Below are 57671 nucleotides of genomic sequence, written 5' to 3' on the forward strand. Positions count from 1 at the left end.
TGCAGGCCCTGCTCGAGGCGGTCGGCTCGGATCTGCGGGAACTGGCCGCCGCCAGTTCACAGTTGGCCGCCGACACCGGCGGCAAGGTGGACATCGCCGCGGTGCGGCAGTACTACTCCGGCAAGGCCGAGGTGACCGGATTCGAGGTCGCGGACCTAGCCGTGTCGGGGGACCGCCCCGCCGCCATGGAGGCGCTGCGCTGGGCCATCGACCGGGGCGTGCCCGCGGTGCTGCTCGCCGACGCCCTCGCGGATTCGGTGCACACCATCGCACGCGTCGGATCGGCCGGGCGCGGAGACCCGTTCAAGATGGCGGGCGACCTGGGCATGCCGCCGTGGAAGGTGAAGAAGGCCCAGGGTCAGGCGCGCGGCTGGACCGGCGCGACCATCGGCGCGGCCCTGCAGGTGGTGGCCGGACTCAACGCCGACGTGAAGGGCCAGGCCGCCGACGCGGATTACGCGCTGGAGCACGCGCTCTCGCGGATTCTGGACCTGCGCGAGAGCGCCTCGTAGGCGCGGCGGACAGCGCCGCGCCCGGGGGACTAGGCCTCCGGCTTCCAGATGATCTTGCCGCCCTGGAAGTCCTGGGCCTTGCCGCCCTCGTAGTCGTACTCGTCGCCGCTCGGGAAGCCGTAGCGGCCGTTCTCGGCGCCATTGCGCACCCAGGTGTCGCGAATCGCGCCCCACACGATGTGGGTGCCCGTCTTCTGGGTGGAGTAGATCGCCCCGCCCTCGAACAGCTGGATGTGGGTCGAGGAGCTGTTGGTCTTGTTCTCGTCGGCGATGGGGAAGCCGAGCGGGCTGTTCTCCCAGCCGACGGAGGCGAACTTGTCGCGGATCACGCCGCTGAGCACGTGGGTGCCAGAGCCGACCGACCAGTAGATGGACCCGCCCTGGAAGTGCTGGAAGCGACCGGGCTTGGCGGTCTGGCCCTCGTCGGTGACGGGGTACTTCAGCGAGCCCGACTCCGAGCCGGTGCCGCGCCACTTGTCGCGGATGGCGCCGCCGATGGCGTGCGCGTCGGTGGCCGGGGTCCAGTAGATGGAGGCGTTGTTGACGAAGTCCTGCTTCTTGCCGCCGCCGGCCGCGTCGGCCTCCGGGGTGGTCGGGTCGCCGAAGAACTCCGGCCCGCCCGCCCGGTCGTACTCGGCCTCGATGGCCCCGCCCACCTCGAACGGGCCGATGGGCCGCGCGGTCGCGACACCCATTCCGGTGGTCAGCGCGACCGCGGCCACACCGGCGGCCAGCGAGCCGCGGGTCCAGTAGGAACGGTTGTCACGCAGCGATGCCAAGAGAACTCTCCAGTACAGGTGTCGATGTCACCCCGACGGTGTCGCAGCCATCCTGCTGCGTGCCGCCGAAGTCAGCAAGTCTCTCCGACACAGTCGACAACACAACGGTTCCCGTTACAGGCGTCACAACTGATCTCGTGCCGATGAGGGTAACTCGCCGGGTACGCCCAAAATTGTCTTGGCTCTCAACCGCCGGTCCCCATGCAGGGCGGTCAGCGGCACCGAGCCGTGCGCTGAAGTCCCGGGGAGGCGGTACGGCAAAAGCCGCCGTGGTCTTCGTGGCCACGGCGGCTGTTCTAAAGCTTTGATCCGGTAAGTGCTACCGGAGTCGGATCAGCCGAGCTTGTTGAAGGCCAGCGAGATCGCCGACTTCTTGTTGGCGGCCTGGTTGGCGTGGATGACGCCCTTCGAGGCGGCCTTGTCCAGGCTCTTGCTCGCCGAATGCATCAGCTCGAGCGCCTTGTCCTTCTCGCCCGCAGCCGCGGCCTCGCGGAACTTGCGGATCGAGGTGCGCAGCGCGGACTTCACCGACTGGTTACGCTGGCGCGCAAGCTCGTTGGTGCGGATCCGCTTCATCTGGGACTTGATGTTGGCCACGCCGGTTTCCTCGTGTTCCTTCGTTTGGTGTGTATGCGGGATGCAAAGTCTTCGTGCGCACTACGAGATGGGTAGTCGCAGCACCGACCGTCGAGGCTACCAGGCAAGGTGTCGGGGCACGAAATCGGCCTGGTCCGCGACATGGACGAAACCAGAAATTTATCCCCGTCCAACTGCGCGTTGCCCCTGCGTGATGGACCATTTTTGCATGGCCGCGCTCACTCCCGCCGCAACTGCTCCCGCCGGGGTATTCGCTGGCTATCAGCCCGGACGCTATCACCGCGCCTACGACGAGATGTTCGATTCCGCGGGCCGCCCGCGCTCGCCCTACCGGGGCATATTCAATGCCCTGGCCGCCATCGACGCCGAGGACCTGGCCGCTCGCGCCGAGGCGCTGGACCGCGCCTTCGTCGATCAGGGCATCACCTTCTCGCTCTCGGGCCAGGAGCGGCCCTTCCCGCTCGACCTGGTGCCCCGGGTGATCGCCGCCACCGAGTGGACCAAACTTGAGCGCGGCATCAAGCAGCGGGTGCGCGCCCTGGAGGCCTTCCTCGCCGACGTCTACGGCGAGCAGACCATCCTGCGTGACGGCGTCATCCCCAAGCGCCTGGTCACCTCCTGCGCCCACTTCCACCGGGAGGCCGCGGGCCTGGTACCGCCCAATGGTGTCCGCATCCACGTGGCCGGAATCGACCTGGTGCGCGACGAGCACGGCGACTTCCGTGTGCTGGAAGACAATCTGCGTTCCCCGTCGGGCGTCTCCTATGTGATGGAGAACCGCCGCACCATGGCCCGGGTGTTCCCGGACCTGTTCGCCTCGCACCGGGTGCGCGCGGTCGGCGACTACCCGGCCCACCTGCTGCGGGCGCTGCGGGCCGCGGCCGCCCCCAACGAGGCCGACCCGACCGTGGTGGTGCTGACCCCGGGCGTCCACAACTCCGCCTACTTCGAGCATTCGCTGCTGGCCCGGCAGATGGGTGTGGAACTGGTCGAGGGCCGGGACCTGTTCTGCCGCGACAATGTCGTCTACATGCGGACCACCGCGGGGGAGCGGCAGGTGGACGTCATCTACCGCCGCATCGACGACACCTTCCTCGATCCCATGCAGTTCCGGCCCGATTCCATGCTGGGCGTCGCGGGCATCCTGAACGCGGCCCGCGCGGGCACCGTGGTGCTGGCCAACGCGGTGGGCAACGGCGTCGGCGACGACAAGCTGGTCTACACCTACGTGCCCGCCTTCATCGAGTACTACCTGGGCGAGAAGCCGATCCTGCCGAACGTGGACTCCTACCGCTGCTGGGAACCGGCCGAACGCGACGAGGTGCTCGACCGGGTCGCGGAACTGGTGATCAAACCGGTGGAGGGCTCCGGCGGGTACGGCATCGTGATCGGCCCGGCCGCGGGCCCGCGCGAACTGGAGGCGACCCGGCGCAAGGTGCGGGCGAATCCGCGCGGCTGGATCGCGCAGCCGGTGGTGCAGCTGTCCACCGTGCCCAGCAAGATCGACGGCCGCCTCGCACCCCGGCATGTGGACCTGCGCCCGTTCGCGGTCAACGACGGCGACGACATCTGGGTGCTGCCGGGCGGACTGACCCGGGTGGCGCTGCCCGCGAACTCGCTGGTGGTGAATTCCAGTCAAGGGGGCGGTAGCAAGGACACCTGGGTGCTGTCCCCGAGAACGTCTGTGGCGCAACGGGAATTGGCGGGCTCGGAGCTGGTCGGCGAAATGGATCTCGCCCTGGAACGGGACCAGTCGCGGGAAGCCCCTTCCGTGCGCACCCATCAGCAACAACAGTAAGAGAAACAGCAGGAAATCGAGAACATCGGCGGCAAAGGCGCTCGGCGGGTGGTTACAGCGTTAGGTGGTCGGATCATGTTGGCGCGCAATGCCGAATCCTTGTTCTGGATCGGTCGTTATGTGGAGCGTGCCGAATATACGGCGCGCATTCTGGATGTCGCGGTCCACCAATTGCTGGAAGAGGCGACCGTCGACCCGGATCGGACGTCGCGCGTCCTGCTGCGCGTGCTCGGTATCGAACCGCCCGAGGCGGAACAGGAATTGGATGTCTGGTCGGTGACGGAGTTGGTGGCTTTCGGCCGCGACGGCGGCTCGATCGTCGATTCCATCAGCCACGCGCGCGAGAATGCTCGCGGCGCACGGGAAGTCACCTCCACCGAAATGTGGGAATGCCTCAATGCCACCTTCAACGGCCTGGCCGCGGCCGAACGGGCGGCGCGGGCGCTGGGGCCGCACGAGTTCTGCCACTACATCACCGACCGCGCCGCCATGTTCGTCGGACTCTCCGATTCCACCCTCAGCCGCGACGACGGCTACCGCTTCCTGCTGCTGGGCCGCTCCATCGAACGCGTGGACATGACCGTGCGCCTGCTGCATTCGCGCGCCGGGGACCGCACCTCGTCCCCGGCCTGGGTGACGGTGCTGCGTTCGGCCGGGGCCCACGACCCGTACCTGCGCACCCACCGCGGTGTGCTCGACGCCAATCAGATCGCGGAGTTCATCCTGCTGGACCGGCTGTTCCCGCGGTCGGTGTTCCATTCGCTGCGGGTGGCCGAGGCCTGCCTGCAGGAACTGGATCAACGGCCCAACAGCCGGTTCGCGGCCCGCCACGAGGCCCATCGCCTGCTCGGGCGGGCGCGCAGCGAGCTGGAGTTCCTGCCCTCGACGGTGCTGCTGGAGGACCTGCCCAGCCGGCTGCTGTGGTTGCAGCAGACCTGCCGCGAGGTCGGGGAGGCCGTGGCGCTGCAGTACTTCCACGCCGAGTCCTGGGTGGCGTGGACGGGATTGCACGGCCGCAATGCCGAGCGGATGGAGGAGCCGGCGTGAACGGTCAGGCCCGGAGGCGGGAGCGCGGCGTAACCACACAGGGCCCCGTTCGCGCCGAGGAGGAAACAGCATGAGCTGGCGCATGCGGGTGGTGCACACCACCGGATACGTCTACGACGCGCCGGTCACCCGGTCGTTCAACGAGGCCCGGCTCACGCCGCGCGCCGACAGCCGGCAGAACGTGATCCTCAATCGCGTCGACACCGTGCCCTCCACCCGGTCCTACCGGTACACCGACTACTGGGGGACCGCCGTCACCGCCTTCGATCTGCACGCCCCGCACACCGAACTGGAGGTGACCAGCGCGTCGGTGGTCGAGACCGAGCCGTTCGCGGGCCCGCCCGAGGAACTGTCCTGGGAGGAGCTGCGCGACGACGCCATCGGCGACCGCTTCGACGAACTGCTCGAACCCACCGAGTTCGTGCCCCGGGCGCGGCGGCTGGCCTCGGTGTCGCGGCAGCTGGCCCGCGGCGTGCCGCCCGCCAAAGCGGTTGTCCGCGCGGCCGAATGGGTGCATCGGGAGATGAACTACCTGGCCGGGACCACGTCGGTGCACACCTCCGCGGTGCAGGCGTACGCCGAACGGCAAGGCGTATGCCAGGATTACGCGCACCTCACGCTGCTGCTGTTGCGCGGCATGGGGATTCCCAGCCGGTACGTCTCCGGCTATCTGCACCCCGATCCCGCCGCCGAGGTGGGCCACACCGTGGCGGGGCAGATGCACGCCTGGGTGGAGGCCTGGACCGGGCAGTGGTGGGGCTACGACCCGACCAACAACATCGCGGTCACCGAGCAACACGTCTCGGTCGGTGTGGGTCGTGATTACGCGGATGTGCCCCCCTTGAAAGGTATCTTCAGCGGAAGCGGCTCGACCGATCTCGACGTGGTGGTGGAAATAACCCGCCTGGCCTGAGGGTTCCGGCTCGCGCCGCTCGCTCTACACCGGTGCGTTGTCCATGCAAGCGGAAGGTAGCCGATGTCTCCCACAGCTCAGGAAGTCGCCGAGGATCTCACCGACCTACAACCACCCACGCTGGGGCGCAAGCTGTTCGCCGAGGCGCTCGGCACCTTCGTCCTGGTCCTGGGCGGCGTCGGCACCGCGGTGCTGGCCGGGAGCCGGGTCGGCGCGCTCGGCGTGGCACTGGCCTTCGGCCTGACCCTGCTGTTCTTGGTGTACGCGATCGGCCCGATCTCGGGCTGCCACGTGAACCCGGCGGTCACCGTCGGCCAGCTGCTGCTGGGCCGGGTGAACATCGTGGTCGCGGCGGGCTACTGGGTCGCGCAGATCGTGGGCGGTCTGATCGGTGGCGCGGTCATCTACGCCGTCGCCAAGAACCTGCCGTCCTACGACCGCGCGAAAGACGGTCTGGGGGCGAACGGCTGGGGCGAGCACAGCCCGTCCAAGCTGGTGCTCGGTGACGTCACCACCAATGGCTACGGCCTGGCGGCGGCCATCACCGTCGAGGTGATCCTGACCGCGCTGCTGGTGTTCGTGGTGCTGGCGTCCACCGACCAGCTGTCGGACGTGCCGCTGGCGGGTCTGTCGATCGGCTTCACCCTGGCCGTCATCCACCTGATCTCGATCCCGGTCGACAACACCTCGGTGAACCCGGCCCGCAGCCTGGCGGTGGCCTTCTACCAGGACGGCGCGCCCGCGCAGCTGTGGGTGTTCATCGTGTTCCCGCTGATCGGCGGCGTGCTGGGCGCGCTGGTGTACAGCCTGATGTTCGGCCGCTCGCGCAACATGATCAGCTGAGCGTCGCGAATCCTCGATCGGCCCCCGTTCCGTTCCGGAGCGGGGGCCGATCGCTTGTTCGGGAAAGCCCTAGTGCCAGTGGTATTCGGCGCACAGTCGGTGCGCGACCTTGTCGAAGGTCTTGCGCGGCACGATCGCGCCCTCGCGGCGAATGCCCATCTCGGGGACATCGAGCACCCGGTCCAGCCGCACCCAGCTGTCGCGGCCCTCGTGATCCCACGGCCCGTTGCCGATACCCACCCAGTTGTCGTGGTGCGCGTGATCGGCATTGGAGGACAGCATGAGCCCGAGCAGCGTGCCGCCCTCGCGGCCCACCACCAGCACCGGCCGGTCCTTGCCGTTGTCCGGGTCCTCCTCGTAGGGCACCCAGGTCCACACGATCTCGCCCGGATCGGCGCGCCCGTCCAGCTGCGGGCTGTAGACGATCATCCGCGCGCGTTCGTGCGACGGCACCCCCGCCGAGGAGGTCGGCCGCACGTTCACCCCCGGACCCTTGCGGGGCGTCCCCACCGCCTTCAACGCGCGGTCCCAGACCGTCGACTGCCGCACCCGCCCGATCAACTTCGGCGCCTGCTGCGTGACGAGCTGGGTGCCCTGCTCCTTAGCCACGATCCCCAACTGCTTCCCCAGAGCGTTCCACCTGCCGGCCATGACACCGCAGCCTAACGGCGGAGACCCCGATTCTCATCCGCAGTGGATTCGCCTGCGGCGACGGGTCGTTCACGTCCGGGGAAGACCGGGGCGAGGTCATCGGGTCCAACCCCGTAGACTTGCCGGTTGACATGCCGCTGTTTCGCCATGCCGAGGAGTGACTCCGATTAGCAGCTTCGCCGACAAGACGTTCACCGATCCCAGCCGGATCAGGAACTTCTGCATCATCGCGCACATCGACCACGGGAAATCGACCCTGGCCGACCGGATGCTGCAACTCACCGGTGTGGTCGAGGAGCGCGCCATGCGCGCCCAGTACCTGGACCGCATGGATATCGAGCGGGAACGCGGCATCACGATCAAGGCGCAGAACGTGCGGCTGCCGTGGAAGGTCGACGGCGAGGACTACGTCATCCACCTGATCGATACCCCCGGCCACGTCGACTTCACCTACGAGGTGTCCCGTGCGCTGGAAGCCTGTGAAGGCGCGGTACTGCTGGTCGACGCGGCACAGGGCATCGAGGCGCAGACGCTGGCCAACCTGTACCTGGCGCTCGAGAAGGACCTGACCATCATTCCGGTCCTGAACAAGATCGACCTTCCGGCCGCGGACCCCGACCGCTATGCCGCCGAGATCGCCCACATCGTGGGTTGCGATCCCAACGACGTGCTGCGGGTCTCCGGCAAGACCGGTGTCGGCGTGGCGGAACTGCTGAACAAGGTGATCGCGGAGATCCCCGCACCGGTCGGCGACCCGGACGCGCCCGCCCGCGCGCTCATCTTCGACTCGGTCTACGACACCTACCGTGGCGTCGTCACCTATGTGCGTGTGGTCGACGGCAAGCTGACCCCGCGTCAGAAGATCAAGATGATGTCCACCGGCGCGCAGCACGAACTGCTCGAGATCGGCATCGTCTCACCGGAACCCAAGCCCACGCAGGGACTGGGCGTCGGCGAGGTCGGTTACCTGATCACCGGCGTGAAGGACGTGCGGCAGTCGAAGGTCGGTGACACCGTCACCACCGCCCGCGACGGAGCGACCGAGGCGCTGGCCGGATATCAGGAACCGCGGCCGATGGTGTACTCCGGCCTGTACCCGGTCGACGGCTCCGACTACCCGGTCCTGCGCGACGCACTCGACAAACTGCAGCTCAATGATGCCGCGCTCACCTACTCGCCGGAAACCTCGGTGGCGCTGGGCTTCGGTTTCCGCTGCGGCTTCCTCGGTCTGCTGCACATGGAGATCACCCGCGAGCGGCTCGAGCGCGAGTTCGGGCTCGACCTGATCTCCACCGCGCCCAACGTCATCTACCGCGTGGTCATGGAGGACGGCTCCGAACAGATCGTCACCAACCCGTCGGTCTGGCCCGAGGGCAAGCTGCGCGAGACCCACGAGCCGATGACCAAGTGCACCGTGATCGCGCCCAGCGAGTTCATCGGCACCATCATGGAACTGTGCCAGGCGCGGCGCGGCGAACTGCTCGGCATGGACTACCTGTCCGAGACCCGCGTGGAACTGCGCTACACGCTGCCCATGGCGGAGATCATCTTCGACTTCTTCGACTCGCTGAAGTCGCGCACCCGCGGCTACGCCTCACTCGACTACGAGGAGGTCGGCGAACAGCAGTCCGACCTGGTCAAGGTGGACATCCTGCTGCAGGGTGAGGCTGTGGACGCGTTCTCGGCCATCCTGCACCGCGACGCCGCGCAGGCGTACGGGCACAAGATGACCACCAAGCTGCGCGAGCTCATCCCGCGCCAGCAGTTCGAGGTGCCGATCCAGGCGGCCATCGGTTCGAAGATCATTGCGCGCGAGAACATCCGGGCGATCCGCAAGGACGTGCTCGCCAAGTGCTACGGCGGTGACATCAGCCGTAAGCGCAAGCTGCTCGAGAAGCAGAAGGAAGGCAAGAAGCGCATGAAGACCATCGGTCGCGTGGAGGTGCCGCAGGAAGCCTTCGTGGCGGCGCTGTCGACCGACTCGGCCACGGACAAGAAGAAGTAGCCGACGCTCCGGGCTTCTGTGCCCCGCTCCCTGTGGGAGCGGGGCACAGTACTAGGGGGAGTGGGTTGGTGTTCGGTCCCGTGCCCGGCTGTCGGAGAATCCGGGCACGGTAATGCCCTCGGAGAACGGGGGCACAGTAATTGGGGGCCGCGGGTGGCGACATCTGCCGTCACCGGGGGGATAGGGTGGGGAAACTTCCGGTCAGCCGGTCAAGCGCAAGGTTCGGTATGCAGGCCCAAAATGGGGCTTCCGTCCGGATTCACAGGGTGACAAGCTGTGTGGCACACCGTTGAGCGCACCATCCCCTACCTGGCGGATGTGACAGACCGGTTATCCGGAAATAGGGTGTGAAACGAGTTTGGTCCGGTGGCCCGCGTACGGCGCCGCCGGAGCCCTGAGAGCGGAGCCAGCATGACACGTGATCTGCCCTTCGACGATGCTTCCGGCGCCGATGAGAACGACGGTGACGCCGCCTATCGCATTGCCAACGGTGTCGCGCGCGTGGCTCGGGGCGGTGCCTACGTGACCGGCGGCGCGCTCATCGCGGCCGGCGGCAGCCGCGGCGGATCGCCCGCGATCAACCACGACAGCAAGAACGTCGGCTGGTCGCAGGCCGAGGACCCGCAGCCGAACGTGCCCAGCCCGACCATCACCTTCCCGGACCTGACCGCCGACTCGCTGCCGCAGCACCACGGTCCCGTGGTCGCGCCCGTCAACGGCGTCTTCGGGCCGCTCGGTGAATACCACGGCACCGACGCCGGACTGTTCCCCTCGCTCGACGCCATCCCGTCCACCGAGCCCTCGCACGCCGGCTTCCACGGCATGGGTCTGCCCGACACCGACACCGGCGCGTCCATGACCGCTTTCCCGACCTACGGGCCGCGCCCGGGCTGGGGTCTGCCGATGGAGAGCGAGCAGCCGACGGAATCGGAACCGGCGCAAGAGAATCCGCAGCTGCCGTCGCTCGACCAGTCGCACCTGCCGGGCCTGCCGGGCTTCGCGTCCGGCCTGCCCGGTTTCGGGCTGCCCGGATCCGACGGCATGCACCTGCCCGGCATGGGCGCGACCGGCCTGGTGCCCGACCATCAGCCCGGCCTGGCCGACCACTCCGGCGCGTTCGACGGCATCGGCGCGGGCGCCGGTCAGGGCGGCGGCGTCTTCCTGGGCACCGACTGGGCCTTCGACGCCCACGTCGGCCTCGACGGCGTGTGGTTCCACTCCAATCTGAAGGCCGATCTGGGTGTCGGCGCGGTCGGCAACCAGCTCGACGCCTACAACCAGCAACTGGGACAGGGGATTTCGCACATTCCGGCGAACACCACCCTGCCCAACAATGGCGCGCCCGCCACCCCGGGTACGTCGACGCCGCAGTCCGCGCAGCCCGCCGACAAGTCCGGCGCCACGACCGCCGCCGGCGTGAACGGTGTTCCGGGACACGGTGTCTCGGAACCGTCGTCCGCCGGCGCCCCCGGTTCGGGTGTGCCGGGATCGACGTCGCCGGCCGGTGCGCCGCTGGCGGCCCCGGCCGCGCCCGCCGCGGCGGCTCCCGCGCCGGGTCTGACGCCCGCCGCGCCGGTGGCCCCCGCGCCGTCGAACCCGATCGCGCTCACCACGATCGCGCCCGCCCCGGCCGTGCAGCCGATGCCGCCCGCGCCCGCCCCGGTGCCGCCGGTCGCCGCCTCGCCCGCCTCGCCCGTGTCGGTCGCGCCGGTGACGGTGCAGCCGGTCGCGGTGACGCCGTTGCAGACCACCATCCAGCCCGACGTCGCCAACCAGCCGATCGCGAATCTGCTGTCCACGCACGGCGGTCCGTCGCCGCTGACCGCGCCCGCGGCCGTCGCGCCCGCCCTGTTCGACCACGGCCGCACGCCGACGCTGGCCAGCGGCGACTCGTCCGCGCCCGGCCACCAGCCGACCACCCTGGCGACCAAGCCGGTCCCCGCGGCCACCCCGGCCCCGACCGCGCCGCACGCCACCCCGCCGACCAAGGTCGACCACGGCCCCACGCTCACCGTGCCGCCGATCCCGACCAAGATCCCGGGTCTGGACGACCTGACCAAGGGCCTGGACACGCCGTCGACCATCAAGCCGGTGACCCCGCCGGTGAACACCGGTGACACCGACCTCCCCACCAAGCCGCACTCGCCGTCCGACGACAACACCGGGACCCGTCCCACCGTGCCGACGGTCACCGTGCCCGACGACCCGACCCCGCATCAGCCGACCGTGACCGTCGCGCCGCGCCCGACCGTGCCGACCGTGCCGACCCAGCCGTCGGTCCCGGATCACGGTGGCCAGCCCAGTGTTTCGGTCGCCCCCGTGCCGACCGTCGCGCCCGCGCCGACGATGCCGTCGCCGATCACCACCGCGCCGCACGTCGACCCGCCGACCCAGGTGAAGCCGATCGCGGACCAGTACACCCCGGTCGTGCACGCGCAGCCGGTCTCCGCCGTTATCCCGGTGCATGATTCGGTCCTGCCGGTTCAGGACGCGCCGCTCGGCGTGCATGATTCGGTGCTGGCCGTGCACGACGGAGGTCTGCTGGTGCACGACGCCGGTCTGTTCTCCGGCCTCGGCGACGCCGGGTACGCGGACCTCGCGGCGCAGGGTCCGGGCGATCACATGCTGCTCCTGTGAGCGCACCGGGTCATCAGGTAGCGGTGAAGAATACCGATGCGCTGGGTCCGCTGGTCGAGCTGCTCGACCGGCTGCTCGAACTGACCCATGCCTCCGGCCGGCTCGATCTGACCGGCCGGCTGGGCATCGCCCGTGCCCGCCTGACCGATCCGCGGGTGCGGCTGGTCGTGGTGGGCGAATCCCGGTCCGGGATGAGCACTTTGGTGAACAGCCTGGTCGGGGCCGCGGTGAGCGCCACCGACGGGCAGGCCAGCGTCCCGGTAATCGCCGAGTACGGTCCGCAGGCCGCGGCCACGCTGGTGAAGGCGGGAGCGGGCGGCGCCGCCCAGCGCACCGCCGTCGACCCGCAGTCGGCGCTGGCGGAGCTGGGGTCGGGCGAGGTCATCCGGGCCGAGTTCACCCAGCCCAGCCCGCTGCTCGCGGAGGGCTTCGTGGTGCTGGACGCGCCCGGCTCACCCGAGGACTCCCCGGCCACCTGGTCGCTGATCGCGGCCGCGGACGCGGTGCTGTACGTGGCCGACGCGCGCGCCCCGTTCACCCCGGCGCAGATCGAGCAGTTGGAGCGCATCCAGCAGGTGTGCCCGACGGTCGTCTGCGTGCTCAACAAGATCGACCAGTATCCGCAGTGGCCGCAGGTGCAGCAGCATGACCGGCAGCTGCTCGACGACGCCGGGCTGGCCTTCGCGGTCGCCCCCGCCTCGGCGCGGCTGCACGCGCACGCCACCGCCAACGGCGACCACCGGCTGGACCTGGAATCCGGTGTGCCGCAACTGCTCGACCATCTGCGCGCCCACGTGCTGGGCCGCGCGGACGCCGTCGCCGTGGCGGCCGCGGTCCGCGATATCGGGCTCATCACCGACCACCTGTCGCTGGCGCTGCGCAGCGAGGCCGAGACGCTGCGCGACCCGCGCCGTCTGACCGTGATCACCGAGCAGCTGCGCCGCACCCGCGAGGAGGCCGAACAGCTCCGCCAGCGCACCGCCAACTGGCAGGTCACCCTGGCCGACGGCGCGGGCGAGCTGATGGCCGACACCGAACACGATCTGCGGCACCGGCTGCGCAGCCTGATCCGCGACGCCGACGCCGACATCATGAAGGGCGATCCGGTCCGGGGCTGGAACGACTTCGGCGCGGATCTCGACGCCAAGATCTGCGAGGCGGTGGAGGAGAACTTCGTCATCGCCCACTACCGCTCGGTGGAGCTGGCCGAACAGGTGGCCGCCAAGTTCCCCGAGAGCGGCATCCCCACCCCGGATCTCAAGCTGGACAACCCCGGCGACGTCGGCGCGGTGCTGGAACCCGTTGCGGCACTGGACAAGCTGGACAGCGCCAAACTCGGTATCACCGCCCAGGTGCTGACCGCGTTGCGCGGCTCCTACGGCGGCCTGCTCATGGTCGGTCTGATCACCAGCCTGCTGCACATGTCGCTGGTGAACTGGTACTCCGGCGGCGCGGCCATCCTGCTGGGCCTCAATGCCCTGTGGGACGACCGCAAGGCCCGCCGCGCCCGCCGCCAGGCCGAGGCCAAGGTGGCGGTCGCCCGGCTCATGGACGATGTGATCTTCCAGGTGAGCAAGGAGTCCCGCTACCGGCTGCGTTCGGTGCAGCGCAGCCTGCGCGACCATTTCACCGAGATCGCCACCTCGACCCTGCGCTCGGTGGACGCCTCGCTGCGCGCCGCCGAGGAGGCCGCCACGGTGGGATCCGGCGCGGGCCGGGAGGCCCGGCTCACCGAGATCGAGCGATCGCTGGTGCGGCTGCGCGATATTCGCGAGACCGCCGACGGGATCGGCGAAAGGTCTTCGTACTGAGCGACATCGGCCGCGGGAGCGGCCGATGTCGTTTTCGCGGAAGCTTTCTCAGCGTCCCGGGTGCGCCGGGTGGAACTGGCCGGTGTGCCGGGACTCCTCGGCCCGGATCACGTGCATGACGGCGTTGATCAGCGCCAGGTGGGTGAACGCCTGCGGGAAGTTCCCCAGGTGCCGCCCGGTGCGCGAGTCGATCTCCTCGGCGTACAGCTTGAGCGGGCTGGCGTAGCCGAGCAGCCGCTCGCACAGCTGCCGGGCCCGTTGCAGCTCACCGATTTCCACCAGCGCCGACACCAGCCAGAACGAGCAGATGGTGAACGAGCCCTCCTCGCCGGACAGCCCGTCGTCGGTGGTCTCGGTGCGGTAGCGCAGCACCAGGCCGTTCTCGGTGAGATCGTCGGCGATGGCGAGCACGGTGGCCCGCACCCGGTGATCATCGGGCGGCAGGAAGCGGTTCAGCACCACCAGCAGCAGCGAGGCGTCGAGGGTGTCGCTGCCGTAGCTCTGAGTGAACACGCCCTGGGCGTTGACGCCGTTGTCGAGGATGTCGGCCCGGATCTCGTCGGCGATGTCGTGCCACTTCTTGGCGTAGTCCATTTCCCCGTGCAGCTCGGCCAGTTTCGCGCCGCGGTCCAGCGCCACCCAGCACATCACCTTCGACGAGGTGAAGTGCTGCGGTTCGCCGCGCACCTCCCAGATGCCGCGGTCCGGATCGCGCCAGTTCTCGATCGCGGCCTGTACCTGCCGTTCGAGCATGGGCCACAACGTCTCCGGCACCTGCTGGCGCGACTTCACGTGCAGGTAGACCGAATCCAGGATGGTGCCCCAGATGTCGTGCTGTTCCTGGTTGTAGGCGCCGTTGCCGACGCGCACCGGGCGAGCGCCGTCGTAGCCGGACAGGTGGGGGAGTTCGGATTCGGTGATCCGGCGTTCCCCGCCGATGCCGTAGAGCACCTGCAGCGACACCGGTTTCCCGTTGTCGTCGGTGGTGACGTCGTGCAGGAAGGCGAAGAAGTCGTCGGCCTCGCGGTCCAGACCCAGGGTGTAGAGGCCCCACAGCGCGAAGGTGGAGTCGCGCACCCAGGTGTAGCGATAGTCCCAATTGCGTTCGCCACCAGGGGTTTCCGGTAGCGAGGTGGTGGCCGCCGCCAGCAGCGCCCCGGTGGGTGCGTAAGTGAGGCCCTTCAAAGTCAGTGCGCTGCGCTGCAGGTAGCCGCGCCACGGGTGATCGGGGAAGCGGCCCAGGGTGATCCACTGCCGCCAGCATTCGGTGGTCTGCCACATCTTCTCCGCCGCCTCGGCGAAGTTCTGCGGCGGCGGCAGGTCCGACCAGGACAGCGCCACGAAGACCTCGTCGCCCTCCTTCATCCGGGTGCGGGCGCGCGCCTCCCGGCCCTCCAGGCCCAGGCGCAGATCGGTGGTCAGGGTGAGGCCGGGCGCGCCCTCGATCTCGCAGGTGGCCTGCGCCTGCTCGTAGACCGTGCCGCTGTAGGCCCAATTGGCCGGGCCGCGATGGTAGTCGAAGGCGGGCTCGCAGCTCATCTCCAGCTCCACCACGCCGTTCACGCATTTCACGGTGCGCAGCAGCATGTGCTCGGCGTCCCAGTCCATGGGGGTGCGGCGATGGCTGCGGCTGCGGGACCGATTGTTGTGCCACGGTCCCAGCACCAGCGCGTCGCGCACGATGAGCCAGCCGGTCTCGGTCTGCCAGGTGGTCTCGACGATCAGGCCGCCGGGCAGATAGCGGCGCGCGGCCGGCACATTGCGGCCATAGGGGCCGATCCGGAAATGCCCGGCGCTGCGGTCCAGCATGGCCCCGAAGACGCTGGGGGAGTCCGGGCGCGGTACGCACATCCACTCCACCGCGCCGTTGCGGGCGATGAGGCAGTTGGTCTCGCAATCGGACAGGAAGGCGTAGTCGTCGATGGGCGGGAACACGGAGTGGTGCATGCTGCCCACCGCTGAGGGCAGGTAGGCGTCGGACGGGGATGGGTCCGTCGTGGCCAGCGGGTCCCGCGGGGTTTCGAGCGACTCGGGTTCGTCGTACGACTCCATGACATCAATGATCGTTCCGAACAGCCCGAATCGTCCACCGCGACGTTCGCGGCCTAGGCTGGGGTCGTGCATGCGATCGCAGGATGGTGGGACGGCGTGGAACTGTGGGTGGCCGGGCTGCCCTTCGTTCCCCAGTTCGCGGTGGTGCTGGCCGCCATGGTGCCGGTCTGCCTGGGCATCGCCTACCTGCTCGACCGAATCCTGCGCCTGGTGCTGCACGTGCTCGGCCGCGACCGGATCGCCGCCCGCGAGGCCACCGTGACCACCGCGCAGCCGCGCCGCATCCGGAAGGAAGCCGCCTGACATGCCGCGCTCCCGTGTCCAGCTCGCCCTGATCGCACTACTTGTTCTCGTAGTCGTCGCCTGGTTGTTCACTCGCTGAGCGAGTTTCGGTACCGCTTCGGCGAACTCTGGGCGTACTGTGCTGACCCATGTCGACTACCGATGAAGGTCTGGACCTCGTGCTGTCCGAAGAGGACTTCGAAGACGAGCCCCGTCTGATCGCCACCCACTACGCCGGTCCCGAAGAGGCCCTCGAGATGGTCAGGGCCGCCCAGCTGCTGGGTCTGGGCGTGCGCCTGAGCAACCGCATCCGCCCCGACGAGGAGGATGCCGAATCCGCCACCGAGGAGTGGATCCTCGACATCCTCGAGACCCCGCCGGTGGTCGAGGGCGACGAGTAGCCCACCCGGGCACTCCCGAGCGAGAGCAGGGGTCCGGGGCCGATGGCCCCGGACCCCTTTCTCATCTCATTCGTCGCTGTCGCCGCGGAGCCGCTTGCCGAGCTTCGACAGCGTCTCGCCGACTTCCTGTCCCACCGTGCTGACCGTGGCCCCGACATCGCGGCCCAGATTGCGCACGGTGCGGATCAGCGGGTCCTCCGACTGGTCGAAGCTCTCCTTGTACGACCGCGCCGCGTGCTTGATCTCCTCGCTGATCCGCGCGTCCTTGTCCTGCTCCCGGCGCGGGTACTGCCCGTCCAGCACCCGGTTGTACTCACCGCTGGCGATCCAGCGCCGCAGTTCCGCGGCCCGCAGCACCGAGAACGGGTGGCTGGCCAGTTCCAGGTTCAGCAGTTTGAGCACGCCGTCGCGCAGGTCGCCCGCGCGGTCGTAGTCGTCGGCCTGGGTGAGGAACGCCGCGTGGCTCATCTCGTCCACCCGGGAGCCGCCCGCGAGCTTCATGTGCACCCGCACCGACGCCTCCACGTCCTGTCCGACCAGCAGTCCGGCCCGGTCCCCGGACAGCTCGGACTTGCGGCTCCACTCCATCAGCGCGGCCACGATGGCCCGAACCGCCCAGCCGCCCACCGGCATCCAGCCGATGCCGTCGGCGATCCGCATGAGGTGCATGAGCATGGTCCGGTAGACCGCGTGCCCGGACAGCGCGTGCCCGAGCTCGTGGCCGACCACGAATCGCAGCTCCTCGTGGTCGAGCAGATCCAGCAGGCCGGTGGTCACCACGATGAACGGCCGGTCCATGCCGATCGTGAAGGCATTGACCTCGGGCTGCTGCAGCACGAACATCTCCGGGGTGCGCTGCGCGTCGAGGATCTTGACCGCGTCCGCGCGCAGCTGGTGGAGGTTCTTGAACTGCCGCTCGTCGACCCGCACCGCGGTCGCCAGGTACATGAGCCGGTGCTGCCGCTCCTGCAGCAGACCCGAGAGGGTGCGCAGCAGCGTGTCGAAGCCGCTCAGCTGCCGGAGGCCGACCAGCGCGGTGCGGTCGGCCGGATGCTCCCAGGCGCGAGTGGAGATGCCCGGGAAGTCCCGGCGGATACGTGCGGGCGCTGTCGTCATGGAATGTCCCCCGTTGGAAAGTCGCAGTCTCGATACAGTCTGCCGTGCTCGACCAGGGTTGTGCTCGAGACGATTTCAAACCGCCGGAGATTAGCGGCCTGACGTGCACCTCTGCTAAAGTCGCCCCGTGCTGTCGAGCGTTGTTCCCCAGGTCCGCCATGAATTGGCGTTGATCGCTGTGGGTTGCCTCGCGGTCGCTGACATTCACTGTCGCTGATCGCCGATCGGGCACTGCTGCACGTCTGAGTAGACTTGGCGCGCGCATTTTTCGCAGTTCGTGTTCGTCTCCCCGGCGGCCTTCGGGCCGGAGCGCCACCGTCGCGTATTCCTTCCCCGTGACGGGTCTACGGCAAACGTTCATTCCCGCCGGTCGAGGTCCCTCCGGCGGGTAGCCCGAAAGGTCCACGCCGATGTCCCGCAATATTCGTCTCTCTCGCCGATCTACCTTCGCCGTCGCGCTCACCGCGGTCGCGGCCACCGTGCTCACCGCCTGCAGCGGCGGCGCGGCCGACACCAAGGACGAGGGTGCGGCGGCCGGTGGCGGCGGCAACATCAACCTGTTCGCGTACTCGGTCGCGAAGGCCGCCTACGACAAGGTGATCCCGGTCTACAACAAGACCGACGCCGGCAAGGGCACCCAGTTCCAGGCCTCCTACGGTCCCTCGGGCGACCAGTCCCGCAAGGTGAAGGACGGCGCCGAGGCCGACGTGGTGAGCTTCTCGGTCGAGCCCGACATCACCCGCCTGGTGGATTCCGGTCAGGTGGACGCGGGCTGGAACGCCGACGCCAACAAGGGCGTCCCGTTCGGTTCGGTCGTGGTGATCGCGGTCCGCAAGGGCAACCCCAAGGGCATCAAGAACTGGGACGACCTGCTCAAGCCGGGCATCGAGGTGGTGACCCCCAACCCGTTCAGCTCGGGCGCGGCCAAGTGGAACCTGCTGGCCCCCTACGCCGCCAAGGGCGAGGGCGGCAAGAACGCCCAGGCCGGTCTGGACTACCTGACCCAGCTGCTGGGCCACGTGCACGTGCAGCCCAAGTCGGGTCGCGAGGCCACCGACACCTTCCTGCAGGGCACCGGCGACGTGCTGCTCAGCTACGAGAACGAGGCCATCTTCTCCGAGACCAAGGGTGACCCGATCGAGCACGTCGTGCCCGACACCACCTTCCGGATCGACAACCCGGTCGCGGTGCTGAAGAACTCCAAGAACCTGAAGAACGCCATCGCCTTCCGCGACTTCCTCTACACCAAGGACGCGCAGAAGGCCTTCGCCGAGGCGGGCTTCCGTCCGGTCGACCCGCAGGTGCGTTCGGACAACGCCAAGACCTTCCCGACCCCGCAGAAGCTGTACACCATCGACGACCTCGGCGGCTGGAAGACCGTGGACAAGGAGCTGTTCACTCCGAACAGCGGCTCGGTGGCCCAGATCTACGACAAGGCCACCAAGTAGCCGGGTGACCTGCGACACAAGCGATACTCGACACTGTGAGTGACAGCAGCTCGAACGCCGGGACCGAGAGCGGTCCCGGCGTTTCGGTAGACGACAAACCCCGCCCGACGGCGGGTAGGGGCCGGATCCGGTCCTGGTTCCGGGTGACCGGGTCGGTGGGCCCGCTCGGCATCGGCACCTCGGTGCTGTGGCTCAGCATCATCGTGCTGCTGCCGCTGGCGGCGCTGACCGCCAAGTCCCTGGAGAACGGCTGGTCCGGTTTCTGGGACGCGGTGACCGCGCCCGCGGCCCTGGACGCGCTGAAGGTGACGGTCCTGGTGTCCGTCATCGTCACGTTGATCAACGTGGTGATGGGCACCCTGATCGCCTGGGTGCTGGTGCGCGACGAATTCCCGGGCAAGGGGTTCGTGAACGCCCTCATCGACCTGCCGTTCGCACTGCCCACCATCGTGGCCAGCATCGTGCTGCTGGCCCTGTACGGCCCGCAGTCGCCGTTCGACATCCACCTCAATGCCACCCAGCCCGGTCTGGTGGTGGCGCTGGCCTTCGTGACGCTGCCGTTCGTGGTGCGCGCGGTGCAGCCGGTGCTGATCGAGGCGGACAAGGACGTGGAGCAGGCGGCCGCGTCGCTGGGCGCGGACAACTGGACCACCTTCCGCACCATCATCCTGCCGACGCTGGCCCCGGCCATCGTGAGCGGTTCGGGCCTGGCCTTCGCCCGCGCGATCGGCGAGTACGGCTCGGTGGTGCTGATCGGCGGCGGCATTCCGAAGAAGACCCAGATGGCCTCGCAGTACATCCAGCAGCAGATCGAGGTGGACCGGCCGGTGAACGCCGCCGCGGTCTCGGTGGTGCTGCTGGCGATCTCGCTGGCCACGCTGTTCGCGCTGCGGGTCACCTCCGAGCGCCTGGCGCGCCGGGAACAGGAGTCGTAGATGAAACTCGGTTTCTGGACGCGGATCTCGTTGCGCACGGTGGCGCTGGCGTACATCTTCGTGCTGCTGCTGGTGCCGCTGGGCATCATCCTGATGCGCACCTTCGAGCGCGGCATCGGCGCGTTCTTCGACTCGATCTCCACGCCCGCGGCGGTCTCGGCGTTCAACCTCACCATGCAGATCGTGGCGATCACGGTGCCGGTGAATGTGATCTTCGGTGTGATCGTGGCGCTCGCCCTGGTGCGTGGCCGATTCCCCGGCCGCAATCTGCTGCAGGGCGTGGTGGATCTGCCGATGGCGACGTCGCCGGTGGTGGTGGGTGTCTCGCTGATCCTGCTGTGGGGCGCCCACGGCTGGTTCGGCGGGCTGGACAGCCACGGTCTGAAGATCATCTTCAATCTGCCGGGCATGGTCATCGCCACCATCTTCGTGACGCTGCCGTTCGTGGTGCGCGAGGTGGAGCCGGTGCTGCACGAGATCGGCGATGATCAGGAGCAGGCGGCCGCCACCCTGGGCGCGTCGGGCTGGCAGACGTTCTGGCGCATCACCCTTCCGGCGATCCGCTGGGGCCTGACCTACGGCATCGTGCTCACCGTGGCCCGCGCGCTCGGCGAGTTCGGCGCGGTGATCATGGTGTCCACCGGCCTGCCCGGAAAGTCACAGACCCTCACCCTGCTGGTGAACGGGCGCTACGTGAACGATCACAACACCTTCGGCGCGTACTGCGCGGCGACCCTGCTCATGGGCATCGCCCTCGTTGTCCTTCTGCTCATGACCCTCCTAGAACGCAAGCGGGGCACTGCCAAATGATCACCGTGACCAACGCGAACAAGCGCTACGGCACGTTCGCCGCTCTCGACGACGTCAGCCTCGACATCCCCTCGGGCGAGCTGACCGCGCTGCTGGGCCCGTCCGGTTCGGGCAAGTCCACGCTGTTGCGCTCGATCGCGGGACTGGAGACCCTCGACAAGGGCATCGTCACCATCGCCGGGCGGGACGTCACCAATGTGCAGCCGCAGAAGCGCGACATCGGCTTCGTGTTCCAGCATTACGCGGCGTTCAAGCACATGACCGTGCGTGACAATGTGGCCTTCGGGCTCAAGATCCGCAAGCGGCCCAAGGGCGAGATCAAGAAGAAGGTCGACGAGCTGCTCGAGATCGTCGGTCTGGACGGCTTCCAGCACCGGTATCCGGCGCAGCTGTCCGGTGGTCAGCGTCAGCGCATGGCCCTGGCCCGCGCGCTCGCGGTGGACCCGCAGGTGCTGCTGCTGGACGAGCCGTTCGGCGCGCTCGACGCGAAAGTCCGTGCGGACCTGCGCACCTGGCTGCGCCGGCTGCACGAGGAGGTGCACGTCACCACCGTCCTGGTCACCCATGACCAGGAGGAGGCCCTGGACGTGGCCGACCGGATCGCGGTCATGAACAAGGGCCGCATCGAGCAGGTCGGCAGCCCGGAGGACGTGTACGACCGGCCCGCCAACGAGTTCGTCATGTCGTTCCTGGGCGCGGTGGCCAAGCTGAACGGGCATATGGTGCGGCCGCACGACATTCGCGTCGGCCGGGACCCGAGCATGGCGCTGGCCGCGCACGAGGGCACCGCGGATTCCTCCGGCGTCACCCGCGCGACGGTGGAGCGCGTGGTCCGGCTGGGCTTCGAGGTGCGTGTGGAGCTGCGCAACGCGGCCACCGGTGATCTGTTCACCGCGCAGGTCACCCGTGGTGACGCGGAGGCGCTGCACTTGGCAGAGGGCGAGACCGTGTACGCCCGGGCCACCCGGATCCCGGAGCTCCCGGTCTCGTAAGTTCATCCGGTATAAGCGATTTCGGCGAGAAGTCGCGACACGCCCAACTCGTCAAAAACATGGCGAGTCGCTCTGACGACGGTCCGCCGCGCCGCAGGCTGCCGTAGCCTGTGGCGCGGCTGTGCCTGTTCGTTCCAGAGGGGATACGCGGACGTGACGAGTGCGGGTGACGTACGGGTCGGGGTCATCGGGGCCGGTATCGCGGGCTTGGTGACGGCGAAGGTGTTGCGCGACGACGGCTTCGAGGTCGTCGTCTTCGACAAGGAGACCGCCGCGGGCGGGGTGTGGATCGAGTCGCGCACCTATCCGGGGTTGCGCACCAACAACTCCCGGGCCACCTACGCGTACTCCGACCATCCCTACCCGGAATCGGCCGATGTATTCCCCACCGCCGGGCAGGTGCGCGACTACCTGGCCTCGTACGTGGAACGCTTCGGCCTGTACCGCTACCTACGCCTGGGCACGGAAGTCATCCGGGTATCCGAGGCGGGCAAGGGATTCGAGGTCGAGGTGGTCGGGCCCGACGGGGTCGAGACGCTGGCGTTCGATTTCGTGGTGGTGTGCGCCGGAACCTTCTCCGAACCGAACATTCCAGATATTCAGGACAGCAACCTCTTTCGCGGTGTGATCGCCCACTCCAGTCAGGCCCTGGAACCCACCGCGTTCGCGGGCCGCCGCGTGGTGGTCGTGGGCGCGGGCAAATCCGCGCTCGACTGCGCCGCCTGGGCCGCCGAACGAGCCCGCGACTGCACCCTGGTGTTCCGTAAGCCCTATCCGATGCTGCCGCGGTTCATCGGCGGACAGCCGTCGGACCAGCTGTACCTCAATCGATTCTCCGAGTCGTTCTTCCGCTACCACCGGCTCAACCGGGTGGAGGGGCTGCTGCACGGCCCGGGCAGACCGCTGACCGAGCTGGTCTGGCGGTACCTGAAACTCCTGATGCGACTCGCGCTGCGGATGCCGCGGATCATGGTGCCCGAGCCGCCGCTGCCCGGCGGCATCGAACACGGCGGCGTCAGCGAGGAGTTCTACCGGGAGGCCCGGCGGGGCCGGATCCGATTGCGGCGCGGCCACATCGCGCGCTGCGCCGGCGAAACCGAACTCACCCTCGACACCGGGGAACGGCTGACCGCGGACCTGGTGGTGTTCGCCACCGGCTGGCGGCAGTCGCTGCCGTTCCTGGACCGCGAGCTACGCACCGACGTCCTCTCCGACGGTCGATTCCTGCTGTACCGGCACATTCTGCCGCCGGAGCATCCGCGCCTCGGGTTCATCGGGTACGGGTCCTCCACCGCCTGCCAGCTCACCGCGGAGGTCTCCGCGCACTGGCTGTCCCAGCACTTCCTCGGCGAGCTGGAGCTGCCGCCCGCCGCCGAGATGCACCGGGAGATCGACCGGGTCGGCGCCTGGCTGGGAGAGGTCATGCCCGCGCGGCCGGAAGGCTATTACGTCGGGCCCTACCTCTCCCACCACATCGATGATCTGATGGGCGATATGCGACTGCCCGTGCGGCGCACCGACAATTTCGTGTCCGAGTACTTCGACACCTTCCTGCCGGGCCGCTACGCCGACCTCACCGAGGAACGCCTGCGGGCGCGCGAGGCGCGGCGCACCAGGTTCCGGCTCCGCCGTCCGCGCTATGTCAGCGCGGGCCAGTCGCTCGGTGGCGTCGCCGCGCTCTCGGTCGGGTACGCCTGCCTGCGGCGCTGGCGCGGGGGAGCCGCGTAAGCGCGGGTGCTCAGCGCAATGTCCGCAGCCACCGCCGCGTGTCGGCGGGGTCGATGACATCGTCGAGTTCGAGAACCGTTGCGGCGGTGAGGGCCTTGCCCGCGTCGTAGGCGGCGTTGACCAGGGCGTCGAACGCGGCCTGCCGCTGGTCCGGGTCCTCGATGGCGGCCAGTTCCTTGGCGAAGCCCAGCCGGACCGCGCCCTCCAGGCCCATCCCGCCGATCTCGCCGGTGGGCCAGGCGATCACGAAGCGCGGCGCACGGAACGAGCCCGCCGCCATGGCCTGCGCGCCCAGCCCGTAACCCTTGCGCAGGATCACGGTGCCGAACGGGACGTCCAATGCGGCGGCGTCGATGAACAGGCGGCTGAACTTTGTGACGGTGGCGTGCTCCTCCGCCTCGGGGCCGACCATGAAACCCGGTGTGTCGCACAGCGAGACGATGGGCAGGCCGTGCGCGCCGCACAGTCGCAGGAACGCCGAGAGCTTGTCGGCGGCCGGGGCGTCGATGGCCCCGCCCAGGTGGTGGCAGTCATTGGCGATGAGCCCGAACGGGCGGCCCTCCACCCGGACCAGGGCGGTCACGATGCCCACGCCCCAGTCCCGGCGCAGTTCCAGCACCGAGCCGACGTCCACCACCGAGGCGATGGCGGCGCGAATATCGAAGGCGCGCAGCCGGTTCTCCGGCACCACGTGCCGGGCCGGCCGTGGGTCCGGGGCCTCCCACTCGGCCTGCGCGCCCTGGAAATACGAGAGGTAGCGGCGGGCGACATCCACCGCCTCGGCCTCGTCGGCAGCCACCACGTGCACCACGCCATTGCGCCGCTGCACCTCCACCGGCCCGATGTCCTCGGGCGCGTACACGCCCAGCCCGCCGCCCTCGATCATGGCCGGGCCGCCCATGCCGATATTGGCGTCGGGCGTGGCGATCACGACATCGCACATGCCCAGCAGCGCGGCATTGCCCGCGAAGCAGCGCCCCGACACGATGCCGATCAGCGGCACCTGCCCCGACAGCGCGCCCATGGCCCGGAACGTGGTGACGTCCAGCCCCGAGATGCCGCCGTGGTCGGTGTCGCCGGGCCGCCCGCCGCCGCCCTCGGTGAAGAACACCACCGGAAGCCGTTGCTCCCGAGCCAGTTCCAGCATGCGGTCGGTCTTGACGTGATTGCGCATGCCCTGGGTGCCCGCGAGCACGGTGTAGTCGTAGGACATGACCAGGGCGCGGGCGCGATCGTGGCCGAACCGGTCGGCATTGATCGTGGCGACGCCCGCGATCAAGCCGTCGGCGGGGGTATTGGCGATCAGATCCTCGAGCCCGCGCCGACTGCGCTGCGCGGCCACCGCCAGCGCCCCGTACTCGACGAAGCTGTCCGCGTCGACCAGATCGGTGATGTTCTCCCGCGCCGTGCGCCGCCCCAGCCGATGCCGCTTCGCGACGGCGGTCTCCCGCCGGGCATCCAAGGTGGTCTGGTGGCGATCCAGCACCTCGGCCAGGTCGGCCCGGATCGAATCCAGATCCACCACGGTCGATTCCGCGGCCGGACCGTCGTGATCCGCCGCCACCCACATCACCAGCACCGCATGCGGATCCACCACCTCGCCGGCCGCGACAGCGTGCCGCAACACCCGCAGCGGCTCGGTCGCCCGCAACACGTGCTGCATCTTCATGGCCTCCAGCACCGCGACCTCGGCCCCGGCGGCCAGGACCGCGCCCGGCTCGGCCAGCGACACCACGGTCGCACCCATCGGCGACCGCAACGCCTGCTCACCGTCGGCCGGCTCGAACCCGGCGGCGGCAGCGCGATCAGCCGAGCAGTGCGCCGCGCCGTTCTCGGCGGCGTCCACCGATCCAGCGGTGATCGCATCCTCGAAAGTCTCGGCGCGCGAGCGCAAGTCGTCGAGTCGCCGCTCGAACCACTCCGTGGTGACACCCACGCCGCTGTCCGCGTCGATCGGTGTGCTCAGGTCGTGCAGCTCGGCGAGCACGGCGCGCAGCAGGTGGAGGTTGGTGTCGACGCCGCCGATCGCGGTCTCCGCGAGCGCGTCCGCGCAGCGGCGCAGGGCGGCCGGGTGGGTCGGGGCGTGGGCGATGATCTTCGCGAGAAGTGAGTCGAAGTGCACGCTGTGGCGCATTCCGACCTGGGCGGCGGTGTCCACACGGACGCCGAGGCCGGTCGGGGCGTCGAAGCGGCTGATCACGCCGGTGCTGGGCAGCACCGATCCGTCCGCCGCGAGCAGTTCGGCGTTGACGCGCGCCTGTACGGCGTAGCCGCGGGGCTCGTTCTTGGGCAGCTCGAGTTCGGCCAGGGTCCGGCCCTGCGCCAGATCCAGTTGCAGGGCGACCAGATCCACGCCGGTGACGGCCTCGGTCACGGTGTGCTCGACCTGGAGGCGCGGATTCACCTCGAGGAACCACACTTTCGCGTCGCCCTCGCTCGCGCCGGGCTCGACCAGGAATTCGACGGTGATGACGCCACGGCACCCCACCGCCTCGGCGATGCGGATCGCGTCCCGGTGCAGCCGATCGCGCAGCGCCCCGGGCAGATCCGGGGCCGGTGCGATCTCGATCAGCTTCTGGCGGTGCCGCTGGACGCTGCAATCACGGTCGCCCAGTGTGGTGGCCGCGATCCCGTCCGCGACCACCTGCACCTCGATGTGGCGGGCGCGGGTGACGAGCGCCTCGGCGTACACCCGGTCGTCGCCGAATCCGGCGCGCGCCTCGGCCCGGCAGCGGTCGATGGTCTCGGCCAGGCGGGACGGGTCGGTGACGGGGCGCATGCCGCGTCCACCGCCGCCCGCCGCGGCCTTCACCATGATGCCGTCGGGGTGGTCGGCCAGCAGGGCCGCGATCTCGGCGGACTCGGCTCCCGCCCGGGTGGCGGGGAGCACGGTCAGTCCGGCGCGTTCGGCGGCCGCGCGGGCCGCGACCTTGTCCCCGAAGATTCGCAGCACCTCGGGGGAGGGGCCGACGAAGGTGAGGCCGGCCGCGGCGCAGGCGGCCGCGAATTCGGCGCTCTCGCTGAGGAAGCCGTATCCGGGGTGGACCAGCGCGCCGGGCCCGCAGGCCGCGGCCGCGCGCACCACCGAGCCGATGTCCAGGTATCCGGCCGCGCCGGTGCCCGGCAGCACCAGCGCCCGGTCGGCGAGTCGCACCGCGAGACTCGCGCTGTCCTCGGCGGTGTGCAGCACCTCCGTCGGGTATCCGAGTTCCCGCGCCGTCCGCACCACTCGGACCGCGACCTCACCACGATTCGCCACCACAACTCGCACGCCGCCAGGCTAGGGCACCGTCGCGTCTCCGCGGCGAAAACGAGCCTCCTCGCTTGTTTCTGCGCGAAGTTACCGAGCCCGGTTACTCAACCCGCGCCCCGATACCCGGATAGTCCGAGATCAGGCCGTCCGCGTCGTAGGTCAACCGGCAGGCGAAGTCCAGGTCGGGTGCGGTGTAGGCGACGTGCCGCGCGCCGACGCGGCAGTAGGTCTGCTCCAGGCGCGCCACCGACAGGTCCGCGGCCCGGACGTACGCCGCGGGCACGGAGACCGGGTGATCGCCGAGCGGTCGCAGCCGGTGCACCGGAAAGGCATTGGTCATGGCCGAGGACTCCAGGTCCAGATCCAGGCAGCCGTTCAGGTGCGGTGCGGGCGTGCCGTCGACGGTCCACCGGCCGAACCCGTCGGCCTCCAGTTCCACCACCCGGACGCCGTGCGCGCCGCGCCCGGTGATCCGGGCCGACCGGGTCACCCACGAGGCGTCCAGCAGCACAACGTAATCGATGATCCAGGACGCGCCGTCCTCGGTGGCGGTGGTGGTGCCGCGGATCAGCAGCCCGCGTTCGTCCTCGGCGAAGAACGCGACCTCGAATCCGGTCCGTGCACCGCGATGCCGCCACGAGGCCACTGCCGGGAACTCGTTCACTCGGCCAGTCAATCACGGCGGCGTCCCGCGGTGGGGATATGTTCGGGGCATGCATTGGGATCAGATGACGGCCACGCCGGGCGCGTTGCGGACCGCCGCCGCGCGGTTGCGCCGCGGTGTCGGGCAGTTGGAGATTCTGGCGGCCATCATCGAGGCGGCGGACGGGCCGTGGCTGGGGGCCATGGACTCCGACGGCCGCGGCACCGCCGAACTGCGCATGCACCTCGCGGGCAAGTACCGGTTCACCGCGGTGGTGACCAGCGCGGGCAAGCTGTCCCTGGCGGAGATGAACTCGCCAGGACGCGGTAAGAAGGCGGAGCTGGTGCTGTCCACCAAGGCGGCCCAGCGCAAGGGGTGGGACGATCCCAAGGACGCGCCCAGGCCGCAGGAGTGGGTGGAGTTCGCGGTCGACTGGGTGCGCGCCGCGAGCGCCGCGGTCGGGCGGCGGGACGTGGTGCAGTGGCTGCTCAAGGGCGCCGATCAGCGGCTCGCGGCCATGAACGACAGTGTCGAGACCATGCGGGCGGCGCTGGCCGAACGCGAGTCGATGCGCGACGAGCTGGCCGCCGAGGTGGCCGAGCTGCGCGCCGAACTCGAGGCCGAATCAGCCCTCGCCGACAAGCGCCTGGTCATCGGCGACGTAGCGCCAGACCGGGAGCAGGGCGTGGTCGTCGAGGGGATCGGCGGCGGCGTGGACGGCGCCGCGCAGCCGGTCGGTGACGGCGTCGGCGTCGAGGCCGGCGCCGATCAGGACCAGATTGCTGACCCGGGGCTCGTGGCGGGCCCAGGCGGTGGGCTCGAGGGTGATGTGGCGGCCGACCATGTGCAGCACGAACTTTCGCGGATCGTCGGGGACGGCGAACGCGAGCACGCCCTTGGCGCGGAACAGGCCTGACGGCGGATCCTCCAGCAGCGCAATGAGTTCGCGTGGGTTGAGGTCGGTGTCGGAGGTGAAGGAGACGCTGTCGTAGCCGTCGTGCAGATGCCGGTGGTCGTGCGAGCAGCCGTCGTGGCAGTGGTCGCCGTGACCCGGATCGTCCGCGCCGGGCGTGTCGTCGCCGTGCAGTAGTTCGTCGAAGCTGAGCTGTTCGCCGATGCGCGAGGCGCGGGGCGCGTGGGTGGGCAGGTCGAACAGCAGGCCGGGGTCGATGCGCCCGTGGCTGGTCGGGTACACCGGCACCTGCCCGACCACCTCGGTGATCTCGGCGCGCAGCCGCTCCAGCGCGGCCGCCTCGACCCGATCGGACTTGTTCAGCACCACCAGATCCGCCATCCGCAGGTGCGTGGTGAGTTCGGGATGCTGATCGCGGCTGGCGGGGAAGTGCTCGGCGTCGACGACCTCGACCAGCCCGCCGTAGCGGATCCGCGGATTGTCGCTGTTCACGACCATGCGGATCAGGTTGCGCGGTTCGGCCAGCCCGCTGGCCTCCACCACGATGACGTCGATCTTCTGCTTGGGATGCGCCAGCCGGTCGAACAGCTCGTCCAGTTCGCTGACGTCGACCGCGCAGCACACGCACCCGTTGCCCAGCGACACCATGGCGTCGACCTGCCCGGCCACCAACATGGCGTCGATGTTCACCGCGCCGAAGTCGTTGACCACTACCCCGATCCGCGCGTTGCGGGTCCGCAACAGCCGGTTGAGCAGCGTCGTCTTGCCGGCACCGAGGAACCCGGCCACGATCAGGACTGGTATGCGCCGACTCACGGCGACCACCCTACCGAGGTGTGATTCCTCGGAAACGGGGTGGCAACAACCGGCTTCTACCGTGACGGACAATTCGGACCGACCACGGGAGGTGCGCTGTGCGAGTACGCGACATCCTCGATGCGCCGCAACTGCGTATGCGGCTGCTCCACGGGGACGCGGGGGACCTGGACCGGACGGTCGCTCGAGTCTGCGCCACCGACATGCCCGACCCCCGGCCCTTCGTCACCCCGGGCGCGTTGGTCTGCACCGGCCTGGTGTGGCGGCAGCAGGCCGCCGACTCCGACCGCTACGTCGGCCTGCTCGCCGGATCCGGCGCGGCGGGCGTGGTGGCCGGGCAGGCCCTGCACGGGCACATCCCCGACGACGTGGTGGCGGCCTGCCGAGACCACGGCCTGCCGCTGCTGTCGGCCCCGCAGAGCGTGCCGTTCAGCCGCATCATCGAATACCTCGCCGAACAGACCGCCGAAGTGCGCTGGCGCCGAGTCCAATCCCGCGCCGACCGCCAGCGCCGCCTGCTCACCGCCGGAGCCGAGATCGACACCCTGATCGCCGATTTCGCCGCCGAACAACAGGTCTCCGCCTGGCTCCTGACCGCCACCGGCACCGTCATCGCGGGCACCGAGCCCCTGACCGACCCCGAGATCGACCGCATCCTCGCCACCGCCCTGACCGCCCCGCGCCTCCCCGCCGTCACCGCCGGAGCCCTGCGCGTCCTCCAGGTCGGCGCCGGTGATCGAATCACCGCCTGGTACCTGGCGATCCGCCCCTCGGCCCCCGAACTCGATCCCTACGGCGCGGACCTCGCAGCGGTGGCCGAGCTCTACCGCCAACGCCGCGCCGACCGCCGGCACCTGAACTGGGAACTGGCCGACCGCTTCCCGGCCCCGTTCCCCGACCGGCCCGGACTCACGGAAGCGGCGATCGTCTGCGAGGTCCACCTCACCACCGGCACCCCGCACGGTGGTCCGGGTCTGCCCGACGGTGCCGCCGCGCTGGGGGCCGTACGCACCGCCCTGCACGATGCCCTGCCGGATATCGTCACCACGATCGACGGGGACGGCAGGCTGGTCGGCGTGACCGCGGGGACCCAGGCCGCGACGGCGGGCGTGGTGAATCGCCGACTCGGCCGAATCGCACCGGCGCTCGGCGGGATCCGGCTCGCGGTCGGGGTGAGCGCGCGGCAGCCGGAGGAACCGCTGGCGGGGACGATCAGCGCGGCGGCGGCCGCGTCCACGGCGGCGCGGGAGGATGCCGGGCCGGTCAGTGTCCGTGTCGCCGATATCGATTCGGCCGTCGGGCTGTTCACCGCGGTGCCCGGTGGATTACAGCGGCGGTTCGCGGAACGTGTGTTGGGGCCGGTGCTGGAGTACGACCGGGTGCACGGGGCCGGGCTGGCGGGGACCCTCGAGGTGTTCCTCGGCTGCGACGGGTCGTGGCGGCAGGCCGCGGAGCGAATGCATGTGCACCTCAATACCGTTCGCTATCGGATCGGACGGATCGAGGAGTTGACCGGGCGGGATCTCGGGCGGATCGAGGATCGGCTCGATCTGTACCTGGCGGTGCGGACGTTGTCGGGTCAGACCGCGCCGGTGTAGGGGTCCCAGGCGATTCCGGGGTCCGGTGCGCCCTCGCGCAGGACACTGGCCTGGATCAGGCCGTAGGGGCGGTCGTCGGCGTGGAACACCTCCCCGTTGTTGGGGACGCCGAAACGGCCGGTGTCGTAGGCGAAGTGGTGCTTGTTGGGCGCGGAGAAGCGGATCTCGGCCAGGCACGGGTAGGCCGCCAGGGCAGCTCGGCCCATCTCGTACAGGGTCTGCTGCAAGGCCTTCGAGTGCAGGGTGGCGAAGGTTTCGATCAGCGCGGCCCGGATGCCGTGGTAGGCGGCGTCCCAGTCGGCGGGCGGGGTGGCGAAGCGCCAGCGGGCGTCGAGGCTGGTGGCGAGGATGCGGTCGTAGGCGGGTTCCAGGACGGTGAACGGGTCGGTCAGGAACCCCGCGAACTCCGAGCCCGTGGATTTGAGGATCACCAGGTCCTTGACGCCGCCGATCACCCATTCGCGCCGGTCCGTGCCGCGGCCGCGCACGGTGATCGCGGCGGTGCGCACCTCGGGGCCGACCCGCGTCCAGGTGTGGTCGTGGCCGCTGCCGCCGACCGGAACCCGTTGCCACGCATACTCTTCGATCTCGATGCGGGCCGAGGTGACCGGCTCGATCTCGCCGGTGAAATGACGGGCCAGCGCCAGCCCGTAGTCCTCGATGCCGCCGTCGCCGTGACTCTTGGCGTAGGTGTAGATGGTCTGCTTCTGCGAATCCGTCGGCAGCACCGCGCCCTGATCACCCACGGTGTGCGCCTCGTCGAACGCGCCGCGCAGACACGAGGACACGTTCAGATCCCGGATCTCGTGGCGTGGCGTGTCGCGGTAGATCCGCACCACCCGGTTCTCGGCCTTCCCGTACTGGTGCGGGCCGAGCACGATCCGGCCGTCGGCTTCGCTCATGGTCGCCTCCCGTGGTCGCTGATCACTGTGCCTCACTGTGACCGACGACGGCCGCCGCACACGCTGGTTCCGCGGACAAATCACCGCACATCGTGACCGCCACGTTTGGCTCATCGGACAAAGGCTCGCACCGGGCGATCTGCCTAGCCTGACCAGCAACCCACCCCGACGGAAGGCAGGGCCACCCATGACATCACCGCATCCCGTGGACACGCGGCTGCCCTGGCATCGCCTGCTGGTGTTCGGCTTGCAGCACGTGCTGATCATGTACACCGGATGCGTCACGGTGCCTTTGGTTTTCGGTGCGGCAGCCAAGCTCGACCACTCCACCGTCGCCCTGCTGATCAGCGCCGACCTGCTGGTCGCGGGCATCATCACCGTGGTGCAGAGCCTCGGACCGGGCAAGCTGGCGGGCGCGCGGCTGCCCATCGTCACCGGCGCCACCTTCGTGGCCATGAGCCCGATGATCCTGATCGCCAAGGACTACGGGCTGCAGGCGCTGTACGGGTCCATGCTGCTGGGCGGCCTCCTCGGCATCGCCCTGGCCTGGCCGTTCGCGTCGATCGTGCGATTCTTCCCGCCGCTGGTGAGCGGCACGGTGCTGACCGTGGTCGGCATCTCGCTGATCGGGGTGGCGGGCGGCCTGATCGTCGGCAGCGACCCGAAGGCCGCGAGCTTCGCCGCGCCGTCCCGGATCGCCTTGGCGGCAGCGGTTCTGGTGGTCGCGCTGGTGTGCACCGTGCTCGGGCGGGGCGTGTGGTCGCAGCTGGGCGTGCTGATCGCCCTCATCGTCGGCATCGTGATCGCGATCCCGATGGGGCTGGTCGAGCTGGAGGGCGTGTCCCGTGCGGCTTGGCTGGGTGCGCCGCAGCCCTTCCACTTCGGGGCGCCGCAGTTCCCGGTGACCGCGGTGGTGGCCATGACCATCGTGCTGGCGGTCGTGTTCGCCGAGTCCACCGCGAGCATGCTCGCCCTCGGCGAGATCACCGGAAAACCCTTGACCCGAGCCGATGTGGCGCGCGGACTGGTCGGCGACGGCCTGTCCGCGGTGCTGGCCGGGGTCCTGAACTCGTTCGTGGACACCGTCTTCAACCAGAATGTCGGCGCGGTCGCCACCACCCGCGTGTACAGCCGCTACGTGACGGCGGTCAGCGGCGCGATCCTGATCGTCCTGGGCCTGGTGCCGCGCTTCGGCGCCCTGGTCGCGACCGTCCCGCAGCCGGTGGTCGGCGGTGTCGGCCTGGTGTTGTTCGCCACCATCGCGGTGATCGGCGTGGACACGCTGCGCCGCGCCGACCTCACCGACCGCGTGAATCTGACCATCGTCGCCGTCTCGATCGGCGTCGGCTTGGTGCCGGTGCTGACCAAGGGCATGTTCGAGAAGTTCCCGTCCTCGGCCCAGATCCTGCTCAACAGCGGCATCAGCCTGGCCGCCGCGACCGCCTTCACCCTGAACCTGCTGTTCAACCACACGCGGCTGGGCGATCTGGCTCGGACCGCCGTGCGAGGTGCGCTGGTGGAAGGGGTGTCAGGAGAAGCCCCGGAGAGCCCGAGAGTCGCCTAACCGCAGGCGTTGACCCATTCGGAGAGCCCGTCGGCGAACATCTGACGCTTCCAGATCGGGACCTCGTGCTTGATGCGGTCGACCAGTTCGGCGCAGGTGGTGAAGGCTTCGGCGCGGTGGGGGGCCGCGACGGCGACGGCGATGGCCAGATCCCCGATGGTCAGGTCCCCGACCCGGTGCACCGCGGCGACCGGCAGCCCGGAGGACGCGGCCACCTCCTCGCACACCTTGCGCAGGAACTGCTCGGCCTGCGGGTGCGCCGAGTACTCCAGCGCCGAAACCGATTGCCCGCCATCGTGATCGCGCACCTTGCCGGTGAACACGACGACCGCCCCGTGATGCGGCCCGTCCACGGCCTTCTCGACCTCGGCCGGATCCAGGTCCTGATCGCTGATCCGGGCCAGCAGCTCACTCATGGTTGCCTCCTCCGGCCACCTGGGCCAGCAGATGTTCGAGCAGCGGTGTCAGCACGGCGATGCCGTCCTTCACCCCGCCCGGCGAACCGGGCAGATTGACGATCACGGTGCGCCCGGCCAGTCCGGCCACGCCCCGGCTCAGCGCCGCGAGCGGGAACTTCGCGGTCCCGGCCTGGCGGATGGCCTCGGCGACGCCCGGCAGCTCCCGATCCAGCAGGGAGAGGGTGGCTTCCGGGGTGGCGTCGGTGGGGGAAGCCCCCGTGCCGCCGGTCGTGACGATCAGGTCCGGTTCCCGGGACAGGGCGTCCTCGAGGCCGTACGTGATGTCGGAGTCCGCGAAGACCAGCGGTCCGCGCACCGAGAAACCCTGCGCGGCAAGCCATTCGGTGAGGACGGGGCCGGTGGTGTCGGTGCGGGTGCCGGCGGCGACGCCGGTCGAGGCGACCACGACGGCGGCCGAGCGGCCCGCACCCGCGAGCGGAGCCGTTGCGGCGGCGGCCTTCTCGTGCGCCGTGTGCTTCTCGTGATGGTGCCCGGCGTGCTGCTCGGCCTCGGGCCGCACCCAATGTCCGTGCTTGCCACCCTCTTTGGTGACCAGCCGCACCCCGTTGAGGGTGGCCGCCGGGTCCACCGCCTTCACCATGTCGTGCAGCGTGAGCCCCGCGACCGCGACCGCGGTCAGCGCTTCCATCTCGACTCCGGTGGGCCCCTTGGTCTTCGCGGTGGCCTCGATGGTGATGGTGGTGTCGGTGAACCCGAAGCTCACGTTCACCGACGACAGCGCCAGCTGATGGCACAGCGGGATCAGTTCCGAGGTCTTCTTGGCCCCGTTGATCCCGGCGATGCGGGCGGTGCTGAGCACGTCGGCCTTGGGCATGTCGTCGGCCCGGACCAGTTTGATCACCTCGGCGGTGGTGTGCAGTTCGCCCGCCGCGACCGCGATGCGCGCGGTGTCGGCCTTCGCGCTCACGTCGACCATGCGGGCGCGACCTTCACGGTCGACATGCGACAACTCACTCATGGGCACCACCTTGGCACAGCGAGGACAGGGTGTTCACAGCGGCCGGACCTCGACGATCGCGCCCGCGGGCAGCTCGGTGACGGCGGCCGGGACGTCGATCAGCACGTCGGCGTGCGCCATGGCCGCGATCAGATGCGAACCCTGCCCCGACACCAGCGTCACCCCGTTCTCGGTCAGCTTGCCGCGCAGGAACTGCCGTTTCCCGGCGGGGGAGCGGACCGCGTCCAGCAGCGGCAGTTCGGTGATCGGCAGCGCGGGCAGGCCCGCGAGTTCGCGCAGGATCGGGCGGGCGAACACCTCGAACGACACCATGGTGCTCACCGGGTTGCCCGGGAAGCTCAGCACCGGGACGCCGTCGACCGTGCTCAATCCCTGCGGGCCGCCGGGTTGCAGTGCCACCGGGCCGAATTCGCCGCCCTGGGCCGCCAGCACCTCCTTGACGACCTCGAAGTCGCCCATGGAGACGCCGCCGGAGGTGAACACCACATCGGCCTGGGCCACCGCCTCGGCCAGCCGCCGCCGGAACTCGGCGTGCTCGTCGGTGGAGTGCGCGACCGACACCACCTCGACGCCGTTGTCGGACAGGGCCGCGGCCAGCGCGATGCCGTTGGAGTTGAAGATCTGGCCCGGCAGCAGGGCCGACCCGGCGGGCCGCAGTTCGTCGCCGGTGGTGAGGACGGCCGCCCGCACCCGCCGCGTCACCTCCAGCTCGCCCAGCCCGACCGCGGCCAGCGCCGCGATGTGCCGGGGCCGCAGCAGGGTGCCCGCCGCGGCCAGCAGTTGTCCGGCGCGCACGTCGGTGCCGGGCTCGCGCACGAAATCGCCGGGGGCGCGGCTGGTTCGGATCGTCACGGTGACGCCGTCGGATTCGGTGTGCTCCACCGGCACCACGCAGTCCGCGCCGGGCGGCACGGGCGCGCCGGTCATCACCTTCACCGCGGTGCCCGGGGCCAGTGTGAGCTTTTCGGTGTTGCCGGCGGCGACCACGCCCGCCAGCGGCAGGGTCGCGGGGACGATCGCCACCGATTCGGCGGCGACCGCGTAGCCGTCCATGGCGGAATTGCGGAACACCGGCAGGTCCAGGGGCGCGTACACGTCGACGGCCAGGCGGCGGTCCAGCGCCGCGGCCATCGGGACGGTTTCCGTGCTCCGACCGGCCAGGGGCCGCAGGGCGTCCTCGATGCGCCGACGATGGTCGTCGACGGGTCGGGCCGGGGCGGTCGCGTGCCGGGAACTCATGCCGCTGAGCCTATACGCGGGTGAATCCTCCAGGTCGTGACCGGCTGATCACCGGGTCCGGCTCGTAGGAATCTACGAAGACTTGCGGGCCCGGCAATAATGGTGCAATGACCGTGGTCGCGATGGGCATGCCCGCTGTGCGAACCGGGCGGCCCGATATCGACGGCCGCCCGGACACCCCGCTCCTGCTCGACCGTTTCGGGCGGGTGGCGCGGGACCTGCGCGTGTCCATCACCGAGAAGTGCTCGTTGCGCTGCACCTACTGCATGCCCGAGGAGGGCCTGCCCGCGATCCCGGCCGACGAACTGCTCTCCACCGGGGAGATCGTGCGGCTGGTGACCCTCGCGGTCCGTGAACTCGGCGTGCACGAGGTGCGCTTCACCGGCGGCGAACCGCTCATGCGCCGCGACCTCGAGCAGATCATCGCGGGATGCCATGCGGCACTGCCGGATACGCCGCTGGCCATGACCAGCAATGGCGTCGGACTCGAGCATCGCGCCCAGGCCCTGGCCGACGCGGGCCTGAAGCGCATCAATATCTCCCTCGACACCGTGGACCGCGACGGCTTCCACCGCCTGACCCGCCGCGATCGCCTCGCCTCGGTGCAGGCCGGGATCCGCACCGCCATCGCCGCCGGGCTCACCCCACTCAAGGTGAACGCGGTCCTCATGCGCGAAACCCTCGACGGTGCGGCCGATCTGCTGCAGTGGTGTCTGGACGTGGGCGCGGAACTGCGCTTCATCGAGGAGATGCCGCTCGACGCCGACCACGAGTGGGCGCGCGCCAATATGATCACCGCCGCCGAACTCCTGGACGTCCTCGGCAAGCGCTTCACGCTGGCCGAGACCGACCGCGAGGACCCCTCCGCCCCCGCCGAGCGCTGGCTGGTGGATGGCGGCCCCGCCACGGTCGGCATCATCGCCTCGGTCACCCGCAAGTTCTGCGGCGACTGCGACCGCACCCGCCTCACCGCCGACGGCCGCATCCGCTCCTGCCTGTTCAGCGACCAGGAGTACGACATCCGCGCCGCCCTGCGCTCCGGCGCCACCGACCCCGACATCGCCGCCCTCTGGCGCGGCGCCATGTGGAACAAGTCCGCCGGCCACGGCATCGACGTCGCCGGCTTCGTCCCGCCCACCCGAACGATGGGAGCCATCGGTGGTTGAGGTCCGCTATTTCGCCGCGATCGCCGACGCCGTCGGCAAGGACAAGGAAACCCTGTCCCTCCCGCCCGGCGCGACCATCGCCGACCTCCGAACCACCCTCTCGGCCACCTACGGCCCGAAACTCGACCCCATGCTCAAGGTCTGCGCCTACCTCATCGGCGACGAACTCACCCGCGACGCATCCACCCCACTCACCCCCCGCGTGGACGTCCTGCCCCCGTTCGCCGGCGGCTAGACCCCCGCGTCGAACCCGGCCGCGCATCGCAGCGAATTGCGCTGCCGGGCGCTAACATTCGCCGGTCCCCGCACGTCGTCGCCAGGAGACCGAGCCGAATGACGCAACCGCCGCAACCGACCCCGCCGCCGATCCAGCCGCATCCCGCGTTCGCGCAGGTCCAGGAGGCGCGGGCCGCCAGCCTGCAGCTGCGGGTGGCGGACTGGATCACCAAGTTCGCGGGCTCGATGACCTTCGTCTACATCCATGCCATCGGCTTCGCGGTGTGGATGCTGCTGGTCGAGAAGAGTCCGTGGCCAACCCTGACGCTGGTGGTCTCGCTGGAAGCGATCTTCCTGTCGACCTTCGTCATGATCGGCCAGAACCGGCAGGCCGATTTCCAGCAGGCCAAGGCCGATCACGACTTTCAGGAACAGGAGCTCGAGCTCAAGACCAATACCGAGCTCACCCGGGCCATTCACGCCATGACATCCGAGCTGCACCGGCGTCTGCTCGAGGAGCCGGATCAGAAGAAGGGCTGACGGAGGCGGTCGATCGACCTCTCAGGCCGACCCGGCGGGGAGGATCCACCGTGTCGGCTGGCCGGTGATCTTGGCGATCGTGTCGAAATCCGCGTCGTAGTGCAGGACGGTCAGCTCGGCAAGTTCGGCGGTGGCTGCCACCAGGAGGTCGGCGATACCGGCGCTTCGCAGGCAGCCCCGCTTGGCCAGCTCGTACTGCACCTCGCGTAACCGGGTCCAGACTCGATCGGGCATCGGCTGCCAGGGATAAATGGCGGCGAGGTCGTCGCGGTCCTGTTCGAAGTCGCTCAATGACCTTGCGGAGTATAGGAATTCGGTCTCCGTGGCCGCGCAGATATGGACCAGTCCGGCTTGTAGCGTGCTGGCCCATACGGCCGAGACATCTGGATGCCCCATCCGGGCCAGAGCGCTTGTGTCGATCAGATACCGAACTATCGCCACGCCTCGTCCCTTCGGCCCGGGTCGATCACATCGTCGTAGGCGCCGGACCTCGATCGGGCCTGCATCCGTTCCAGCGCGGCCGAACGGCGGTGGCAGGCGATGACCTGACGTAGGGCGGCATTCACCGTGTCCTTCTTGGTGGTGGTGCCTAGGAGGCCACTGACTTCCGCCAGGGCCTCATCGTCGATGTCGATCATCGTGCGTGACATGGCCGCCTCCTGTATGCCTGAACGGGATATCCTCAAGCATACGGATGCGGTGGTTTATATGCCTCGGTTCAGCGCCACCAAGTATCGAGCGGGGTCACCGGGACCGCGCGCTTGTGGCGAGTGTTGAGGAAGATCCGCTCCAGCTTCTCCGAGACCTCGGGGCCGACGTCCTTGCCCTCGAGGTAGTCGTCGATCTGGGAGTACTTCAGGCCCAGCGCTTCCTCGTCCGGCAGGGCCGGGCGGTCGTCCTCGAGGTCGGCGGTGGGGACCTTCTGCCAGACGCTGGGCGGGGCGCCGAGTTCCTGGAGCAGGGCCGCGCCCTGGCGCTTGGTGAGACCGGTCAGCGGGGTGATGTCGACACCGCCGTCGCCGAACTTGGTGAAGAAGCCGGTGACCGCCTCGGCGGCGTGGTCGGTGCCGACGACCAGCAGGTTGAGCTGGCCGGCGATGGCGTACTGGAGCAGCATGCGCTCGCGGGCTTTGATGTTGCCGCGCACGAAGTCCCGCAGGCGGGGCTCCTCGTGCAGTTCCACGATGCCGGTCGCGGCCTCACCGGCGGCGGCGTCGGCGCTGGGCTTGACGTTCACCGCGACCGAGCGGTCCGGCTGGATGAAGGACAGGGCGATCTGCGCGTCGTGCTCATCGGCCTGGATGCCGTAGGGCAGGCGCGCCGCCACGAAGGTGGCCTCGCGGCCCTCGGCGCGCAACTCCTCGACGGCGAGCTGGCACAGCCGTCCGGCGAGGGTGGAGTCCTGGCCGCCGCTGATGCCGAGCACGAAGCCGGTCGCGGGCGTGGAACCCAGGTACTCCTTGAGGAAGTCGATGCGTCGCCGCACTTCGGTTTTCGGTTCGATCGACGGCAGGACGCCCAATTCGGCGATGATCTGTGCGCGCAGGTTCCCCATGGGCACACTCTACTGAACGGGCCCGCCGCCGCTACCGGTCGGCGGGCGCGGTCACCTGCCGGACCAGGGTCTCCCAGTGGTCGCCCACCTGGTCGGGTGTGTAGCGCAGCTGCCGGACCTGGTGCAGCACCAGCCCCGCGTCCAGACTGGCCAACAGCGTGTCGGCGGTGAGTCCGATGTTTCCGGGCGCCCCGGCCTCCCGGAGCAGCAGGGAGACATGGGTTTTCGCGATGTTGTAGGGCGGTCCGGCGTACTGCCCGCCGATGGCGGCGTTCTTGCGCACATCGCCCTCTACCTCGACGGTGGCCAGCCGGGCGCGCCCGTAGGCGATGAGCCGTTCGACGGCGGGCGCGCCCGGTCCCAGCGGCGGCGGCCCGAACATGTAGGCCCACTGCAGTTTCTGATCGGACTGGTCGAGCAGGGCCAGCATCAGCCCGGCCCGATTGCCGAAACGCCGGAACACGGTGCCCTTGCCGACGCCGGCCAGTTTGGCGACCGCGTCCATGGTGACCGCGTCCGCGCCCTGTTCGCGCACCAGCGTCTCGGCGGCGTCGAGCAGCAGTTGCCGGTTGCGGGCGGCGTCGCTGCGTTCGTGGCTGCTGCCGGGCATGAGAAGGGGGACCGAATGCGGCGGGGGCTGCTGGGTGCCGACGGGTTCGATCGGGAGGGCGATGTTCGGCAGTGCCGGAACGACGTCATCCGGCGATGTGTCGCGTGTCACAGGCTGTCTGCTCCTACCCGGGAATGTAAACGGACTGGGGTCCGGTTACAGTCTATCGAAAGATCCACCGCTGCATCAGTAACCCTTGGAGTGATCATCATGTCGCAGACCCGCATCCTCGTCCTGGTCGGAAGCCTTCGCGCCGCGTCGATCAACCGCCGTCTGGCCGAGGCCGCCGTGCAGACCGCTCCCGAGGGCGTCGGGATCGCCATCTACGAAGGCCTCGGCGACATTCCTTTCTACAACGAGGACCTCGACGTCGAGGGCGGTGTCCCGGCCGCCGCGCAGGCGCTGCGTGACGCCGTCGGCGCCTCGGACGCGCTGCTGCTGGTCACCCCCGAATACAACGGCACCCTGCCGGCCGTGCTGAAGAACGCCATCGACTGGGCGTCGCGGCCCTACGGCGCGGGCGCGCTCAAGAGCCGTCCGGTCGCCGTGGTCTCCGCCTCGATCAGCGCGAACGCCGCCAAGTGGTCGCACGACGACGCGGTGAAGGCGCTGGGCGTCGCGGGCGCGGAGGTCGTGAAGGAGGCGTCGCTGAACTTCGGCACCATCGGTTCGCGCTTCGTCGAGACCCACCCGGCCGACGATGCCGAGGCGCTCACCCAGCTGGCCGCCACCGTGCGTTTGCTGGCGGAAGATGTCAAGGCTCGGGCAAACGCCTGATACTCCCCGCGATCACTCGCTGAATTCAGCGCAAGGCCACGGCTTTCGAGTCGTGGCCTGCCGCTTTTCTCGGACATTTCGGGCTACCGTCTGTCCATGAAGTTATCAACGGGCAACTCTGTGTGGGGCCGTTGTTTCATGGCGGTCACCCTGGCCGCGTCCGCCGCCTCGATGGCGGTCGGCAATGCGGCCGACGCGACGGCCGAGTCGTACACCTCGGATGTCTCCGATCTCTCGAATGCCCGTCTCTTCCTCGGCAACTGGGCCGGGTACGTGGTGAAGGGCGATTTCCGGGAGATCAGCGCCACCTGGGTCCAGCCCGAGATCGAATGCCGCAATCCCGGCGTCCTGCAGCGCGTCGTGCCCTGGGTGGGGCTCAATGGCGCCACCGGCCTGGACGGTCAGGTCGCGCTGCCGCTCATGCAGACCGGCGTCGAATCCCTGTGTGCCAGTGACGCGGCCGTGTACGCGGCGCTGCCCGGGCTGCAGGTCGAATCGGTCGCCGCAGGCCTGGCCTACGTCGATCCGCATCTGGCGGGGACGGTGATGAACGCCGGGGGCAAGGTCTCCAATGTCCTGGGCGCGGCCGCGGACGGCCTCTGCTCGCTGGGCATCTTCGGTGGATTCTGCCGCCCGGAGAAACAGGTCGACGGGTGGTGGGAGAGGTATCCGGACGCGCCGGTGACCTATGACGACGTGACGATCAATCCCGGCGACACCATGCATTCCACGGTCAGCTGGGACGGCGGCCGCTATGTGATGACGCTGGAGAACCGCACCGCGCGCTGGACCCGCACCACCGTCGCGCCCTCGGCCGTCCCGGCCCGCACCGCCGAGATCGTGGTGGAGGGTCATCTCGACGCCGCGCTGCCCGGGTTCGCGCCGATCACCTTCACCGAGGTCACCATCGACGGGCGCCCATTGTCCGATTACGCCGCGGAGACCTACGGCATCCCGGCCACCAATCGGTTGCTGGCGCCCGGTCCGATCGAGGGCGCGTCGTTCACCATCCGCTAGGACCGGGGGCGATGCCGCGACACGCCGGGGCGAGCGGGCGATCCGGAATCGGTCGCTCGACTCGGAAGGAATGCGAACCGGGTGGTCGCTCGAGTCTCCTGTGACTCGTGAGATGGGTGTTGATCAGCGGTGATGGTGTGTTTGCTGGAAATGAACTGAATGCCGAAATTGTGATGTGTGACTCAGTCGTGTCGAGTTGCGAATCGGCTGTCCAGGTACTTACCCGTCCGGAATTTCACCTTTGTGAGTCGCAACATGTCGTGTTGTATGAGTTTGTCGGCCACTAGGTGTAGTGTCTTGGGAGCTGGAAGGCCACAAGGACGAGACCTCGATCACGGGCCGGTGACCAGGAGCTTCGGCTCCGCTTCCAGGGGTTTGCGCATTTACTACGTGGATCTTGTTTCAGGTGTGCACTGCAGACAGATCAAGGCTGAGGAGAAGGGGATACCTATGACCATCACCGTTTACACCAAGCCCGCTTGTGTCCAGTGCAACGCGACCTATCGCGCCCTCGACAAGGCTGGTGTCGACTACAGCGTCGTCGATATCTCCGAGAGCCCGGAGGCGCGCGACTACGTGATGGCCCTGGGTTACCTGCAGGCCCCCGTCGTGGTCGCCGGGGATGACCACTGGTCCGGCTTCCGTCCGGACCGCATCAAGGCGTTGGCCGACGTCGTCGCCGTCGCCTGACGCTTCCGTCAACGGTCAGGAGATGACCGATATGTCGAGTGAGACACCGAATCTCGTCTACTTCTCGAGCGCTTCGGAGAACACTCACCGCTTCGTCGAACGGCTGGGCCTGCCCGCCGTCCGCATTCCGCTTCACACCGCCGACTCGCTTCGCGTCGACCGACCTTTCGTGCTGATCGTCCCCACCTACGGGGGAGGTCGGCACGTTTTGGGTGGGCAGCGATCCGACAAGGAATTCGTGCCCCGCCAGGTGGCCAAGTTCCTCAACGATCCACACAATCGCGCCCTGCTGCGCGGCGTGATCGCGAGCGGCAACACCAACTTCGGCGATACGTACTGCTATGCGGGAGAAGTGATCTCACGTAAGGCAGGGGTTCCGTACCTGTATCGCTTCGAACTCATGGGAACTGCTGAGGACGTCGAGCGCGTCCGCGAGGGATTGGGAATCTTTTGGCAACGACAACCGCACCGGTCGGAAAGACTGCCCGCGTAGAGCGCCCCGTCAGCGGCGACTCCGCGACCGAGGGGCTGGACTACCACGCCCTCAACGCCATGCTCAACCTGTACGGACCCAACGGCGAGATCCAGTTCGACAAGGACCGGGAAGCCGCGCACCAGTACTTCCTGCAGCACGTCAACCAGAACACGGTGTTCTTCCACAACCTCGACGAGAAGCTCGACTACCTCGTCAAGGAGAACTACTACGAGACCGAGGTGCTCGACCAGTACTCGCGCGCCTTCATCAAGAGCCTGTTCCAGCAGGCCTACGCCAAGAAGTTCCGGTTCCCGACCTTCCTGGGCGCGTTCAAGTACTACACCTCGTACACGCTGAAGACCTTCGACGGCAAGCGCTACCTGGAGCGTTTCGAGGACCGCGTGTGCATGGTCGCCCTGACCCTGGCCGCCGGTGACGAGACCCTGGCGGGCGAGCTGGTCGAGGAGATCATGGACGGCCGCTTCCAGCCGGCCACCCCGACCTTCCTCAACTCGGGCAAGAAGCAGCGCGGCGAGCCGGTGTCCTGCTTCCTGCTGCGCATCGAGGACAACATGGAGTCCATCGGGCGCTCCATCAACTCCGCCCTGCAGTTGTCCAAGCGCGGCGGCGGTGTGGCGCTGCTGCTCAGCAATATTCGTGAGACCGGCGCGCCGATCAAGAAGATCGAGAACCAGTCCTCGGGCGTCATCCCGATCATGAAGCTGCTGGAGGACTCCTTCTCCTACGCCAACCAGCTCGGCGCGCGGCAGGGTGCGGGCGCGGTGTACCTGCAGGCGCACCACCCCGACATCTACCGCTTCCTCGACACCAAGCGCGAGAACGCGGACGAGAAGATCCGCATCAAGACGCTCTCGCTGGGTGTGGTGATTCCGGACATCACCTTCGAGCTGGCGAAGAAGAACGAGGACATGTACCTGTTCTCGCCGTACGACGTGGAGCGCATCTACGGCGTGCCGTTCGCCGACATCAATGTCACCGAGAAGTACTACGAGATGGTCGACGACAAGCGGATCCGCAAGTCCAAGATCAAGGCTCGCGAGTTCTTCCAGACCATCGCCGAGCTGCAGTTCGAGTCGGGCTACCCGTACATCATGTACGAGGACACCGTGAACCGGGCCAACCCGATCGCGGGCAAGATCACCCACTCCAACCTGTGCTCGGAGATCCTGCAGGTCTCCACCCCGTCGGAGTTCAACGACGACCTGTCCTACTCCAAGGTGGGCAAGGACATCTCGTGCAACCTGGGCTCGCTGAATATCGCGAAGACCATGGATTCGCCGGATCTGGCGAAGTCGGTCGAGACCGCGATCCGCGCGCTGACCGCGGTGTCGAACCAGACCCACATCAACTCGGTGCCCTCGATCGAGCAGGGCAACAACGAGTCCCACGCCATCGGCCTGGGTCAGATGAACCTGCACGGCTACCTGGCGCGCGAGCACGTCCACTACGGCTCCGAAGAGGGCGTGGACTTCACCAACATCTACTTCTACACGATCGCCTACCACGCGATTCGCGCGTCGAATCTGATCGCGCAGGAGCGGGGTACGTACTTCGGCGGCTTCCCCGAGTCGAAGTACGCCTCGGGTGAGTTCTTCGACAAGTACACCGAGCAGGTGTGGGAGCCGGCCACCGAGCGCGTGCGCCAGATCTTCGCCGACGCCGAGGTGCACATTCCCACCCAGGACGATTGGCGCGAGCTGAAGGCCCTGGTCATGAAGCACGGCATCTACAACCAGAACCTCCAGGCCGTGCCCCCGACCGGGTCGATCTCCTACATCAACCACTCCACCAGCTCCATCCACCCGGTGGCGTCGAAGATCGAGATCCGCAAGGAAGGCAAGATCGGCCGCGTCTACTACCCGGCCCCCTACCTGACCAACGACAACCTCGAGTACTTCGAGGACGCCTACGACATCGGCTACGAGAAGATCGTCGACACCTACGCCGCGGCCACGCAGCACGTCGACCAGGGCCTGTCGCTGACGCTGTTCTTCAAGGACAGCGCCACCACCCGCGACGTCAACAAGGCCCAGATCTACGCCTGGCGCAAGGGCATCAAGACGCTGTACTACATCCGCATCCGGCAGATGGCGCTCGAGGGCACCGAGGTCGAGGGTTGCGTGAGCTGCATGCTCTGACGTTCGCATCCGAGAAGGGCGTTTCCGGCTTCCCGCCGGGAGCGCCCTTTGTCGTTGCTGTGGCCGATCCCACGTTTGCGTCGGGCCCGATTGTGAACTCTCCAGAAGGTGGCTTTCACGCTGTCGGCCGAGGTCGACGCCTGGTTAGGCTCGCCATGGTTCGGGCATCGGTTTCCATCGAATTGCGCGGGTGATGCCGGAATCGGGAAACGCATCTGGACAAGCGTTTTGGAGGTGAGTCGATCGAAACGGAGACCCATCGGGTGTATCAACCTCGCACCCGCCCGGTGGGTTCTTCGGACGTAACCGGAATCCCGCGCACCGCATGAGGAGTTGGCTTGTCGCACTGCCTGATTCGAAGACCCCGATCCGGGGCGGAGTCGTGAGGCGGCGGGCCGCCGCCGGGGTCGCGCTGGCGCTGGCGGTGATCGCGAGCTCGTCGTTCGGGGTGAGCGCCCAGGCGGGCCCGCCCGGGCGGATCGCCTCGCGGGCCGCGGTGACGCGGGTGGAGCAGGTGGGGCCGCGCTGGGAGCGTGTCGAGGTGGCCTCGGCCGCCATGGGCCGCACCGTCGCCCTCGATGTGCTGCACGGTGCCGGGGCCGGGCCCCGGCCCACGCTGTATCTGCTAGACGGCGTCGACGCCGAGGGTGTGTCCGACTGGCTGACCAAGGGGCATGCGGCGGACTTCTTCGCCGACAAACCGGTCGATGTGGTCTTTCCCGCCGGTGCGACCGGCAGCATGTACACCGACTGGCAGCATCCCGACGCCGCGCTCGGCTGGAATCGCTGGGAGACCTTCCTGACCGCCGAGCTGCCCGGCGTCATCGAACCGTATCTGCGCTCGGACGGCCGGCGCGCCATCGCGGGGGTGTCCATGGGCGCGCAGGGCGCGATGATGCTCGCGCACCGGCATCCCGGATTCTTCAAGGCCGTCGCGGGATTGAGCGGCTGCTACTCCACCGTCGACGGGCCCGGCAGCGCGGTCACCGCGGCCACGGTCGCCTCACGCGGCGGCAATATCCTGAATCTGTGGGGCCTGCCGGGCACCTTCGATTGGCTGACCCACGACAGCACGGTGGGCGCGGAAGCCTTGCGCGGCACGGTGATCTACCTGTCGGCGGCTTCCGGTCTGCCCGGTGCGCCGGATCTGAACGAAGTGCTGAAGTCGCCGGATCGGCTGGCCGCGCTCGGCACGGCCGCCGGCGGCGTGGCGCTCGAGGCCGGGGCCCGGGTGTGCACCGAGCATTTCTCGAAACGGTTGAGCGACTTGGGGATTCCCGCCACCGTGCACTACGAGCCGACCGGCATTCACGCCTGGGCGGATTTCTCGGCCCAGTTGGGCCCGGCCTGGGACGCCCTGGCGGCGGCCTTCGCGCCGGCGTCCGGGCGGTAGCGGGACCACCCGGGCGCCTGGGCCGCACGGTATCTCAGTGCCGGAACCCGTATCGGGGTAGTCGCCGCAGTCCGGGCCGGATTCGGCTGTCCACGGTCACGGCCAGGCCGACGTGGACGGCGGCCACGGTGAAGTCCGAGGCCTCCTGCCAGGTGGCCGCGTATTCCATGGTGAGTTCGGCCCCGTCGGCGGGTCCGCCGAGGTAGACGGTGACCCGGTGGGTGAGCGCGTCCATAGTGCTGCTCCTCGAGATCGTGCGGGGGAGAAACGCGAGCCGACCCCTTCGTCGGCTCGCGCGTCTCTGGTACCGAACGTAATCGGATTGCCGTGCGCAGGAACGTGTTCCGGTTTCTGCTTGGACATGTCACAAGTGGTGTGCGGGAGTTGTTGTTACGCGGTGGAACAGAAACATCTTCGGCTCAAAACTTCGTCACGCGTTCACAAACCGCGCCCGCCCCCATTGTGACTATTCGGAAGGTTCGTGCGCGCCTCTGGCCGGGCGCGACCGCCGTTCCTACGCTGCCCCGCATGAGGATTCGTGTCCCGATCGCGGCGGTCGCCGCGCTGCTCGTCACCGTCGCCACGGGATCGGCCGCCGCCCAGCCACTTCTGCCCACCCCGGATCCGGACCCCTTCTACGCCACCCCGTCCGATCTGGCGGGCCATCAGCCCGGCGAGGTGCTGGCCACCCGCGCCATGCCCGCGCTGCCCAGCTTCCCCGACACCGACATCACCCTGATCAAGTTCCGCTCCACCGACTCCACCGGCCACCCCATCGCGGCCACCACCACCGTGCTGTCCCCGCGCGGCCGCAAACCCGACGCGCCGGTGCTGTCGCTGCAGCAGATCATCAACGGCCTGGGCGCGCAGTGCGCGGTCTCGCGGGTGCTCTACACCACCGACCCCAATCTGATGATCCGCGAGGCCCCCGCCTGGAACACGGTGCTGAAGCGCGGCTGGACCGTGGCCCTGCCCGACCACCTCGGCCCCCGATTCGCCTACGGCGCGGCCAAACTCGGCGGCCAGATCACCCTCGACGGCCTGCGCGCCATCCAGCGGGTCCCGGACCTGCGGGTCGAGCACAGCCCCCTCGCCATGGCCGGCTACTCCGGCGGCGGCATGGCGACCGCGTGGGCGGCGGCGCTGGCCGCGTCCTACGCGCCCGACCTGCGCATCGCGGGCGCGGCCATGGGCGGGGTGCCGATGAACCTGGTCTCCATGCTGGAAACCCTCGGCATGAACCGGCATCCGGCGTTCGGGCTGGCGCTCGCGGCCGGACTGGGCCTGGAACGCGAGTACCCGGACCGGTTCCCGATCAGCGATCAGCTCAACGACCGCGGCCTCGCCATCCGCGACAAGCTGCTCAACAGCTGCACCAATGACATTCTCGCGGCGGGCGCGGGGCAGGGCGCGCTGGACATCGCCAAGACCACCGTCATGACCGACGACCCGCAGGCCCGGTCGGTGGTGGCCGAGAACAGCCTGGAGCTGTACTCGGGCGTCCCGAACATGCCTGTCTTCGAATGGCATTCGCCGATCGACGGCCTGGTGCCGGTGGACGCGGTGGTGAACACCATCCACCGCTACTGCGCGGCGGGCGCGAAGGTGTGGACCGAGCAGGAGCCGGTGCCCGACCATCTCACCGCGGCGGTGCTCGGCGTCCCGGCCGCGTACGGCTGGCTGGACGCGCGCCTGCGCGGCGAGCCCGCGCCGACCAACTGCTGAGCGTCAGCCCGCCTGATACGTGCGCGCCACCAGCGCCGAACGCAGATACCAGAGACCGGACGGCTGGGTCGGATCGAATCCGGTCAGCTGTCCGATCCGTTTCAGCCGGTAGTCCACGGTATTGGTGTGCACGTGCAGCATGCGGGCGGTGCGTTGCCGGTTCAGGTTGTTGCTGATGTGGGATTGCAGCGTCTCGAGCAGTTCGGTGTGCGCGTCCAGCGGATCCAGCAGCGACCCGAGGTGGTCGCGGCCGGGACCGGGCCGGGTCAGCTGATACTCCAGGGCCAGCTCGTCGAAGCGGAACAGGCCGCGCACCAGGCGTAGCCGGTGCACGATGTCGAGGAGTTCGTGGGCCTGGTCGGCGGCGTCCGGAATCTGTTGCGGCGCGGCCGGAACCAGCGTGGCGGTGATCGGCACCCGCGCGGCCCGCGACAGCTGCTCGACCAACTCGTCGAGCTGATCGTCGGCGACCGCGGTGGCCGGCACCAGCAGGGTGCCGCCGTCCACGCTGAGCAGCGACAGCACCTTGTCGGTGTAGCGGGTGGCCAGTTCGGCCTGCACCCGCCGCAGTTTGCGGCGCGCCACCACCGCGCCGTCCACGGTGGGGGAGTCCTCCTCCGGATGTTCCGGAATGGCCAGCGCCAGCACGTGATACGTCTCGGCGATCTCGATGCCGCACTCGCGCGCCATGGTGGAGGTGCTGTGCCCGCCCAGCAGCGCGGAGGTGAGGGTGTGCACGGCGGTGTGGTGTTCGCTCACCACCGAGCGCAGTTCGCGCACGTAGGCCATGGCCACGGCGGAGGTCATCCGGTCGAGCAGTTCCACCACCAGCTTCGCCCCGCCGACGATGTTGTCCATGTCGGCGGCCGCGATGACCAGGGTGACCTCGCCGTCCTCGTCCTCGCGGCGCAGGTGCCGGGACAGGGCGCTGGCCATCACCAGCTCCGAGCCGATCTTGAAGCCCTCGTGGATGGCGTGGTGGATGGTGTCGATCGGGATGCCCTCGCGCGCCCACTGCGCGGCCGCCTCCTCGAGGCGCTTGGTCTTCTCCGGGATGTCTCGCCCGTCGAGCATGCCGACCGCCAGCTCCAGGCAGGTGCGGGTGATGACGGTGACGTCGCCGTGAATGGCGTCGCCGGGCAGGGTGCCGCACGGCGCGACCGTCTCCACGAAGTGCCCCACCATGTGCTGGGCCACCCCGCGAACATCCTTGAGCGGCGACGAGATCGGCGTGCCCGACACGGTGAGTCCGGTCCGGGCCGGAATTCCCACGGCCATCCGTGACTCCCTTCCACCCCCGGGTTGCGCCCCGTGCGGGACCTGAAACGCTAACGCAGGCCGTATGTCCGAACGGCCGGATCGATCCCTCCCTGTGATGCACAGTAATGCGCGCCGGGCGGCGCTGTGACTTCTCACATGTGCCAGGCGGATTCCGCATGACGGCCCGGCGCCGCCGAGGGGAAGCTTCACCGTGGTCGGAGCGGGAACGCGGCGGCTCGAGAGTGACACCGCGGCGCTGTGCCGAATCCGGTTCCGGCCGTGACATTCCTGTCTGCCCGCCTGGACACCGGCCATGCCCCGGCTCGGTCCGCGCGCGGGCCGCTCGCCTAGTGGCGCGCGCCGACCGGACCGCCCACGGTGATGTCGGCCGGCGGCAGCCACAGCGTCGCGATCGCCCCGCCGCCGGCCGCGGGCTCGATGGAGGCGTTGCCGCCGTGCGTCTGCGCCACCCACGCCACCAGCGCCAGCCCGATGCCGTTGCGACCGGTGCGCCCGGCCGCGCCGCGATCGAAGGGACTGGCAGACATGACCGGATCGACACCGGGACCGTGATCGCGCACGCTGACCCGTCCCTCGGCCACGTGCACCTCGACCGGCGCGGACCGGTTCACCGCGCCGTGCGTGAGCCCGTTCTCCAGCATGTTCCGGATGGCCAGGCTCAGCAGCTGCGGATCACCCAGCACCACGGTCGGATGCGCGGTCACCGCGATGCGCTCGTCGCCGGCCTCCTCGGCCACCATCTCGGCCAGCTGATCCAGCCGCAGCAGCGTGCGCTCGGGTTCGGCGATGCCCGCCTGCATGCGTGCGCGGGCCAGCAGCCCGGTCACCAGCCGCGCCATCCGGTCCGCCAACCGCTGCGCCTCGGCGAGGGTCTGTGGCACCTGCTCGGGCGCCGGCCGCGACCCGGTGAGCAGCTTCAATGTGGTGAGCGGCGTACGCAATTCGTGCGCGGCGTCGCTGAGGAACTGCTCGTGCTCGCTCAGCAGGCGCAGCGCCTGAGCCTGGCTGCGACCCGCCAGCAGATACGTGACGGCGGCGGACAGCAATACCAGCAGCGCGCCGCTGATCGCCAACTCCCACACCAGGGTTCGATGCTTCCCGGCATCGGCCATGGTCTCGGCCCCGGCCAGGATGACGACGGTGGCGTCCCAGCCGTCCCAGAACACCGGACTGCCCGCCAGGGTCACGGTGCGGCCGGTGATATCGGTGGCGGTGAACCGTTTTCCGGCATAGATGACGGTCTCGGAGTGATCCTCGACCTGCGTTGCGAGCGTGGCGATCTCGGAGTCATCGGGCAGCAGCGAGCGTTGGTAGGTGTGCGCCTGCTTCCACGGCTCACCCGGTTTGCGCATCAGCACGGCGACCGCGGTGGATCCCGTGGCCAGTTCGTCGTCCATGACCGTCGACAAGTCCAGGGCCGACTTGTCGTCCTGCTGGATGGCGCGCGCCAGCCCGCCCGCTACCCGCTCGACCTGATCATCGGCGCGGGTCTCGCGCGCGTGTGCGTCGATCGTGGCGGCCACGAAGCCGAAGATCAGGACCGCCGCCGCGGTGATCACCGCGGCCAAGGCGGTCATGAACCACCGGGCGCGCTGGAGCCGGGCCACGGCCGGCGAGCGGTGTGCGCTCACGCCGCTCCACCGGCGATCAGGAAGCCGGTGCCGCGCACGGTCTCGATCACGCTCGGCTCCCCGAGTTTGCGGCGCAACTTGGCGACCACCGCGTCCACCACGTTGGAGGCGGGCTCGGCCATCTCGTCCCAGCAGCATTCGATGAGGTCGGTGCGGGTCACCACGCTGCCGCGGCGGGTCGCCATGAGCTCGAGGACCGCGAACTCCTTCGGGCTGAGCATCAGCAGGACGCCGCCGCGGGTCACCCGGCGGCGCATGATGTCGATGTCGATGTCCGCCAGCGTGATTCGCGCGGCGGTGGGCTGGTCGCGGCGGCGGCACAGCGCTCGTACCCGCATCACCAGTTCCGGCAGCGCGAACGGCTTGGTCAGGTAGTCGTCGGCTCCGTGCTCGAATCCGGCCAGCCGGTCGTCGAGGCCGTCGCGGCCGGTGAGTATGAGCGCGGGCACCGTGTGCCCGGCGGTGCGTGCCCCCGCGACCAGGTCCAGACCGTCGCCGTCGGGCAGGCCGCGGTCCACCACCAGGCAGTCGTAGCGATTGACGGCGATCTTGAAGTCCGCGTCGGCGAGGCTCTGCGCGAGGTCCACCGCGAACCCGGCGGTACGCAACCCATCGGTCAACTCACGACACAGCTGATGATCGTCCTCCAGCACCAAAACTCGCACAGGGGCAGAGATTAGGGCATTCCGGACCCCCGCCCCAATGGCCCGGACGATCGGATCGTCGAAAAATGATCGAAAAACAATCCGGCGTCGGTCCGGGGGTCCGGAGCGGAGAAACCGGACATGGCGAGCCGCGTTAGGCAACCCTCTGTATCCTGTACATGGTTGTTTCTGTCTGTGTCGGCGTTCGAGAAGGGGGTGAGGTCCGTGCGCGGTGAACCTCCCAGTCGAAGGCCGCGTGGCATCGCTCTCGGATTCCGTCGATAGGACAGCTTTCTGGCGACGGGGTGGGTGCGGTGCCCGCGGTGTGATCCGGTACCCCCGACCACCCTCAACCGCCACCCGGCCGAGGTTTCGCCATGACGCAGACCGAACTGCCCCCTGCCGTCCCCACGGTCGCCGCCGACATCCCTGTCCCCGAACGGGATTCGCTGCGCGACATCGTCGACTGCCACCACCTGACGCCCGCCGTGGAATGGCTCGACAACCATCCGCCGCACGTCATCGCGGACGAGCTGGCCCGCATGGACGCCGTCACCGCGGTCATGTCCTTCCGGCTGCTCGACAAGGACCGCGCGCTGGCCGTGTTCGAGGAGCTCGAACCCGTGGATCAGCAGCAGATCCTGGCCGGGCTGCGCGATCAGAGCTTCCGCGACCTGGTCGAGGGCATGGATCCCGACGACCGCGCCCGCATGCTGCGCGAGGTTCCCGCCAAGGTGGCCAAGCGGGTGCTGGCCGGGCTCAGTCCGCACGAACGGCGCATGACCGCGGGGCTGCTCGGCTACCCGGAGGGCTCCGTCGGGTTCTACATGACGCCGGAAGTCGTTGCGCTGCCGCGGAATCTGCCCGTGGGCGAGGCGCTGCACATGGTGCGCGCCAAGGGGGCGACCGCCGAGACGGTCTACACGCTGCCCGTGGTGGATGCGGGCCGCCGGCTGATCGGCGTGGTCGAACTGCGCGATCTGGTGCTCGGCTCGCCCGACACCATGATCGCCGAACTCATTGCGTCCGAACCGGTCTCGGCGCGCGCCACCGGCTCCGCGGAGAAGGCGGCCCGGCTCATGCAGGGCGCCAACCTGATCAACCTGCCGGTGGTCGACAGCGAGGACCGACTGGTCGGGCTGCTCACCATCGACGACGCCGTCGAGGTCATCGAGGCCGCCGACTCCGAGGACATGGCGCGGCAGGCCGGCACCTCCCCGTGGTCGGGCCACTACATGGCCGCGGGCGTGTTCCAGCTGGCCCGCTACCGGGCGCTGTGGCTGATGCTGCTGCTGGTCGCGGCGACCCTCACGGTCACCGTCACCAACTTCTTCGAGCCCACCCTCGAACAGGCCGCGCACCTGGCGCTGTTCATCCCCCTACTCATCGGATCGGGCGGCAACGCGGGCGCGCAGGCGGCCACCACCTGCGTGCGCGCGCTCGCGGTCGGTGAGGTGCGGGTCTCGGACCTGCTCGCGGTGATCTGGCGCGAATGCCGGGTCGGGCTGCTGCTGGGCTGCATGCTGGCCGCCATCGGCATGGTGATCGGCACGCTGTTCGTGGGGCTGAAGATCGCGGTGGTGGTCGGCATCGCGCTGGTGATCATCTGCGGGTGGGCGGCGACCATCGGCGGCACCATGCCGCTGCTGGCCAAGAAACTGCGCATCGACCCGGCCGTCATCTCCGCGCCCATGGTGACAACGCTGGTCGACGCCACCGGTCTGGTCATCTACTTCACCACCGCGAAGGTGGTACTCGGCATCTGATCGGCAAACCCGGGGTGGGTCCGCGAGGGTCTACCCCGGTGCGCTGTGACGGATTGCACCGCTGTAATTTTCTGCCGTTGGTGACGTGCTTGCCCATCTCCGTTTCGGATTCTCGCAGGACAACGCGATAGACACGTGAAGACACAACCTATTGTGCTGCGCGGGGATGTCACCTACCAGTAGTAGTGTTCATGGCAAGGGAATTCGCAGGGTCCGGAAGCTGAGAAGGGTGTGTGAGCGGGGCGTGAAGCTCATCGATCGAGTTAGTGCGATCAACTGGAACCGCGTGCAGGACGAGAAGGACTCGGAGGTCTGGGATCGACTCACCGGCAACTTCTGGTTGCCGGAAAAGGTCCCGGTGTCCAACGACATCCCGTCGTGGAACACGCTGACCGCCAACGAGAAGCAACTCACCATGCGGGTGTTCACCGGTCTGACCCTGCTCGACACCATCCAGGGCACGGTCGGCGCGGTCAGCCTCATCCCCGACGCGATCACCCCGCACGAGGAGGCGGTGCTCACCAACATCGCGTTCATGGAGTCGGTGCACGCCAAGAGCTACAGCTCGATCTTCTCCACGCTGTGCTCCACGCGTGAGATCGACGAGGCCTTCCGCTGGTCCGAGGAGAACCGGAACCTGCAGCGCAAGGCCGAGATCGTGCTCGAGTACTACAACGGAGACGACCCGCTCAAGCGCAAGGTGGCCTCCACCCTGCTGGAGTCCTTCCTGTTCTACTCCGGCTTCTACCTGCCCATGCACTGGTCCTCGCGGGCCAAGCTGACCAACACCGCCGACATGATCCGCCTGATCATCCGCGACGAGGCCGTGCACGGCTACTACATCGGCTACAAGTACCAGAAGGGCCTGGAGCTGGTCTCCGAGGCCGAGCGCGAGGAGCTCAAGGCCTACACCTTCGAGCTGCTCTTCGAGCTCTACGAGAACGAGGTCGAGTACACCCAGGACCTCTACGACGAGGTCGGCCTCACCGAGGACGTCAAGAAGTTCCTGCGCTACAACGCCAACAAGGCGCTGATGAACCTCGGCTACGAGGGCCTGTTCCCCAAGGACGAGTGCGAGGTCAACCCCGCCATCCTCTCGGCCCTGTCCCCGAACGCCGACGAGAACCACGACTTCTTCTCCGGCTCGGGCTCCAGCTACGTCATCGGCAAGGCCGTCAACACCGAAGACGAGGACTGGGAATTCTGACGCCCCGCGTCGCCCCATCCGCCTGAAAAGCCAACGGCCCCGAGCGAATCCGCTCGGGGCCGTTGGCTGTCGAAGGCCGGGTGCGCGGCCGCTGAAATTACCGCGTTTGCTGGGCGTGTCCGTGGGGAATACCGGTCATCACGAAATGTTCACGATCGGGCTGGTGAACTTCGCGGTCAGTGCTCGGCCGGGTGGCGACTTCCCCACGTCATCGGGCCGAGCACCGGATCGAATCGGCCCGTGCGGCGTGCCGTGGATCAGTCGGCGACGTAGCCGTTGAGGTTGTTGCGGAGGTCCTCGAGCAGGGCGCGGGCGGCGGTGATGCCGCTGCCGTGCCAGATGGTGTCGTCGACGGCGAACTCGCGGCGGTCGCTGACCGCGCCGAGCTGTTTCCAGTTGTCGCCCTTCATGATCGACTTGCCGTAGTCGAGGCCGTCCTTGCCGTCGAACATGAGGAAGATCAGGTCGCCCTCGAGCTTGTCGCGGTCGGCCTCGGTGCTCGGCCCGGAGACGTCGAACGAGTCGCCGCGCTGCGCCTGGGGGCGCTGCACGCCCGCGTCGCCGAGCACCTGGGCGGCGAAGGTGTCGCCGCCCTGCACCTGAATCGTCTTGGGCTCGAAGCGGATCACCGACGCCTGGCTGAGCGCGGAGTTGGCGGCGACGCCGGTGTCCCGGGCCGCGGCGCGGTAGTCGTCGAGGGCCTTGGCGCCGGCGGCCTTGCGGTTGAGGCCCTCCGCGAAACCGGTGAAGGTGGCCTGCCAGCCGTGATCGTCGCCGACCAGGACGGTCGGGGCGATGGCTTTCAGGGCGTCGTAGCGGCCGCGGTCGGCGGCGGGGCCGATGATCAGGTCCGGCTTCAGCTCCGCGATCTTCGCCGGATCCGGGCTGTCGACCGTGCCCACCGCCGGGATGGCGGATATCCCGGAGCCCAGATACGACGGCTGCGGCGTCGGCCCGGCGACGGTGGCCGCGCCGACCACCCGCTCCCACAGGCCCAGCGCGCAGGCGGCGTCCAGGGCGGGAGTCGACAGCACCACGATGCGCTTGGCGTCGGCAGGAACCTCCGTGGCGCCCGCGGCGTGCGCGACGGACTTGGTGCCCCCGGCCGAGTCGGGGGCCGTCGGCAGCGCGCACGCCTTGGTGGTGTCGCGCTCGATCCCGACCACGCCCGCACCGGCGATATTCGTGGTGGTGCGCACAATCGAGGCGGAGTTGTCATCGGTCTTGGCGCACCCCGCGGCCAGGCCGACGGTCAGCAGCGTCGCCGCCGAGACCAATCCCACACTGCGCAAATGCCGCATAGGGGAAAAGGTGGAGGCGAACGTGTTTCGGGTGGAAGCAGACTCGCGCACCGGCATGCGGGGCAGCCTACAGCCGTGCCCCCCGACTCCCAATCAGGACACCGGCAGCCCGACGGATACGACCTCGGCGGAGCCGAAATACGACACAGAGTAGGACCCGGAGCGAGCGCCGATGGGACACGGTTTACGATCTGTCACAGCGCAAGCCAACGTCGTTCGTCATGTTGCCGAACCGGACGCCGGAAGCAGCGTACGAACGATGGCATACCTGTGGAGGTTTCGTGACTGCCGTAGAACCGCGGCCGGCCAGCCTTGTGGAGGCGGAGCGGCCCTATCCTCAAAGGACGGGTCCGAAGGGATCGTTCATCTTCAAGATGGTCACCACGACGGACCCGAAGGTTCTCGGCGTCATGTACCTGGTGACGGCCATCTCCTTCTTCATGGTCGGCGGCATCATGGCGCTGCTCATGCGCGCCGAGCTCGCCCGTCCGGGCATGCAGTTCCTGTCGCCGGAACAGTTCAACCAGCTGTTCACCATGCACGGCACGATCATGCTGCTCTTCTACGCGACCGCGATCGTGTTCGGCTTCGCCAACATCATCCTGCCGCTGCAGATCGGCGCCCCTGACGTCGCCTTCCCGCGTCTGAACGCGTTCAGCTACTGGCTGTACCTGTTCGGCGGCTCGATGGCGACCGCCGGCTTCATCACCCCCGGCGGCGCGGCGGACTTCGGCTGGACCGCGTACACCCCGCTGTCGGACATCGTCCACTCGCCCGGCGTCGGCGCCGACCTGTGGATCCTGGGTCTGGCCGTCTCCGGTCTGGGCACCATCCTCGGTGGCGTCAACATGCTCACCACCGTGGTCTGCCTGCGCTGCCCGGGTATGACCATGTTCCGGATGCCGATCTTCACCTGGAACATCGCCGTCACCTCGGTGCTGGTGCTGCTGGCCTTCCCGCTGCTCACCGCGGCCCTGTTCGGCCTGGCGTACGACCGCCACCTGGGCGGCCACATCTACGACCCGGCCAATGGCGGCGTGCTGCTCTACCAGCACCTGTTCTGGTACTTCGGCCACCCCGAGGTGTACATCATCGCGCTGCCGTTCTTCGGCATCGTCTCGGAGATCTACCCGGTCTTCTCGCGGAAGCCGATCTTCGGTTACACCACCCTGGTCTACGCGACCCTGGGTATCGCGGCCCTGTCCATCGCCGTGTGGGCGCACCACATGTACGCGACCGGCGCGGTGCTGCTGCCGTACTTCTCGTTCATGACCTTCCTCATCGCGGTTCCGACCGGTGTGAAGTTCTTCAACTGGATCGGCACCATGTGGCGCGGCCAGCTCACCTTCGAGACGCCGATGCTCTGGTCGGTCGGCTTCCTGGTGACCTTCCTCTTCGGTGGTCTGTCGGGCGTCATCCTGGCCTCGCCGCCGCTGGACTTCCACGTGTCGGACACCTACTTCGTGGTGGCGCACTTCCACTACGTGCTCTTCGGCACCATCGTGTTCGCCACCTTCGCGGGCATCTACTTCTGGTTCCCGAAGATGACCGGCCGCATGATGGACGAGCGTCTGGGCAAGTGGCACTTCTGGGCCACCTTCGTCGGCTTCCACACCACGTTCCTGGTGCAGCACTGGCTGGGCAACATGGGTATGCCGCGCCGCTACGCCGACTACCTGCCGAGCGATGGCTTCACCACCCTGAACACCATCTCCACGATCGGTGCCTTCATCCTGGGTTCGTCGATGCTGCCGTTCATCTGGAACGTCTTCAAGTCCTACCGCTACGGCGAGGTC

52 protein-coding genes (2 of these 52 running past the window's edge) are annotated in these 57671 nt (G+C 68.9%); 31 read left to right on the plus strand and 21 right to left on the minus strand.

What is annotated here, in order from left to right:
- On the plus strand, window positions 1–512 hold the 3' portion of the coding sequence (holA, locus tag ACQP06_RS08920; RefSeq protein ID WP_433671791.1) for a DNA polymerase III subunit delta. 463 nt of this gene lie to the left of the window's left edge; only the last 512 of its 975 coding nucleotides appear in the window; its start codon lies beyond the left edge, outside the window; it ends in the stop codon at window positions 510–512.
- A 29-nt stretch (window positions 513–541) separates the two neighbouring features.
- Here holA and ACQP06_RS08925 read toward each other — a convergent pair whose 3' ends face one another.
- Together ACQP06_RS08925 and rpsT are read right to left on the minus strand one after the other, a co-directional pair.
- Window positions 542–1291, minus strand: a complete 750-nt coding sequence (locus ACQP06_RS08925; RefSeq protein ID WP_433671792.1) for an LGFP repeat-containing protein — start codon at window positions 1289–1291, stop codon at window positions 542–544.
- Window positions 1292–1624: 333 nt separating this feature from the next.
- Window positions 1625–1888: a 30S ribosomal protein S20 gene (gene rpsT, locus ACQP06_RS08930; protein ID WP_433671793.1), complete on the minus strand. Its 264-nt coding sequence runs from the start codon at window positions 1886–1888 to the stop codon at window positions 1625–1627.
- A gap of 208 nt (window positions 1889–2096) precedes the next feature.
- On the opposite strand from rpsT, the gene ACQP06_RS08935 reads away from it, so the two are divergent.
- The 4 genes from ACQP06_RS08935 to ACQP06_RS08950 all read left to right on the plus strand — a co-directional run bounded on the left by ACQP06_RS08935 (window position 2097) and on the right by ACQP06_RS08950 (window position 6489).
- Window positions 2097–3686, plus strand: a complete 1590-nt coding sequence (locus ACQP06_RS08935; RefSeq protein WP_433671794.1) for a circularly permuted type 2 ATP-grasp protein — start codon at window positions 2097–2099, stop codon at window positions 3684–3686.
- A 75-nt stretch (window positions 3687–3761) separates the two neighbouring features.
- The gene (locus ACQP06_RS08940; protein ID WP_433671795.1) at window positions 3762–4733 is read left to right on the plus strand and encodes an alpha-E domain-containing protein; all 972 of its coding nucleotides are present in this window, start codon (window positions 3762–3764) and stop codon (window positions 4731–4733) included.
- A gap of 70 nt (window positions 4734–4803) precedes the next feature.
- Window positions 4804–5646 carry a transglutaminase family protein gene (locus ACQP06_RS08945; protein WP_379101410.1) on the plus strand — a complete coding sequence of 281 codons (843 nt, stop codon included), beginning with the start codon at window positions 4804–4806 and terminating at the stop codon, window positions 5644–5646.
- Between the two features lie 63 nt (window positions 5647–5709).
- Window positions 5710–6489 (plus strand): aquaporin, encoded by a 780-nt coding sequence (locus ACQP06_RS08950; RefSeq protein ID WP_433671796.1) that lies wholly within the window; start codon window positions 5710–5712, stop codon window positions 6487–6489.
- A 69-nt stretch (window positions 6490–6558) separates the two neighbouring features.
- Here ACQP06_RS08950 and ACQP06_RS08955 read toward each other — a convergent pair whose 3' ends face one another.
- The gene (locus ACQP06_RS08955) at window positions 6559–7140 is read right to left on the minus strand and encodes a type II toxin-antitoxin system PemK/MazF family toxin (protein ID WP_433671797.1); all 582 of its coding nucleotides are present in this window, start codon (window positions 7138–7140) and stop codon (window positions 6559–6561) included.
- 157 nt (window positions 7141–7297) lie between these two features.
- Between ACQP06_RS08955 and lepA the strand changes: the two genes are divergently transcribed.
- The 3 genes from lepA to ACQP06_RS08970 all read left to right on the plus strand — a co-directional run bounded on the left by lepA (window position 7298) and on the right by ACQP06_RS08970 (window position 13593).
- The gene (lepA, locus tag ACQP06_RS08960) at window positions 7298–9145 is read left to right on the plus strand and encodes a translation elongation factor 4 (RefSeq protein WP_433671798.1); all 1848 of its coding nucleotides are present in this window, start codon (window positions 7298–7300) and stop codon (window positions 9143–9145) included.
- 411 nt (window positions 9146–9556) lie between these two features.
- Window positions 9557–11782, plus strand: coding sequence for a hypothetical protein (locus ACQP06_RS08965; RefSeq protein ID WP_433671799.1), 2226 nt, complete (start codon window positions 9557–9559; stop codon window positions 11780–11782).
- Window positions 11779–13593, plus strand: a complete 1815-nt coding sequence (locus ACQP06_RS08970) for a hypothetical protein (RefSeq protein ID WP_433671800.1) — start codon at window positions 11779–11781, stop codon at window positions 13591–13593. The genes ACQP06_RS08965 and ACQP06_RS08970 overlap by 4 nt, the downstream gene beginning before the upstream one ends.
- A 48-nt stretch (window positions 13594–13641) precedes the next feature.
- Here the strand turns inward: ACQP06_RS08970 and ACQP06_RS08975 are convergent, their stop codons facing one another.
- Complete coding sequence (locus tag ACQP06_RS08975) at window positions 13642–15645, minus strand: glycoside hydrolase family 15 protein (RefSeq protein ID WP_433671801.1); 2004 nt, start codon at window positions 15643–15645, stop codon at window positions 13642–13644.
- Between the two features lie 66 nt (window positions 15646–15711).
- Here ACQP06_RS08975 and ACQP06_RS08980 point away from each other — a divergent pair, with 66 nt between their 5' ends.
- The gene (locus ACQP06_RS08980; protein WP_357089983.1) at window positions 15712–15948 is read left to right on the plus strand and encodes a hypothetical protein; all 237 of its coding nucleotides are present in this window, start codon (window positions 15712–15714) and stop codon (window positions 15946–15948) included.
- Window positions 15949–16076: 128 nt separating this feature from the next.
- The gene (locus ACQP06_RS08985; RefSeq protein ID WP_433671802.1) at window positions 16077–16328 is read left to right on the plus strand and encodes a hypothetical protein; all 252 of its coding nucleotides are present in this window, start codon (window positions 16077–16079) and stop codon (window positions 16326–16328) included.
- Window positions 16329–16394: 66 nt separating this feature from the next.
- Here the strand turns inward: ACQP06_RS08985 and ACQP06_RS08990 are convergent, their stop codons facing one another.
- Window positions 16395–17444, minus strand: coding sequence for a M48 family metallopeptidase (locus tag ACQP06_RS08990; protein WP_433671803.1), 1050 nt, complete (start codon window positions 17442–17444; stop codon window positions 16395–16397).
- Between the two features lie 127 nt (window positions 17445–17571).
- On the opposite strand from ACQP06_RS08990, the gene ACQP06_RS08995 reads away from it, so the two are divergent.
- The 6 genes from ACQP06_RS08995 to ACQP06_RS09020 all read left to right on the plus strand — a co-directional run bounded on the left by ACQP06_RS08995 (window position 17572) and on the right by ACQP06_RS09020 (window position 23357).
- Entirely contained in the window at window positions 17572–17661 is a 90-nt protein-coding gene (locus tag ACQP06_RS08995) for an Ms4533A family Cys-rich leader peptide (RefSeq protein WP_357096386.1), read from the plus strand.
- Window positions 17662–17854: 193 nt separating this feature from the next.
- Window positions 17855–18892 (plus strand): sulfate ABC transporter substrate-binding protein, encoded by a 1038-nt coding sequence (locus tag ACQP06_RS09000; protein ID WP_433671804.1) that lies wholly within the window; start codon window positions 17855–17857, stop codon window positions 18890–18892.
- 35 nt (window positions 18893–18927) lie between these two features.
- The gene (cysT, locus tag ACQP06_RS09005; RefSeq protein ID WP_433671805.1) at window positions 18928–19827 is read left to right on the plus strand and encodes a sulfate ABC transporter permease subunit CysT; all 900 of its coding nucleotides are present in this window, start codon (window positions 18928–18930) and stop codon (window positions 19825–19827) included.
- Window positions 19828–20637 carry a sulfate ABC transporter permease subunit CysW gene (gene cysW, locus ACQP06_RS09010; RefSeq protein ID WP_357096380.1) on the plus strand — a complete coding sequence of 270 codons (810 nt, stop codon included), beginning with the start codon at window positions 19828–19830 and terminating at the stop codon, window positions 20635–20637.
- A complete protein-coding gene (locus ACQP06_RS09015) occupies window positions 20634–21629 on the plus strand; it encodes a sulfate/molybdate ABC transporter ATP-binding protein (protein ID WP_433671806.1) in 996 nt (331 codons plus the stop codon). The genes cysW and ACQP06_RS09015 overlap by 4 nt, the downstream gene beginning before the upstream one ends.
- Window positions 21630–21782: 153 nt before the next feature.
- Entirely contained in the window at window positions 21783–23357 is a 1575-nt protein-coding gene (locus ACQP06_RS09020; protein WP_433671807.1) for a flavin-containing monooxygenase, read from the plus strand.
- 10 nt (window positions 23358–23367) lie between these two features.
- Here the strand turns inward: ACQP06_RS09020 and ACQP06_RS09025 are convergent, their stop codons facing one another.
- From ACQP06_RS09025 to ACQP06_RS09035, 3 genes are all read right to left on the minus strand, one after another.
- Window positions 23368–26628 carry a carboxyl transferase domain-containing protein gene (locus ACQP06_RS09025; RefSeq protein WP_433671808.1) on the minus strand — a complete coding sequence of 1087 codons (3261 nt, stop codon included), beginning with the start codon at window positions 26626–26628 and terminating at the stop codon, window positions 23368–23370.
- Window positions 26629–26710: 82 nt separating this feature from the next.
- On the minus strand, window positions 26711–27274 hold the full coding sequence (locus ACQP06_RS09030) for a putative glycolipid-binding domain-containing protein (RefSeq protein WP_433671809.1): 564 nt from the start codon (window positions 27272–27274) through the stop codon (window positions 26711–26713).
- Window positions 27275–27878: 604 nt separating this feature from the next.
- Window positions 27879–28982: a CobW family GTP-binding protein gene (locus tag ACQP06_RS09035; RefSeq protein WP_433671810.1), complete on the minus strand. Its 1104-nt coding sequence runs from the start codon at window positions 28980–28982 to the stop codon at window positions 27879–27881.
- A gap of 98 nt (window positions 28983–29080) precedes the next feature.
- Between ACQP06_RS09035 and ACQP06_RS09040 the strand changes: the two genes are divergently transcribed.
- Window positions 29081–30580: a PucR family transcriptional regulator gene (locus ACQP06_RS09040; protein ID WP_433671811.1), complete on the plus strand. Its 1500-nt coding sequence runs from the start codon at window positions 29081–29083 to the stop codon at window positions 30578–30580.
- Here the strand turns inward: ACQP06_RS09040 and pucL are convergent.
- A complete protein-coding gene (gene pucL, locus ACQP06_RS09045) occupies window positions 30562–31482 on the minus strand; it encodes a factor-independent urate hydroxylase (RefSeq protein WP_433671812.1) in 921 nt (306 codons plus the stop codon). The two genes, ACQP06_RS09040 and pucL, sit on opposite strands and share 19 nt — an antisense overlap.
- A gap of 187 nt (window positions 31483–31669) precedes the next feature.
- Between pucL and ACQP06_RS09050 the strand changes: the two genes are divergently transcribed.
- Complete coding sequence (locus ACQP06_RS09050; RefSeq protein WP_433671813.1) at window positions 31670–33046, plus strand: uracil-xanthine permease family protein; 1377 nt, start codon at window positions 31670–31672, stop codon at window positions 33044–33046.
- On the opposite strand, the gene ACQP06_RS09055 is transcribed toward ACQP06_RS09050, so the two are convergent.
- Genes ACQP06_RS09055 through ACQP06_RS09065 form a run of 3 tightly spaced genes read right to left on the minus strand, consistent with a single transcriptional unit; the run spans window position 33043 to window position 35722 of the window.
- Entirely contained in the window at window positions 33043–33462 is a 420-nt protein-coding gene (locus ACQP06_RS09055) for a molybdenum cofactor biosynthesis protein MoaE (protein ID WP_379101454.1), read from the minus strand. The genes ACQP06_RS09050 and ACQP06_RS09055 overlap by 4 nt on opposite strands.
- A complete protein-coding gene (moaCB, locus tag ACQP06_RS09060) occupies window positions 33455–34483 on the minus strand; it encodes a bifunctional molybdenum cofactor biosynthesis protein MoaC/MoaB (protein WP_433671814.1) in 1029 nt (342 codons plus the stop codon). The genes ACQP06_RS09055 and moaCB overlap by 8 nt, the downstream gene beginning before the upstream one ends.
- Before the next feature lie 33 nt (window positions 34484–34516).
- Window positions 34517–35722: a molybdopterin molybdotransferase MoeA gene (locus ACQP06_RS09065; RefSeq protein WP_433671815.1), complete on the minus strand. Its 1206-nt coding sequence runs from the start codon at window positions 35720–35722 to the stop codon at window positions 34517–34519.
- Window positions 35723–35829: 107 nt separating this feature from the next.
- Between ACQP06_RS09065 and moaA the strand changes: the two genes are divergently transcribed.
- The 3 genes from moaA (at window position 35830) to ACQP06_RS09080 (ending at window position 37644) form a co-directional block, all read left to right on the plus strand.
- Window positions 35830–36888, plus strand: coding sequence for a GTP 3',8-cyclase MoaA (moaA, locus tag ACQP06_RS09070; RefSeq protein ID WP_433671816.1), 1059 nt, complete (start codon window positions 35830–35832; stop codon window positions 36886–36888).
- A complete protein-coding gene (locus tag ACQP06_RS09075) occupies window positions 36881–37123 on the plus strand; it encodes a MoaD/ThiS family protein (protein ID WP_357096347.1) in 243 nt (80 codons plus the stop codon). The genes moaA and ACQP06_RS09075 overlap by 8 nt, the downstream gene beginning before the upstream one ends.
- Window positions 37124–37221: 98 nt before the next feature.
- Window positions 37222–37644 (plus strand): DUF1003 domain-containing protein, encoded by a 423-nt coding sequence (locus ACQP06_RS09080; RefSeq protein WP_433671817.1) that lies wholly within the window; start codon window positions 37222–37224, stop codon window positions 37642–37644.
- A gap of 21 nt (window positions 37645–37665) precedes the next feature.
- Here ACQP06_RS09080 and ACQP06_RS09085 read toward each other — a convergent pair whose 3' ends face one another.
- From ACQP06_RS09085 to ACQP06_RS09100, 4 genes are all read right to left on the minus strand, one after another.
- Window positions 37666–38085, minus strand: coding sequence for a PIN domain nuclease (locus ACQP06_RS09085; RefSeq protein ID WP_433671818.1), 420 nt, complete (start codon window positions 38083–38085; stop codon window positions 37666–37668).
- Complete coding sequence (locus ACQP06_RS09090; RefSeq protein WP_433671819.1) at window positions 38076–38294, minus strand: type II toxin-antitoxin system VapB family antitoxin; 219 nt, start codon at window positions 38292–38294, stop codon at window positions 38076–38078. The genes ACQP06_RS09085 and ACQP06_RS09090 overlap by 10 nt, the downstream gene beginning before the upstream one ends.
- 68 nt (window positions 38295–38362) lie before the next feature.
- Window positions 38363–39199: an ammonia-dependent NAD(+) synthetase gene (gene nadE / locus ACQP06_RS09095; protein WP_433671820.1), complete on the minus strand. Its 837-nt coding sequence runs from the start codon at window positions 39197–39199 to the stop codon at window positions 38363–38365.
- A 31-nt stretch (window positions 39200–39230) separates the two neighbouring features.
- Window positions 39231–39809, minus strand: a complete 579-nt coding sequence (locus ACQP06_RS09100; RefSeq protein WP_433673273.1) for a TetR/AcrR family transcriptional regulator — start codon at window positions 39807–39809, stop codon at window positions 39231–39233.
- 210 nt (window positions 39810–40019) lie between these two features.
- Here ACQP06_RS09100 and ACQP06_RS09105 point away from each other — a divergent pair, with 210 nt between their 5' ends.
- From ACQP06_RS09105 to ACQP06_RS09130, 6 genes are all read left to right on the plus strand, one after another.
- On the plus strand, window positions 40020–40586 hold the full coding sequence (locus ACQP06_RS09105) for an NAD(P)H-dependent oxidoreductase (protein ID WP_433671821.1): 567 nt from the start codon (window positions 40020–40022) through the stop codon (window positions 40584–40586).
- A 96-nt stretch (window positions 40587–40682) separates the two neighbouring features.
- The gene (locus ACQP06_RS09110) at window positions 40683–41603 is read left to right on the plus strand and encodes a G1 family glutamic endopeptidase (protein ID WP_433671822.1); all 921 of its coding nucleotides are present in this window, start codon (window positions 40683–40685) and stop codon (window positions 41601–41603) included.
- Between the two features lie 450 nt (window positions 41604–42053).
- A complete protein-coding gene (locus ACQP06_RS09115) occupies window positions 42054–42293 on the plus strand; it encodes a redoxin NrdH (protein WP_357096330.1) in 240 nt (79 codons plus the stop codon).
- A 22-nt stretch (window positions 42294–42315) separates the two neighbouring features.
- Entirely contained in the window at window positions 42316–42786 is a 471-nt protein-coding gene (nrdI, locus tag ACQP06_RS09120) for a class Ib ribonucleoside-diphosphate reductase assembly flavoprotein NrdI (RefSeq protein WP_357096327.1), read from the plus strand.
- 59 nt (window positions 42787–42845) lie between these two features.
- Window positions 42846–44927 (plus strand): class 1b ribonucleoside-diphosphate reductase subunit alpha, encoded by a 2082-nt coding sequence (nrdE, locus tag ACQP06_RS09125; protein ID WP_433673274.1) that lies wholly within the window; start codon window positions 42846–42848, stop codon window positions 44925–44927.
- Window positions 44928–45309: 382 nt separating this feature from the next.
- Complete coding sequence (locus ACQP06_RS09130) at window positions 45310–46320, plus strand: alpha/beta hydrolase (protein ID WP_433671823.1); 1011 nt, start codon at window positions 45310–45312, stop codon at window positions 46318–46320.
- Window positions 46321–46354: 34 nt separating this feature from the next.
- On the opposite strand, the gene ACQP06_RS09135 is transcribed toward ACQP06_RS09130, so the two are convergent.
- Window positions 46355–46555 (minus strand): hypothetical protein, encoded by a 201-nt coding sequence (locus ACQP06_RS09135; RefSeq protein ID WP_357096321.1) that lies wholly within the window; start codon window positions 46553–46555, stop codon window positions 46355–46357.
- A 293-nt stretch (window positions 46556–46848) separates the two neighbouring features.
- Between ACQP06_RS09135 and ACQP06_RS09140 the strand changes: the two genes are divergently transcribed.
- Window positions 46849–48045, plus strand: a complete 1197-nt coding sequence (locus ACQP06_RS09140; RefSeq protein ID WP_433671824.1) for a lipase family protein — start codon at window positions 46849–46851, stop codon at window positions 48043–48045.
- A 3-nt stretch (window positions 48046–48048) separates the two neighbouring features.
- Here ACQP06_RS09140 and ACQP06_RS09145 read toward each other — a convergent pair whose 3' ends face one another.
- The 3 genes from ACQP06_RS09145 to ACQP06_RS09155 all read right to left on the minus strand — a co-directional run bounded on the left by ACQP06_RS09145 (window position 48049) and on the right by ACQP06_RS09155 (window position 51622).
- Window positions 48049–49323, minus strand: a complete 1275-nt coding sequence (locus tag ACQP06_RS09145) for a PucR family transcriptional regulator (RefSeq protein WP_433671825.1) — start codon at window positions 49321–49323, stop codon at window positions 48049–48051.
- Window positions 49324–49652: 329 nt separating this feature from the next.
- A complete protein-coding gene (locus ACQP06_RS09150; protein WP_433671826.1) occupies window positions 49653–50957 on the minus strand; it encodes a sensor histidine kinase in 1305 nt (434 codons plus the stop codon).
- Window positions 50954–51622, minus strand: coding sequence for a response regulator transcription factor (locus ACQP06_RS09155; protein WP_433671827.1), 669 nt, complete (start codon window positions 51620–51622; stop codon window positions 50954–50956). Before ACQP06_RS09155 ends, ACQP06_RS09150 begins: the two co-directional genes overlap by 4 nt.
- A 356-nt stretch (window positions 51623–51978) precedes the next feature.
- Between ACQP06_RS09155 and mgtE the strand changes: the two genes are divergently transcribed.
- Complete coding sequence (gene mgtE / locus ACQP06_RS09160) at window positions 51979–53367, plus strand: magnesium transporter (RefSeq protein ID WP_433671828.1); 1389 nt, start codon at window positions 51979–51981, stop codon at window positions 53365–53367.
- Window positions 53368–53611: 244 nt separating this feature from the next.
- Window positions 53612–54574 carry a class 1b ribonucleoside-diphosphate reductase subunit beta gene (nrdF, locus tag ACQP06_RS09165; RefSeq protein ID WP_379101492.1) on the plus strand — a complete coding sequence of 321 codons (963 nt, stop codon included), beginning with the start codon at window positions 53612–53614 and terminating at the stop codon, window positions 54572–54574.
- Window positions 54575–54831: 257 nt separating this feature from the next.
- Here nrdF and ACQP06_RS09170 read toward each other — a convergent pair whose 3' ends face one another.
- Complete coding sequence (locus ACQP06_RS09170) at window positions 54832–55875, minus strand: ABC transporter substrate-binding protein (RefSeq protein ID WP_433671829.1); 1044 nt, start codon at window positions 55873–55875, stop codon at window positions 54832–54834.
- A gap of 281 nt (window positions 55876–56156) precedes the next feature.
- On the opposite strand from ACQP06_RS09170, the gene ctaD reads away from it, so the two are divergent.
- Window positions 56157–57671: the 5' portion of an aa3-type cytochrome oxidase subunit I gene (ctaD, locus tag ACQP06_RS09175; RefSeq protein ID WP_357096299.1), read on the plus strand. It continues 222 nt past the right edge of the window; the window shows 1515 of its 1737 coding nt (coding positions 1–1515); its start codon is at window positions 56157–56159; its stop codon lies off the right edge, out of view.

It is taken from the genome of Nocardia sp. CA-136227 (assembly GCF_050955695.1).
GTDB lineage: Bacteria > Actinomycetota > Actinomycetes > Mycobacteriales > Mycobacteriaceae > Nocardia.

Bases quoted from the DNA above. Each gene is read 5' to 3' on its own strand.
- ACQP06_RS09065 (WP_433671815.1), bottom strand. From the start codon at position 35,722: ATGAGTTCCCGGCACGCGACCGCCCCGGCCCGACCCGTCGACGACCAT.
- ACQP06_RS09000 (WP_433671804.1), top strand. From the start codon at position 17,855: ATGTCCCGCAATATTCGTCTCTCTCGCCGATCTACCTTCGCCGTCGCG.
- ACQP06_RS08975 (WP_433671801.1), bottom strand. From the start codon at position 15,645: ATGGAGTCGTACGACGAACCCGAGTCGCTCGAAACCCCGCGGGACCCG.
- nrdE (WP_433673274.1), top strand. From the start codon at position 42,846: ATGCTCAACCTGTACGGACCCAACGGCGAGATCCAGTTCGACAAGGAC.
- ACQP06_RS09080 (WP_433671817.1), top strand. From the start codon at position 37,222: ATGACGCAACCGCCGCAACCGACCCCGCCGCCGATCCAGCCGCATCCC.
- ACQP06_RS09170 (WP_433671829.1), bottom strand. From the start codon at position 55,875: ATGCGGCATTTGCGCAGTGTGGGATTGGTCTCGGCGGCGACGCTGCTG.
- ACQP06_RS09140 (WP_433671824.1), top strand. From the start codon at position 46,849: ATGAGGATTCGTGTCCCGATCGCGGCGGTCGCCGCGCTGCTCGTCACC.
- ACQP06_RS08935 (WP_433671794.1), top strand. From the start codon at position 2,097: ATGGCCGCGCTCACTCCCGCCGCAACTGCTCCCGCCGGGGTATTCGCT.
- ACQP06_RS08940 (WP_433671795.1), top strand. From the start codon at position 3,762: ATGTTGGCGCGCAATGCCGAATCCTTGTTCTGGATCGGTCGTTATGTG.
- nadE (WP_433671820.1), bottom strand. From the start codon at position 39,199: ATGGGGAACCTGCGCGCACAGATCATCGCCGAATTGGGCGTCCTGCCG.
- ACQP06_RS08945 (WP_379101410.1), top strand. From the start codon at position 4,804: ATGAGCTGGCGCATGCGGGTGGTGCACACCACCGGATACGTCTACGAC.
- ACQP06_RS09115 (WP_357096330.1), top strand. From the start codon at position 42,054: ATGACCATCACCGTTTACACCAAGCCCGCTTGTGTCCAGTGCAACGCG.
- ACQP06_RS09015 (WP_433671806.1), top strand. From the start codon at position 20,634: ATGATCACCGTGACCAACGCGAACAAGCGCTACGGCACGTTCGCCGCT.
- pucL (WP_433671812.1), bottom strand. From the start codon at position 31,482: ATGAGCGAAGCCGACGGCCGGATCGTGCTCGGCCCGCACCAGTACGGG.
- ACQP06_RS09110 (WP_433671822.1), top strand. From the start codon at position 40,683: ATGAAGTTATCAACGGGCAACTCTGTGTGGGGCCGTTGTTTCATGGCG.
- ACQP06_RS08965 (WP_433671799.1), top strand. From the start codon at position 9,557: ATGACACGTGATCTGCCCTTCGACGATGCTTCCGGCGCCGATGAGAAC.
- cysW (WP_357096380.1), top strand. From the start codon at position 19,828: ATGAAACTCGGTTTCTGGACGCGGATCTCGTTGCGCACGGTGGCGCTG.
- nrdI (WP_357096327.1), top strand. From the start codon at position 42,316: ATGACCGATATGTCGAGTGAGACACCGAATCTCGTCTACTTCTCGAGC.
- ACQP06_RS08985 (WP_433671802.1), top strand. From the start codon at position 16,077: ATGTCGACTACCGATGAAGGTCTGGACCTCGTGCTGTCCGAAGAGGAC.
- ACQP06_RS09090 (WP_433671819.1), bottom strand. From the start codon at position 38,294: ATGTCACGCACGATGATCGACATCGACGATGAGGCCCTGGCGGAAGTC.
- moaA (WP_433671816.1), top strand. From the start codon at position 35,830: ATGACCGTGGTCGCGATGGGCATGCCCGCTGTGCGAACCGGGCGGCCC.
- ACQP06_RS08955 (WP_433671797.1), bottom strand. From the start codon at position 7,140: ATGGCCGGCAGGTGGAACGCTCTGGGGAAGCAGTTGGGGATCGTGGCT.
- ACQP06_RS08990 (WP_433671803.1), bottom strand. From the start codon at position 17,444: ATGACGACAGCGCCCGCACGTATCCGCCGGGACTTCCCGGGCATCTCC.
- mgtE (WP_433671828.1), top strand. From the start codon at position 51,979: ATGACGCAGACCGAACTGCCCCCTGCCGTCCCCACGGTCGCCGCCGAC.
- ACQP06_RS09055 (WP_379101454.1), bottom strand. From the start codon at position 33,462: ATGAGTGAGCTGCTGGCCCGGATCAGCGATCAGGACCTGGATCCGGCC.
- ACQP06_RS09105 (WP_433671821.1), top strand. From the start codon at position 40,020: ATGTCGCAGACCCGCATCCTCGTCCTGGTCGGAAGCCTTCGCGCCGCG.
- ACQP06_RS09050 (WP_433671813.1), top strand. From the start codon at position 31,670: ATGACATCACCGCATCCCGTGGACACGCGGCTGCCCTGGCATCGCCTG.
- ACQP06_RS09135 (WP_357096321.1), bottom strand. From the start codon at position 46,555: ATGGACGCGCTCACCCACCGGGTCACCGTCTACCTCGGCGGACCCGCC.
- ACQP06_RS08950 (WP_433671796.1), top strand. From the start codon at position 5,710: ATGTCTCCCACAGCTCAGGAAGTCGCCGAGGATCTCACCGACCTACAA.
- ACQP06_RS09100 (WP_433673273.1), bottom strand. From the start codon at position 39,809: ATGCCCGGCAGCAGCCACGAACGCAGCGACGCCGCCCGCAACCGGCAA.
- moaCB (WP_433671814.1), bottom strand. From the start codon at position 34,483: ATGAGTGAGTTGTCGCATGTCGACCGTGAAGGTCGCGCCCGCATGGTC.
- ACQP06_RS09145 (WP_433671825.1), bottom strand. From the start codon at position 49,323: ATGGCCGTGGGAATTCCGGCCCGGACCGGACTCACCGTGTCGGGCACG.